The 47,768-nt window shown below is 66.3% G+C and carries 48 protein-coding genes and 2 pseudogenes; 31 read left to right on the forward strand and 19 right to left on the reverse strand.

Annotated elements, in window-relative coordinates:
• The 13 genes and pseudogenes from N7333_RS14060 to N7333_RS14120 form a co-directional block, all read left to right on the forward strand.
• Window positions 1-194 (forward strand): annotated as a pseudogene (locus N7333_RS14060) (flagellar M-ring protein FliF); the annotation flags it as partial.
• Window positions 169-1,233, forward strand: a complete 1,065-nt coding sequence (locus N7333_RS14065) for a FliG C-terminal domain-containing protein (RefSeq protein ID WP_012020169.1) — start codon at window positions 169-171, stop codon at window positions 1,231-1,233. The pseudogene N7333_RS14060 and the gene N7333_RS14065, both read left to right, overlap by 26 nt.
• Window position 1,234: 1 nt before the next feature.
• A complete protein-coding gene (fliH, locus tag N7333_RS14070; RefSeq protein WP_012020168.1) occupies window positions 1,235-1,927 on the forward strand; it encodes a flagellar assembly protein FliH in 693 nt (230 codons plus the stop codon).
• 6 nt (window positions 1,928-1,933) lie between these two features.
• Complete coding sequence (gene fliI, locus N7333_RS14075; RefSeq protein WP_012020167.1) at window positions 1,934-3,250, forward strand: flagellar protein export ATPase FliI; 1,317 nt, start codon at window positions 1,934-1,936, stop codon at window positions 3,248-3,250.
• A complete protein-coding gene (locus tag N7333_RS14080) occupies window positions 3,247-3,672 on the forward strand; it encodes a flagellar FliJ family protein (RefSeq protein WP_129483683.1) in 426 nt (141 codons plus the stop codon). The genes fliI and N7333_RS14080 overlap by 4 nt, the downstream gene beginning before the upstream one ends.
• Before the next feature lie 76 nt (window positions 3,673-3,748).
• On the forward strand, window positions 3,749-4,027 hold the full coding sequence (flgM, locus tag N7333_RS14085) for a flagellar biosynthesis anti-sigma factor FlgM (RefSeq protein WP_012020165.1): 279 nt from the start codon (window positions 3,749-3,751) through the stop codon (window positions 4,025-4,027).
• Window positions 4,024-4,470, forward strand: coding sequence for a flagellar export chaperone FlgN (flgN, locus tag N7333_RS14090; RefSeq protein ID WP_012020164.1), 447 nt, complete (start codon window positions 4,024-4,026; stop codon window positions 4,468-4,470). Before flgM ends, flgN begins: the two co-directional genes overlap by 4 nt.
• 84 nt (window positions 4,471-4,554) lie before the next feature.
• Entirely contained in the window at window positions 4,555-5,106 is a 552-nt protein-coding gene (locus tag N7333_RS14095) for a chorismate lyase (RefSeq protein WP_003242588.1), read from the forward strand.
• Between the two features lie 104 nt (window positions 5,107-5,210).
• Window positions 5,211-6,101 (forward strand): 4-hydroxybenzoate octaprenyltransferase, encoded by an 891-nt coding sequence (gene ubiA, locus N7333_RS14100; protein WP_129483682.1) that lies wholly within the window; start codon window positions 5,211-5,213, stop codon window positions 6,099-6,101.
• Between the two features lie 83 nt (window positions 6,102-6,184).
• On the forward strand, window positions 6,185-6,874 hold the full coding sequence (phoB, locus tag N7333_RS14105) for a phosphate regulon transcriptional regulator PhoB (RefSeq protein WP_003242584.1): 690 nt from the start codon (window positions 6,185-6,187) through the stop codon (window positions 6,872-6,874).
• Between the two features lie 164 nt (window positions 6,875-7,038).
• Entirely contained in the window at window positions 7,039-8,358 is a 1,320-nt protein-coding gene (gene phoR, locus N7333_RS14110; RefSeq protein ID WP_012020161.1) for a phosphate regulon sensor histidine kinase PhoR, read from the forward strand.
• Window positions 8,359-8,420: 62 nt separating this feature from the next.
• The gene (locus N7333_RS14115; RefSeq protein WP_012020160.1) at window positions 8,421-9,761 is read left to right on the forward strand and encodes a hemolysin family protein; all 1,341 of its coding nucleotides are present in this window, start codon (window positions 8,421-8,423) and stop codon (window positions 9,759-9,761) included.
• Window positions 9,762-9,972: 211 nt separating this feature from the next.
• Window positions 9,973-10,728 (forward strand): outer membrane beta-barrel protein, encoded by a 756-nt coding sequence (locus tag N7333_RS14120; protein WP_003242579.1) that lies wholly within the window; start codon window positions 9,973-9,975, stop codon window positions 10,726-10,728.
• A gap of 57 nt (window positions 10,729-10,785) precedes the next feature.
• On the opposite strand, the gene N7333_RS14125 is transcribed toward N7333_RS14120, so the two are convergent.
• Window positions 10,786-11,955, reverse strand: a complete 1,170-nt coding sequence (locus N7333_RS14125) for a BCCT family transporter (protein WP_012020159.1) — start codon at window positions 11,953-11,955, stop codon at window positions 10,786-10,788.
• Between the two features lie 225 nt (window positions 11,956-12,180).
• Between N7333_RS14125 and rd the strand changes: the two genes are divergently transcribed.
• From rd to N7333_RS14150, 5 genes are all read left to right on the forward strand, one after another.
• Window positions 12,181-12,348: a rubredoxin gene (rd, locus tag N7333_RS14130; RefSeq protein WP_012020158.1), complete on the forward strand. Its 168-nt coding sequence runs from the start codon at window positions 12,181-12,183 to the stop codon at window positions 12,346-12,348.
• Between the two features lie 71 nt (window positions 12,349-12,419).
• Window positions 12,420-13,568 carry an FAD-dependent oxidoreductase gene (locus N7333_RS14135; RefSeq protein WP_129483681.1) on the forward strand — a complete coding sequence of 383 codons (1,149 nt, stop codon included), beginning with the start codon at window positions 12,420-12,422 and terminating at the stop codon, window positions 13,566-13,568.
• Between the two features lie 187 nt (window positions 13,569-13,755).
• A complete protein-coding gene (locus N7333_RS14140) occupies window positions 13,756-14,028 on the forward strand; it encodes an HU family DNA-binding protein (RefSeq protein WP_003242571.1) in 273 nt (90 codons plus the stop codon).
• A gap of 173 nt (window positions 14,029-14,201) precedes the next feature.
• The gene (locus tag N7333_RS14145) at window positions 14,202-14,600 is read left to right on the forward strand and encodes a helicase (RefSeq protein ID WP_129483680.1); all 399 of its coding nucleotides are present in this window, start codon (window positions 14,202-14,204) and stop codon (window positions 14,598-14,600) included.
• An 82-nt stretch (window positions 14,601-14,682) separates the two neighbouring features.
• Window positions 14,683-15,414: a hypothetical protein gene (locus N7333_RS14150; RefSeq protein ID WP_177491269.1), complete on the forward strand. Its 732-nt coding sequence runs from the start codon at window positions 14,683-14,685 to the stop codon at window positions 15,412-15,414.
• A gap of 68 nt (window positions 15,415-15,482) precedes the next feature.
• On the opposite strand, the gene N7333_RS14155 is transcribed toward N7333_RS14150, so the two are convergent.
• The 3 genes from N7333_RS14155 to N7333_RS14165 all read right to left on the reverse strand — a co-directional run bounded on the left by N7333_RS14155 (window position 15,483) and on the right by N7333_RS14165 (window position 19,994).
• Complete coding sequence (locus tag N7333_RS14155; RefSeq protein ID WP_003242565.1) at window positions 15,483-16,889, reverse strand: aminoacyl-tRNA deacylase and HDOD domain-containing protein; 1,407 nt, start codon at window positions 16,887-16,889, stop codon at window positions 15,483-15,485.
• Window positions 16,890-16,980: 91 nt separating this feature from the next.
• Window positions 16,981-19,056, reverse strand: coding sequence for an ATP-dependent DNA helicase RecG (gene recG, locus N7333_RS14160; RefSeq protein ID WP_129483678.1), 2,076 nt, complete (start codon window positions 19,054-19,056; stop codon window positions 16,981-16,983).
• An 8-nt stretch (window positions 19,057-19,064) separates the two neighbouring features.
• On the reverse strand, window positions 19,065-19,994 hold the full coding sequence (locus tag N7333_RS14165; protein WP_003242562.1) for a hydrogen peroxide-inducible genes activator: 930 nt from the start codon (window positions 19,992-19,994) through the stop codon (window positions 19,065-19,067).
• A 191-nt stretch (window positions 19,995-20,185) separates the two neighbouring features.
• On the opposite strand from N7333_RS14165, the gene N7333_RS14170 reads away from it, so the two are divergent.
• From N7333_RS14170 to N7333_RS14180, 3 genes are all read left to right on the forward strand, one after another.
• On the forward strand, window positions 20,186-21,043 hold the full coding sequence (locus tag N7333_RS14170; RefSeq protein WP_012020152.1) for an NAD-dependent epimerase/dehydratase family protein: 858 nt from the start codon (window positions 20,186-20,188) through the stop codon (window positions 21,041-21,043).
• A gap of 1 nt (window position 21,044) precedes the next feature.
• Window positions 21,045-21,845, forward strand: a complete 801-nt coding sequence (locus N7333_RS14175) for an AraC family transcriptional regulator (protein WP_129483677.1) — start codon at window positions 21,045-21,047, stop codon at window positions 21,843-21,845.
• A gap of 147 nt (window positions 21,846-21,992) precedes the next feature.
• A complete protein-coding gene (locus tag N7333_RS14180; RefSeq protein WP_129483676.1) occupies window positions 21,993-22,610 on the forward strand; it encodes a LysE family translocator in 618 nt (205 codons plus the stop codon).
• Window positions 22,611-22,648: 38 nt separating this feature from the next.
• On the opposite strand, the gene N7333_RS14185 is transcribed toward N7333_RS14180, so the two are convergent.
• From N7333_RS14185 to N7333_RS14210, 6 genes are all read right to left on the reverse strand, one after another.
• On the reverse strand, window positions 22,649-23,374 hold the full coding sequence (locus N7333_RS14185) for a hypothetical protein (RefSeq protein WP_129483675.1): 726 nt from the start codon (window positions 23,372-23,374) through the stop codon (window positions 22,649-22,651).
• A 59-nt stretch (window positions 23,375-23,433) separates the two neighbouring features.
• Window positions 23,434-23,814 (reverse strand): RidA family protein, encoded by a 381-nt coding sequence (locus N7333_RS14190; RefSeq protein WP_003242553.1) that lies wholly within the window; start codon window positions 23,812-23,814, stop codon window positions 23,434-23,436.
• Between the two features lie 68 nt (window positions 23,815-23,882).
• Window positions 23,883-25,991, reverse strand: a complete 2,109-nt coding sequence (gene spoT / locus N7333_RS14195; protein ID WP_129483674.1) for a bifunctional GTP diphosphokinase/guanosine-3',5'-bis pyrophosphate 3'-pyrophosphohydrolase — start codon at window positions 25,989-25,991, stop codon at window positions 23,883-23,885.
• Between the two features lie 63 nt (window positions 25,992-26,054).
• On the reverse strand, window positions 26,055-26,318 hold the full coding sequence (rpoZ, locus tag N7333_RS14200; RefSeq protein ID WP_003242550.1) for a DNA-directed RNA polymerase subunit omega: 264 nt from the start codon (window positions 26,316-26,318) through the stop codon (window positions 26,055-26,057).
• A 94-nt stretch (window positions 26,319-26,412) separates the two neighbouring features.
• A complete protein-coding gene (gene gmk / locus N7333_RS14205; RefSeq protein ID WP_096825235.1) occupies window positions 26,413-27,030 on the reverse strand; it encodes a guanylate kinase in 618 nt (205 codons plus the stop codon).
• Between the two features lie 54 nt (window positions 27,031-27,084).
• Window positions 27,085-27,948: a YicC/YloC family endoribonuclease gene (locus N7333_RS14210; protein ID WP_129483673.1), complete on the reverse strand. Its 864-nt coding sequence runs from the start codon at window positions 27,946-27,948 to the stop codon at window positions 27,085-27,087.
• A 189-nt stretch (window positions 27,949-28,137) separates the two neighbouring features.
• On the opposite strand from N7333_RS14210, the gene rph reads away from it, so the two are divergent.
• Window positions 28,138-28,857, forward strand: a complete 720-nt coding sequence (gene rph, locus N7333_RS14215; protein ID WP_003242545.1) for a ribonuclease PH — start codon at window positions 28,138-28,140, stop codon at window positions 28,855-28,857.
• A 27-nt stretch (window positions 28,858-28,884) separates the two neighbouring features.
• Window positions 28,885-29,256 (forward strand): DUF4870 domain-containing protein, encoded by a 372-nt coding sequence (locus N7333_RS14220; RefSeq protein WP_003242544.1) that lies wholly within the window; start codon window positions 28,885-28,887, stop codon window positions 29,254-29,256.
• Between the two features lie 128 nt (window positions 29,257-29,384).
• Here N7333_RS14220 and N7333_RS14225 read toward each other — a convergent pair whose 3' ends face one another.
• Window positions 29,385-30,164 (reverse strand): exodeoxyribonuclease III, encoded by a 780-nt coding sequence (locus tag N7333_RS14225; RefSeq protein WP_096825238.1) that lies wholly within the window; start codon window positions 30,162-30,164, stop codon window positions 29,385-29,387.
• Between the two features lie 80 nt (window positions 30,165-30,244).
• Between N7333_RS14225 and pyrE the strand changes: the two genes are divergently transcribed.
• Complete coding sequence (gene pyrE, locus N7333_RS14230; protein WP_003242540.1) at window positions 30,245-30,886, forward strand: orotate phosphoribosyltransferase; 642 nt, start codon at window positions 30,245-30,247, stop codon at window positions 30,884-30,886.
• A gap of 15 nt (window positions 30,887-30,901) precedes the next feature.
• Window positions 30,902-31,504: a DUF4124 domain-containing protein gene (locus N7333_RS14235; protein ID WP_003242538.1), complete on the forward strand. Its 603-nt coding sequence runs from the start codon at window positions 30,902-30,904 to the stop codon at window positions 31,502-31,504.
• Window positions 31,505-31,516: 12 nt separating this feature from the next.
• Here N7333_RS14235 and N7333_RS14240 read toward each other — a convergent pair whose 3' ends face one another.
• From N7333_RS14240 to coaBC, 5 genes are all read right to left on the reverse strand, one after another.
• Window positions 31,517-31,963, reverse strand: a complete 447-nt coding sequence (locus N7333_RS14240; protein WP_129483672.1) for a thioesterase family protein — start codon at window positions 31,961-31,963, stop codon at window positions 31,517-31,519.
• Window positions 31,964-32,170: 207 nt separating this feature from the next.
• Window positions 32,171-33,076: an acetylglutamate kinase gene (gene argB, locus N7333_RS14245; protein ID WP_003242534.1), complete on the reverse strand. Its 906-nt coding sequence runs from the start codon at window positions 33,074-33,076 to the stop codon at window positions 32,171-32,173.
• A 24-nt stretch (window positions 33,077-33,100) separates the two neighbouring features.
• Window positions 33,101-34,495 (reverse strand): phosphomannomutase/phosphoglucomutase, encoded by a 1,395-nt coding sequence (algC, locus tag N7333_RS14250; protein ID WP_252576798.1) that lies wholly within the window; start codon window positions 34,493-34,495, stop codon window positions 33,101-33,103.
• 1,234 nt (window positions 34,496-35,729) lie between these two features.
• Window positions 35,730-36,185, reverse strand: coding sequence for a dUTP diphosphatase (dut, locus tag N7333_RS14255; RefSeq protein WP_012020141.1), 456 nt, complete (start codon window positions 36,183-36,185; stop codon window positions 35,730-35,732).
• A 2-nt stretch (window positions 36,186-36,187) separates the two neighbouring features.
• The gene (coaBC, locus tag N7333_RS14260) at window positions 36,188-37,396 is read right to left on the reverse strand and encodes a bifunctional phosphopantothenoylcysteine decarboxylase/phosphopantothenate--cysteine ligase CoaBC (RefSeq protein ID WP_129483670.1); all 1,209 of its coding nucleotides are present in this window, start codon (window positions 37,394-37,396) and stop codon (window positions 36,188-36,190) included.
• 140 nt (window positions 37,397-37,536) lie between these two features.
• Between coaBC and radC the strand changes: the two genes are divergently transcribed.
• Window positions 37,537-38,211: a DNA repair protein RadC gene (radC, locus tag N7333_RS14265; RefSeq protein ID WP_129483669.1), complete on the forward strand. Its 675-nt coding sequence runs from the start codon at window positions 37,537-37,539 to the stop codon at window positions 38,209-38,211.
• A 53-nt stretch (window positions 38,212-38,264) separates the two neighbouring features.
• On the opposite strand, the gene N7333_RS14270 is transcribed toward radC, so the two are convergent.
• Window positions 38,265-39,842 (reverse strand): ABC transporter substrate-binding protein, encoded by a 1,578-nt coding sequence (locus N7333_RS14270; RefSeq protein ID WP_129483668.1) that lies wholly within the window; start codon window positions 39,840-39,842, stop codon window positions 38,265-38,267.
• Window positions 39,843-40,186: 344 nt separating this feature from the next.
• Between N7333_RS14270 and rpmB the strand changes: the two genes are divergently transcribed.
• The 3 genes from rpmB (at window position 40,187) to N7333_RS14285 (ending at window position 42,082) form a co-directional block, all read left to right on the forward strand.
• Window positions 40,187-40,423, forward strand: a complete 237-nt coding sequence (rpmB, locus tag N7333_RS14275) for a 50S ribosomal protein L28 (protein ID WP_003242523.1) — start codon at window positions 40,187-40,189, stop codon at window positions 40,421-40,423.
• Between the two features lie 10 nt (window positions 40,424-40,433).
• Window positions 40,434-40,589 carry a 50S ribosomal protein L33 gene (gene rpmG, locus N7333_RS14280; protein WP_003242516.1) on the forward strand — a complete coding sequence of 52 codons (156 nt, stop codon included), beginning with the start codon at window positions 40,434-40,436 and terminating at the stop codon, window positions 40,587-40,589.
• Between the two features lie 278 nt (window positions 40,590-40,867).
• The gene (locus N7333_RS14285; RefSeq protein ID WP_129483667.1) at window positions 40,868-42,082 is read left to right on the forward strand and encodes an HDOD domain-containing protein; all 1,215 of its coding nucleotides are present in this window, start codon (window positions 40,868-40,870) and stop codon (window positions 42,080-42,082) included.
• Here N7333_RS14285 and N7333_RS14290 read toward each other — a convergent pair.
• Together N7333_RS14290 and N7333_RS14295 are read right to left on the reverse strand one after the other, a co-directional pair.
• On the reverse strand, window positions 42,067-44,949 hold the full coding sequence (locus N7333_RS14290) for an EAL domain-containing protein (RefSeq protein ID WP_129483666.1): 2,883 nt from the start codon (window positions 44,947-44,949) through the stop codon (window positions 42,067-42,069). The genes N7333_RS14285 and N7333_RS14290 overlap by 16 nt on opposite strands.
• A 183-nt stretch (window positions 44,950-45,132) precedes the next feature.
• Window positions 45,133-46,191, reverse strand: coding sequence for a fatty acid desaturase (locus tag N7333_RS14295; RefSeq protein WP_129483665.1), 1,059 nt, complete (start codon window positions 46,189-46,191; stop codon window positions 45,133-45,135).
• Between the two features lie 103 nt (window positions 46,192-46,294).
• Between N7333_RS14295 and N7333_RS14300 the strand changes: the two genes are divergently transcribed.
• Both N7333_RS14300 and N7333_RS14305 read left to right on the forward strand, forming a co-directional pair.
• Complete coding sequence (locus tag N7333_RS14300; RefSeq protein ID WP_129483664.1) at window positions 46,295-47,308, forward strand: AraC family transcriptional regulator; 1,014 nt, start codon at window positions 46,295-46,297, stop codon at window positions 47,306-47,308.
• Window positions 47,305-47,768 (forward strand): annotated as a pseudogene (locus N7333_RS14305) (pyridine nucleotide-disulfide oxidoreductase); the annotation flags it as partial. The gene N7333_RS14300 and the pseudogene N7333_RS14305, both read left to right, overlap by 4 nt.

Raw genomic sequence — 47,768 nt, forward strand, 5'->3', positions numbered from 1 at the left:
GCGACGAACCTCCGGGCGCCACGGTGCTCGGCGAGCTCAGCCCGCTGTCGGAGATCCGCCTGCCGGCGCCCGGCTCGGGCCTGGAGCTACAGATCGAACACCTGCAGATGTTGGCCAAGAACGATCCCGAGCGCGTCTCGGAAGTCATCAAACAATGGATAGGACGCAATGAGCGAGACCTCAACCCAGCCTGACGGCCGCGGTGGTTCCACCGCCAAGGAAATGCGCATGCGCGTGCAGAATCGCTCGCTGAGTTCGTCCGAGCAGGCGGCCATCCTCATGCTGAGCATGGGCGACGAGATTTCCGCCGGCGTGCTCCGCCACTTCTCCCGCGAGGAAATCGTCGCCATCAGCCAGGCCATGGCGCGCCTGTCCAACGTCAAGCAGCCAATGGTCTCCGACGTGATCGGCCGCTTCTTCGAGGACTACAAGGAGCAGAGCAGCATCAAGGGCGCCTCGCGTGGCTACCTGGCCGGCATGCTCAGCAAGGCGCTGGGCAGCGAGATCACCCGTTCGCTGCTCGACAGCATCTACGGCGAGGAAATCCGCGCCAAGATGGCCAAGATGGAATGGCTCGACCCCAAGCAGTTCGCCGCGCTGATCGCCAAGGAGCACGCGCAGATGCAGGCGGTGTTTCTCGCCTTCCTGCCGCCGGGCATGGCCAGCGAGGTGCTCGAGTGCATGCCCAAGGAGCGCCAGGACGAGCTGCTGTACCGCATCGCCAACCTCAGCGAGGTCAACAGCGACGTGATCGCCGAGCTGGAGCAGCTGATCGAACGCAGCCTGGCGGTGCTTAGCACCCAGGGCTCGCAGGTGCGCGGTATCAAGCAGGCGGCGGACATCATGAACCGCTTCAAGGGCGACCGCGGGCAGATGTTCGAACTGCTGCGCGCCCACGACGACCAACTGGTGGAGCGCATCGAGGACGAGATGTACGACTTCTTCATCCTCTCGCGGCAGAACCAGGACGTGCTGCAGGCACTGCTCGAGGCGGTGCCGCTGGAGGAATGGGTGGTCGCCCTCAAGGGCGCCGAACCCGAGCTGGTGCGCGCCATCACTGGCGCCATGCCCAAGCGCCAGGCGCAGCAGATGGAATCGATCAACCGTCGTCAGGGTCCGGTGCCATTGAGCCGCGTCGAGCAGGTGCGCAAGGACATCATGGCCGTGGTGCGGGAAATGTCGGCCAGCGGCGAGCTGCAGGTGCAGCTGTTCCGCGAACAGACGGTGGAATGAGATGACGGTCAAGGTGATCAAGGGCGATACCCGCCAGTGGCGCGCCTACCGCTTTCCGCCACGCAGCAGCCAGCCGGCAGTGGACTGGAGCGGCGATGCCGCCGGCCTGCAGCGGGTCATGGCCGACGGCTTTCAGCAGGGCATCGAGAAGGGCTACCAGGACGGTCTGCAGCAGGGCGAGGAAGCCGGACGCCAGGCCGGCTTCGAGCAGGGTCGGGCCGAGGGCCTGCGCCTGGGCCGTGAGGACGGCCGCAATGAAGGACGGCGCGAATTCGAGCTGGCCGCGCAGCCACTGGAGCGGATCAGCCAAACGCTCGAGCAGTACCTTGGCGAGCTGGAGCACAAGCGTCGTCAGGAGCTGCTGGAACTGGTGAAGAAGGTGTCGCAGCAGGTCATCCGCTGCGAACTCACGCTGCATCCGACCCAGTTGCTGGCACTGGTGGAGGAAGCCCTGAGCAGCATGCCGGGCGAGCCCGAAGACGTGCAGGTGCTGCTCAGCCCCGAGGAATACGCGCGGATCAAGGCGCTGGCGCCGGAGCGCGCGGCCGGCTGGAAGCTGGTGGCCGACGAGCGCCTGGCCTTGGGCGAGTGCCGCGTGATCACGCCGCAGGCCGAGGCCGACGTGGGCTGCCAGCAGCGCCTGGATGCCTGCATCGACACCCTGGCCGAACACCTGCATCTGACCGAGGCCTGATCGCGCATGCTGGATTACAAGCTCGACGAAGCGCTGCGCTCGCTCGACGGCGTGCAACTGGCCAAGGTGGCCGGGCGCCTGGTGCGGGTCTCCGGCATGCTGCTGGAGAGCCTCGGCTGCCAGCGCAGCACCGGCCAGCGCTGCCGCGTCGAGCAGGCCGACGGCAGCCTGCTGGATGCCCAGGTGGTCGGTTTCAACCGCGATATCACCTACCTGATGCCGTTCAAGAAGCCGGTCGGCCTGGCTGCCGGCTCGCGGGTGTTCCCGGCCAAGGACGAGGCGCTGCTGCAGATCGACGAGTCCTGGCTCGGCCGGGTGGTCAACGGCCTCGGCGAGCCGCTGGACGAGCGCGGCAAGCTCTCCGGGCGCGACCCGCTGCCGGTCGAGCTGCCCACGGTCAACCCGCTCAAGCGCCGTCCGGTGGAAGCTGCGCTGGATGTCGGCGTACGCGCCATCAACGCCCTGCTGACCCTGGGCAAGGGCCAGCGCGTCGGCCTGTTCGCCGGCTCCGGCGTGGGCAAGAGCGTGCTGCTGGGGATGATCACCCGGCAGACCAAGGCCGACGTGGTGGTGGTCGGGCTGATCGGCGAGCGCGGCCGCGAGGTGCAGGAATTTCTCCTGCATTCCCTCGGCGAGGAGGGGCTGCGCAAGGCCGTGGTGGTGGTGGCGCCGGCCAACGAGTCGCCACTGATGCGCCTGAAGGCCACCGAGCTGTGCCACAGCATCGCCGCCTATTTTCGCGATCAGGGCCAGGACGTGCTGCTGCTGGTCGACTCGCTGACCCGCTACGCCATGGCCCAGCGCGAGATCGCCCTGGCCCTCGGCGAGCCGCCGGCGACCAAGGGCTATCCGCCTTCGGTGTTCGGCATGCTGCCGGAGCTGGTGGAGAGCGCCGGCAACGGCGAGAGCGGCAGTGGCAGCCTCAGCGCCATCTACACCGTGCTGGCCGAGGGCGATGACCACCAGGACCCGATCGTCGACTGCGCACGCGCCATCCTCGATGGTCATATCGTGCTCTCAAGGCGCCTGGCCGATGTCGGCCACTACCCGGCCATCGACATTTCCGCCTCGGTCAGCCGCTGCATGAGCCAGGTCGGCGAGCCCGCGCACCTGGGCGCAGCGCGCCAGTTCAAGGAGTTCTACAGCACCTATGAAAAGATCAAGGAGCTGATCCCCCTGGGCGGCTACACCCCGGGCATGGACGCCAAGACCGACCGCGCCGTGCAGCTGGCGCCCAGCCTCGAACGCTTCCTGCGCCAGGAGGTCGGCAGCGGCGCCGAGCTCGGCGCCAGCATCGCCACCTTGCAGGGCATCATCAAATGAAACAGCAGATCGAAGTGCTCGGACGCCTGGCCAGCCTGCGCGGCAGCAGGGTGCAGCAGATGCTCGGCCGGGTCAGCTACCAGCAGAACCTGTGCCAGCGCTACCGCAACAACATCACCGGACTCAGCCGTCTGTGCGGCTTCAGCGTGCCGATGACCACGCCGCTGCAACGCGACAACCAGCAGCGCTACAAGGCGACGCTGTACAAGATGGTCGAACTGCAGCGGCGCGAGCTGGCGCTGGCCGAGGAGAATCTGGCACGCATCCAGGGCGAGCTGCTGGCGGCGATGCGCAGCGAGAAGGTCATCGCCCAGTTTCTCGAAGGCAAGATCAACGAATGGCAGGAGCTGCTTGCCCGCCAGGAGCAGAAGATTCAGGATGGCCTGGCCGCCCAGGCCTGGTGGCGGGCGCAGGTGAGTTAATTTTTCTTCGACGCGTTTAAGTCCTTGCCGCGTCTGGTCGCTCTTAGGCCATAACACCACGAGTTGGATTCGAATCATGGAAATCAGCAGGCACCTCAAGCCCAGCCTCAACCTGCCCAGCGACGCCCCGGCGCAGGTGCAGAGCGCGCGCGCGCAGAGCAGTACCGCCTCGCGTGCGGCGGCCAGCGCCGAGCCGCGTCTGGAGCAACTGCAGCAAGCCCTGCGCAGCCTGCCCGAGGTCGATCTGGACAAGGTCGCCCAGCTCAAGGCCGCTCTGGCTCGCGGCGAGCTGAGCAGCGATCCGGCCGCGCTGGCCGGCAGCATGCTCACCTATCACAGCGGTAGCGATGCGTGACCCTCAGTCGTGAGCAACAGCTGCTTCTGGTCGTCGAGCAGGACCTGCAACAGGACTGCGCCGACTACCTGGCCCTGCGCGGCCTGATGCAGGAGCTGTATCAGCAGTTGCTCAAGCGCGACAGCCGGCAGATCGACCTGCTCAACGAGCAGATCCTGCCGCTGGTGGACCAGGCCAAGGCCCGCGCCGAACGGCGCAGCAAGGTGCTCGCCGCCTTTCAGCTGGGCAGCGGCAATAGTGCGATGCAGAAGCTGCTGGCGCGTTATCCACAGGCCCAGCGCAAGCACCTCGAACATACCTGGGAGCAGCTCGGCCAGTTGGCTGGCCAGTGCAAGCGCCTCAACGAGCGCAACGGCAAGCTGCTGGCCATGCATCACGAGATTCTCGAACAGCTGCTCGGCGAGCCGGGCTCGGCGCAGCTGTACACACCGCAACCTTACTGAGTGGGCTAAAGCCCTCCCTACCGGTCTCAAGCGCCCGGCGCAGCGTGCTAGACTCGCGCGCTTCCGATTCGTGGTGATTCTGCCGTGCCTCACGCCGCCCTTGCCCATCCGCCGCGCTGGCTGACCAATGCCCAGCTGCATCCGCAGCCGCCTGCCGGTGTGCGCGACTGGCTGTTCAACGAGGATTCGCTGACCCGCCGCCTGACCGCGCTGTCCAACGACGGTTTCTCGGTAACGCCGCTGCAGGAGGGCTGGCAGCGTCTGCGCAATGACGAGTGCGCCGCCCTCGGCGTGGCCGATGGCAGCCAGGGCTGGGTGCGCGAGGTGTACCTGCGTGGTCACGGTCAGCCCTGGGTATTCGCCCGCAGCGTCGCCGCGCGTAGCGTGCTGGAAGGCTCTGGACTGAACCTGGCCGAGCTGGGCAGCCGCTCGCTGGGTGAGCTGCTGTTCAGCGATCGTGCCTTCGACCGCGGCGAGTTGCAGGCCTGTCGTTATCCGGCGGCCTGGCTGCCGGATGAGGTGCGAGAGGAGCGTCTGTGGGCGCGACGTTCGTGCTTCAGCCGCGGTGCACTCGGCGTGCTGGTGGCCGAAGTCTTTCTGCCGGCCTTCTGGCAGGCGGCCGCGATCGACGCGTAACCGCTCTGCTGCCGCTGGTAGACGGTGGGAGGAGGGCGACCCGAGCGCCTCGGCCGAAACGCTTTTCCCCTTATAATCCGCGCAACCTGCACGGAGACGCTTCGATGTACACCCGCCTGCTGCAATCGACCACCCGCCTGCACCCGCGCGCCTGGGACTTCATTCAGCTGATGCGCCTGGACAAACCCATCGGCATCTACCTGCTGCTGTGGCCGACCCTGTGGGCGCTGTGGGTGGCCGCCGAAGGCGTGCCGAGTGCGAAGAATCTGTTCATTTTCGTGTTCGGCGTGATCCTGATGCGCGCCGCCGGTTGCGTGATCAACGACTATGCCGACCGCAATTTCGACGGTCACGTCAGCCGCACCCGGGCGCGACCGCTGGCCAGCGGCAAGATCCAGCCGCGCGAAGCACTGCTGCTGTTCGCCGTGCTGGTGACCCTGAGCTTCGTGCTGGTGCTGTTCACCAACGCCACCACCATCTGGCTGTCGTTCGGCGGCCTGGCCCTGGCCGCCTGCTACCCCTTCATGAAGCGCTACACCTTTTACCCGCAGGTGGTGCTCGGCGCGGCCTTCTCCTGGGGCATGCCGATGGCCTTTACCGCCGAGACCGGCAGCCTGCCGCCGGAAGCCTGGCTGCTGTACATCGCCAACCTGCTGTGGACCGTGGCCTACGACACCTACTACGCCATGGCCGACCGCGAGGACGACCTGAAGATCGGGGTTAAATCCACCGCCATCCTGTTCGGCGACGCCGACCGCCTGATCATCGCCAGCCTGCAGGGCCTGGCGCTGCTCTGCCTGCTGCTGGCCGGCGCGCGCTTCGAGCTGGGCGTCTGGTTCCACGCCGGCCTGCTGGTGGCCGCCGCCTGCTTCGTCTGGGAATACCACAAGACCCGCAACCGCAAGCCGATGGCCTGCTTCAACGCCTTCCTGCACAACCACTGGGCGGGGCTGGCGATCTTCGTCGGCATCGTGCTGGACTACGCATTGCGCTAAGGCTTGCCGCCTACCTGTCATATCGCTGCAATAATTCCGTTATCTAATGCGGCGCAGACAGTTGAACGAACCGAGGCAGGACCATGGTTGGCAAGAACATCCTGATCGTCGATGACGAAGCACCGATCCGCGAGATGATCGCGGTGGCCCTGGAGATGGCCGGTTACGAGTGCCTGGAGGCGGAGAACACCCAGCAGGCACACGCCGTGATCGTCGACCGCAAACCCGATCTGATCCTGCTCGACTGGATGCTGCCCGGCACCAGCGGCATCGAACTGGCCCGGCGCCTCAAGCGCGACGAGCTGACCAGCGATATCCCGATCATCATGCTCACCGCCAAGGGCGAAGAGGACAACAAGATCCAGGGCCTGGAGGTCGGCGCCGACGACTACATCACCAAGCCGTTCTCGCCGCGCGAGCTGGTGGCCCGCCTCAAGGCCGTGCTGCGCCGTGCCGGGCCAAGCGACAGCGAGGCGCCGATCGAGGTCGGCGGCCTGCTGCTCGACCCCATCAGCCACCGCGTCACCATCGACGGCAAACCGGCCGAGATGGGGCCGACCGAATACCGTCTGCTGCAGTTCTTCATGACCCATCAGGAACGTGCCTACACCCGCGGCCAGCTGCTTGACCAGGTCTGGGGCGGCAACGTCTACGTCGAGGAGCGCACCGTCGACGTGCATATCCGCCGCCTGCGCAAGGCCCTCGGCGATGCCTACGAAAACCTGGTACAAACCGTGCGCGGGACTGGGTATCGTTTCTCCACCAAAGGCTGAGAAGCTGTTTACGATCTGCTGCGCGTCGGCCCTGCTGCGTTGAAAACAGGTTCGGAATGCTCATGTACAAAAGTACACTCCGCTTCCTCACCTGCTTTCGCCTTGCATGGCTCTAGCTCGCGAGATCGTAAATCAGCTTCTGCGGGTTCGCTCTTCTCACAAGGATGCGCTCCATCGTGAATCAAGACTGGCGTGGCGCCGTGGTGCGCCGCCTGTTGCTGCTGGTTGGCGCCTGCCTGCTGCTCGGCTTCATCACCGGCGAATACGCCTGGGCGCTGGCCGTGGGCCTGGCGATTCATCTGGGCTGGACCCTCAGCCAGCTGCTGCGCCTGCACAAGTGGCTGCGCGAGCACAAACCCGACGAGCCGCCGCCGGACGGTTACGGCCTGTGGGGCGAGGTGTTCGACAGCATCTACCATCTGCAGCGCCGCAATCAGAAGGCGCGCGGCCGCCTGCAGGCGGTGATTGATCGCGTGCAGGAGTCCACCGCGGCGCTCAAGGATGCGGTGGTGATGCTCGACAGCCAGGGCAATCTGGAGTGGTGGAACCGCGCGGCCGAGACCCTGCTGGGGTTGAAGACCCCGCAGGACAGCGGTCAGCCCATGGCCAACCTGGTGCGTGATCCGCGTTTCAAGGAGTACTTCGAGCGCGGCAACTACGCCGATGCGCTGGAGATTCCCTCGCCGATCAACGACCGCCGCCGCCTGCAGTTCCATATCACCCGCTACGGCAACCGCGAGCACCTGCTGCTGGTGCGCGACGTCACCCGCCTGTATCAGCTCGAGCAGATGCGCAAGGACTTCGTCGCCAACGTGTCCCATGAGCTGCGCACGCCGCTGACGGTGATCGCCGGCTACCTGGAGACCCTGCTGGACAACGTCGAGGCGGTCAATCCGCGCTGGCTGCGCGCGCTGCAGCAGATGCAGCAGCAGGGCGCGCGCATGCAGACCCTGCTCAACGATCTGCTGCTGCTGGCCAAGCTGGAGGCCACCGACTACCCCTCGGACAACCAGCCGGTGGCGGTCGACCTGATGCTGCTGTCGATCAAGAACGACGCCCAGGCGCTGTCCGGCGAACAGAACCACCGCATCAGCCTGGAGGCCGATCCGCACCTCAAGCTCAAGGGCAGCGAGACCGAGTTGCGCAGCGCCTTCTCCAACCTGGTGTTCAACGCGGTGAAGTACACCCCGGCCGGCGGCGAGATTCGCATTCGCTGGTTCGGTGACGAGCAGGGCGCGCACCTGGCGGTCAGCGACACCGGCATGGGCATCGAAGCCAAGCACCTGCCGCGCCTGACCGAGCGCTTCTACCGGGTTGACTCCAGCCGCGCCAGCAACACCGGCGGCACCGGCCTGGGCCTGGCCATCGTCAAGCATGTGCTGCTGCGCCACCGCGGCAATCTGGAGATCAGCAGCGTGCCGGGCAAGGGCAGCACCTTCACCTGCCATTTCGTACCTGCGCAGGTCGTCCAGCGCGGGCGCTGAGGGCTTGCATTCGTTGTCGCGAGCCCCCACCCTCTAGCGGTCATTGGCCAATTCGAACCTTCATGGACCCCTCCACGAGTCTTCCCGCTTCCGTCTACTTCGCCGACTTCGGTCTCGTTCTGTTCGCCCTGTTCCTGGTCCTGCTCAACGGCTTCTTCGTCGCCGCCGAGTTCGCCATCGTGCGCCTGCGCGCCACCAAGGTCGACGCCCTGGCCGAGGCGCACGGCTGGCGCGGGCACATCCTGCGCACCGTGCACAACCAGATGGACGCCTACCTGTCGGCCTGCCAGCTGGGCATCACCCTGGCCTCGCTGGGCCTGGGCTGGGTCGGCGAGCCGGCCTTCGCCGAACTGCTCACCCCGCTGCTGGCGGCCATCGGCATCGAGTCGCCGAGGCTGATTCACGGCATCGCCTTTTTCACCGCGTTCTCGATCATTTCCTACCTGCATATCGTCGTCGGCGAGCTGGCGCCCAAGTCCTGGGCGATCCGCAAGCCCGAGCTGCTCTCGCTGTGGACGGCTGCGCCGCTGTACGCCTTCTACTGGCTGATGTACCCGGCGATCTTCCTGCTCAACGCCAGCGCCAACGCCATCCTGCGCATCGCCGGGCAGGGCGAGCCGGGCCCGCATCACGAGCACCACTACAGTCGCGAGGAGCTCAAGCTGATCCTGCATTCCAGCCGCGCCGGCGCGCCCACCGACCAGGACCTGCGCGTGCTGGCCTCGGCGGTGGAGCTGGGCGAGCTGGAGGTGGTGGACTGGGCCAACTCGCGCGAAGACCTGGTCTTCCTGGAGCTCAACGCCAGCCTCGATCAGGTGTTCGCCACCTTCCGCCGGCACAAGTACAGCCGCTACCCGATCTTCGACGAGAGCAAGGGCGAGTTCGTCGGCGTGCTGCATATCAAGGACCTGCTGCTGCAGCTGTCGCTGCTGGAGATGCTGCCGTCCGCGCTCAACCTGGCGGATCTGATGCACCCGCTGGAGCGGGTCAACCGGCACATGCCGCTGTCGCAGCTGCTCGAGCAGTTCCGTCAGGGCGGCGCGCATTTCGCCCTGGTCGAGGAGGCCGATGGCAAGGTGATCGGCTACCTGACCATGGAGGACGTGCTCGAAGCGCTGGTCGGCGATATTCAGGACGAGCACCGCAAGGCCGAGCGTGGCATCCTCGCCTACCAGCCGGGCAAGCTGCTGGTGCGCGGCGACACGCCGCTGGCCAAGGTCGAGCGCCTGCTTGGCGTCGACCTCGACCATATCGAGGCCGAGACCCTCGCCGGGCTGATCTACGAGACGCTCAAGCGCATGCCCGAGGAGGAAGAGGTGCTGGAAACCGAGGGCCTGCGCATCATCGTCAAGAAGATGAAGGGGCCCAAGGTGGTGCTGGCCAAGGTGCTCAAGATCGCCTGAGGCAGCCCGTCACCGGCCAGGCTCGCAACGAGCCGGCCGGGTGACCATTCGGTCAACATTTTCTCCTCTGGCGCAGTCTCATTCAGGCTTCGTTCAGTTTCGCAACCACTCATCGGGTTTACCGAATCGCCGTGGTCAGGGGCAGTCTAGGAACTTACGTCCCACCTTTTGTGGTGAGCGGCGTTATCCACTCATTGCCAAGGACATAGTCATGCAGCTGACCAGCATAACCCCCAAAGCTACTCTCGCCCTGTGCCTGGCGGGCGCCTCGCAGGCCTATGCAGACTCGGTCACCGATCCGATTTCCACCCTCGGTGTGATCGCTTCGCACAACCAGTACAAGCTGACCGTGGACGACGAAAGCGACAAGGAACGCCTCAACCAGGGCGGTCTGTTCTTCCACTTCGGCAACAAGCTGACGGGGCAGGAAGGTTTCATCTACCAGGCCGGCATCGAAGGCCAGTACCGTGACAAGGACGATGTGGAATACAAGTCCTCGCGTGCCGACCTCGACCTCGGCCTGCGTGCCGCGCTGAGCCCCAACAACTACGTCGACGTGATCGTCGGTGGCGGTTACGACTGGGGTCGTATCGAGCAGGACGACGTCGGCCCGCTCGACAGCAACGTCAAGCTCACCAGCAAGTCGCCATTCGCCAAGGCCGGGCTGGGTTACAACTACCTGACCCCGGACTACACCCTGCGTCTGGAAGTCGGCGCGCGTTACTCCATCGACCCGGAGGCACGCCTGAAGGTCGACGGCGACAGCGACTCGGTGGACCTGAAGAACAAGGTCAACCCCTACGGCGAGCTGACCATGCTGTGGAACAAGGGCATCAACAACCTGCCGATCAGCACCAGCCTGTACTACACCCAGACCCGCTACGAGCTCGACAGCAACAGCGAACTCGCCGAGCGCAGCAAGCTCAAGCAGGAGCAGGTCGGCCTGCGCGTCGGTCTGGCGTTCTAGGCGCCCGCGGCCCCGATGCCCTCGCGGCATCGGGCCGTTGCCAGGTGTGCGCCGGCCTCAGGCGGAGGAGGACTTCGTGTGGCCGGCGCGCGCCATATCGATGCCGCGTAATGCCGGTCGGCAGCGGCGCAGCAGCAGACCCAGGGTCACGGCGTACAGGCCGATGACCGCCAGCCCCACCCACTGGATCTCGAACGGGGTGAACTTGAACGCCAGCACCAGCGCGCCGAGCAGGGCGAAGTGGCAGGCGATGAAGCGCCCGCGCCCCAGCCGCTGCACGCTCAGCCCCAGGTTGTCGCTGTACAGGCGCACCAGCGAGTCCACCGAGTTGATGACGAAGATCACCCCGACAGCCAGCATGGCCAGCTTCCACTGAGGCGCGACGGCGATGTCCGCGGCGAAATAGTGGTGCAGCACGGCGAACCAGATCGCCAGCGGAATCGACGGGATGATCAGCAGCGCCAAGAGCAGTTGGTAGGTTCGCAGGCCGCCGACGAAGCGCGAGACGAACTGGCCGATCATGATGCTCCAGGCGAACCACCAGAACAGGTAGAAGGCGTGGTAGTCGCTCAGCGGCAGGATGAACCGTGGCAGCTCGGCGAAGTAGCCGCTGCCGATGTCCGCCGCGGCCCTGGCGAGGTGAGCGGGGGTGAACGCGCCGACCAGCGCCATGCCCAGGATCAGCGCGAAGAACAGCCAGGTGGAGGCGACGCTGAGAATCTTCAGGTAACGAATGTCGGTGCTCGAATAGATCGCCGCGAGGAGGATCGCCACCACCGTGAGGTAGTGCCAGGTCTCGCTGACCTCCGGGGCGTACCAGGCGATGTTGACCAGGAACAGGTAGGCGGTGAAGGCACAGGTGGAGACGATCACCAGGTTGTTCACCAGCTTCACCGGGCGCAGCTCGAACAACTTCACCTTGGGCTCGATCACGCAGAAGTAGAAGGTGGTGATGAAGTAGAACGCCCAGATCAGGAAACCCCAGAAGCCGAAGGCCACCGCCAGCGGGTTGGAGAACTGGTAGGGCTCCTCGCTGGCGTAGGTGGGGAATTCGGTGAGCGGGAAGATGATCAGGCCCATGTCCAGGCCGGAAGTGAAGAGAATGGCGAGGAAGGTGAACAGCCCCACCGGCTCGCTGCCGGTGCAGCGCAGCCTGCCCCAGCGCAGCAGTACCCAGAGGGTCAGACCGAGCAGGGCGAGAATCGCAGCGGAGAGGATCAAGGACATCGATGCGTGGCCTCGTGGGTTCTTATAGGTCTTGCCCGGTTTTGCTCCGGGGGGCTCTGGATACTGCGGCAAGCCCGGCGGCTGCACATGTCCGAGGACGTCACCTGGTGCTCCGATTACGGCCTGACCGCCCCCCATCCTCCGGCTGGAGGCGCAGTCGCGCTCTTGGCTGGCGAGGCCTATCTGGAGTAGGGTCGGCTTGGGCAACTGTCGTAGGAGAGAGCGATGCGCAAATGGCAATGCGTGGTCTGCGGCTTCATCTATGACGAAGCCGAGGGGTTGCCCGAGGAGGGCATCGCGCCCGGTACGGCCTGGGAGGACCTCCCTGCCGACTGGGTATGCCCCGACTGCGGCGTCGGCAAGGCGGATTTCGAAATGATCGAAATCGCCTGACCCGCCCGCAACGCCAACCACTGGTGACGGCCGCGCGGGCCGTCGCGTCGTTTTCGCAGAGGAATCACAGCATGAGTGCACCTGTCGTCATCGTCGGTACCGGCCTGGCCGGCTACAACCTGGCCAAGGAGTGGCGCAAGCTCGACGCGCAGACGCCGCTGCTGCTGATCACCGCCGACGACGGACGTTCCTATTCCAAGCCGATGCTGTCCACCGGCTTCGGCAAGAACAAGGACGCCGACGGCCTGGCGATGGCCGAGGCGGGCGCCATGGCCGAACAGCTCAACGCGGAAATTCGCACCCATACCCGCATCACCGGCATCGACCCCGGGCACAAGCGTCTGTGGATCGGCGAAGAGGCCGTGCCTTACCGTGATCTGGTGCTGGCCTGGGGCGCCGAGCCGATCCGCGTGCCGGTGGAGGGCGATGCCCAGGACGCCATCTACCCCATCAATGACCTGGAGGATTACGCACGTTTTCGCAGCGCCGTGGCCGGCAAGCGCCGCGTGCTGATTCTCGGCGCCGGCCTGATCGGCTGCGAGTTTGCCAACGACCTCAGCGCCGGCGGCTATCAGATCGAAGTGCTGGCGCCCTGCGAGCAGGTGATGCCCGGGCTGCTGCACCCGGCCGCCGCTGCTGCCGTGCAGGCTGGCCTGGAGGGACTGGGCGTGGGCTTTCACCTCGGGCCGGTGCTGGCCAGTCTCGATCGTCAGGGCGATGCGCTGCAGGCCACGCTGTCCGATGGCAGCCTGATCGCGTGCGACGCGGTGGTCTCTGCCGTCGGCCTGCGCCCGCGCACCGCCCTGGCCGCAGCGGCCGGCCTCGACATCAATCGCGGGGTGATGGTGGACCGCCAGTTGCGTACCTCCCACGCCAACATCTACGCCCTGGGCGACTGCGCCGAGGTCGATGGCCTCAATCTGCTCTACGTGATGCCGCTGATGGCCTGCGCCCGCGCCCTCGCCAAGACCCTGGCCGGCGAGCCGACAGCTGTCGGCTACGGGCCCATGCCGGTCACGGTGAAGACCCCGGTATGCCCGCTGGTGGTGTCGCCACCGCCGCGTGGCAGCCACGGCGAATGGACCGTGGAAGGCAGCGGTGGCGACATCAAGGCCCTGTGCCGCGATGCTGCGGGCAGCCTGCTGGGCTATGCCCTGACCGGCGCCGCGGTGCAGGAGAAGCTGGCGCTGAACAAGGAATTGCCGCCGCTGCTGGCGTGATCGCCTGGCGTTCTGTCGGATACGCCACGAAATTGCCCGGCTAAAGTGTCGGACAACACTGGCGCAGCGCGATGCGGCATGCCATTCTCCAAGGGTCTGCCGCAGCGCAGAGCTGTTGCGGCGCCTTAGGCGCTGTTCTGGAAGAACAGCACGGACACAACAACAAAAAACCGTCAAAGAGGCATCTATGCGTAAACCGGAACTCGCCGCCGCCATCGCCGAAAAGGCTGATCTGACCAAGGATCAGGCCAATCGTGTACTCAACGCCGTACTGGAAGAAATCACCGGTGCACTGAACCGCAAGGACAGTGTGACCCTGGTGGGCTTCGGTACCTTCGTCCAGCGCCACCGTGGCGCCCGTACTGGCAAGAACCCGCAAACCGGTCAACCGGTGAAGATCAAGGCCAGCAATACCGTCGCCTTCAAACCGGGCAAGTCCCTGAAGGACGCGGTCAACTGAGCCCGCTGCCCGGAGCCGCTCGGCTCCGGGCTTCTCCCGCTTCTCATCAAGCTCCTTCTGCCCAAGGCGCGCCCTGCGTCTCTGACGCTGTAGCCGTGCTTTTGGCAGGCTGTAGTCCTGCAAGAAAACCACTACAATGCGCGGCCATCCTCTTCGATCACTAGGGCCCGTGCATGAAATTCCGTTTTCTTCTGTGGATGCTTGGCCGTCTGATGGCCAAGGCCAGCCGTGACAATCCAGACTTCCGCCAGCAGCTCGAAGGCCGCGACATGGTCTTTCAGCTGCACACCCTCGACGGCAAGGTGGCGCGCCACTTCATCGTTGCCGGCCAGCGTGTGACCAGCAAGCGCGGCGCGGCCAAGGAGCCTGCCTTCGCCATCGGCTTCAGGGATGCCGCCTACGGCTTCGAGACCATGACCGCGAAGAACAAGCAGCTGGCCTTCATGCAGGGTATCCAGAACAAGGACATCCAGATTCAGGGCAACCCGGCGCTGGTCATGTGGTTCCAGGGTCTGACCAAGTACCTGATGCCGAAGAAGAAGAAGGGTGACGCGCCGAAGAAGGCCGCCTGATAGTCATTCCTGCGCGCCGTCGCTGGTCGGCGCGCTGCGCTTTGGTTAGGCTGCCTGGCGAGTCCTAGTGGAAAGCCTGGTCATGCGTTTCTTCCTGTTGCCCTTGCTGTTGCTGGCCGCGCTCTCGGCGCGCGCCGAGCCCGCCGCGTCCCGCGCACTGCTGCCGCTGTTTGAACTGGCCGGTATTCACCTGCTGTGCGAACAGAGTGCGCCCTTGCTGCAGCGCGGTCAGGGTGAAGCCGAGCAGAAGCGCCTCGCTCAGCTGTTTGCGGGCGAGGCCTTCTGTCTGGAGCTGGCCACGCGCGTCGCGGCCCGTTTCGATGCGGTGCAGCAGGCCCGGGAGCGCCTCGATAGCCCGCTGGCGCGGCGTTTCACCGCCCTCGAGCGAGCGGTTGGTGAGCAGCCCGAGGGCCTGGCCGAATATCGCCAGCGTCTGCTTGAGCAACCGCCGCGGGGTGCGCGTCTGGAGTTGGTCAAGCGGCTCGATGCGGCGGCGCGCACCACCGAACTGGCTAGCCTGCTGCGTTACGAGGTGGGCAAGACCCAGGCGCTGCTGGCGCTCAGGGCGCGCGGCGAGAACCTCGACGAGGCCGAGCTGCAGGCGCAGACCCAGAAGCAGGCCGAGGCCATTCGCCAATCCAGCGCGCAAGCGGTGGAGTCCTTCATGCTCTATGCCTACCGGCAGATGCCCAGCGACCAGCTGGCCGAGTACGCCGCGCTCTACGAAGATGCCAGCGTCAGCCGCCTGCTCGCCATCAGTCTGGAAGTGGTGCCGCAATTGTTCGCCGAACGCCGCGAGCAGTTGCGCCGGTAGACCGGCGCCCGCTGTCGCGAGCGCAGGTCAGGCGCGAATTCACCGGCGCGACTGGGCAGGTCGCGACCTCAGTGCGGGTGCTGGAACTGCGCCGCCAGCTCACGCAGCGCTACTTCGGCGCTGAGCACCTTGCTCACGGCGTCTTCGGCCTTTTCCCGGCTCAGGCCCAGGGCCTCGAACAGTTCCTCGGGAATCTCCCCCTGCGGCCCGGCGCCGATACCGCGATTGCGCAGCAGGCTCACGGCCAGGCACACCAGATTGGGGAAGGCGGCGTTGTCGCCGGCGTAGCTCGGGTCGTGCTGGAAGCGCAGGCCGGTGGCCAGTTCCTCCGGCATGTCCCAGTGGCGCATCAGCCAGGCGCCGATCTGTTCGCGGGTGATGCCGAGCAGGTGCTGCTCGATATGGCTGGCAGGCAGGTGCGGGTTGACCTCCAGGTGGCGGCAGATCAGCGAGAAGTGCGGCGGGAACACGTGCGCCAGCACCAGATAGCCGAAGTTGTGCAGCAGACCGGCGAGGTAGGTCAGGCCGGCTTCCGGGCGCTGGGCGCGGGGCATGGCGCGGGTCAGGCCTTCGATCACCGCGGCGGTGTAGATCGCCTGTTGCCAGTAGGGCGTGGCGTGCTGCGGCTGGTCCTTGGGCAGGCTGAGGGTCTTGCCCAACGCCAGGCCAAGGGCCAGGTTGATCACCAGGTCGAAGCCCAGCACGCGGACGATGGCATCTTCCACCGAGCGGATCTTGCCGGGCGCGGCGTAATAGGGCGATGCCGCCCAGCTGATCACCTGAGCCGCCAGCGCCGGGTCGGTTTCCACCACGCCGGTGATGTCGTCGACCGTGGCGTTGGGGTCGACCCGCAGCTTGATGATCTTCTGCGCGGTTTCCGGCAGCGGTGGAATCTCGATGGTTTCTTCCAGTCGCTGCTGGATGCGCCGTGCGGTGAAGGCCTGGACCGCCTGGGTGATCTCGGCGCGGTCGTCATCGGGGCGGTCGAGGTTCGGCCGGATCGCCAGCACCGGCTCGCCGAAGCGCGCCGCGCTGGCCTTGCTCAGCAGGCTCTTGTAGGCCTCGGTGGGAATCTCCAGCAGCACGCCGGGCTGACCGGACTCGATCAGCAGGCTGGGCACCTGCAGCAGGCGCTCCTCGTACAGGCAGGGTGAACTGGTCAGCGGCGGCAGGCCAGGCAGCGCGGTCAGGTTGTGCTTGCCGAGCATGCGCTCCAGGCGCTCCGGTTTGACCGCGGTGAGCTGGCGCCCGGTCAGTTCGGCCAGGCGCGCCAGGTCGAGCAACTGGCTGCGCGGATAGAGCACCAGCAGTGCGCCGACCGCGTCATCCACCAGCACGGCCTGCACCCGAGCCGCCGCCGGCAGGCCGGGCACCTCGGTGCGCGCCTGGAAGGGGACGGCGAGTTTTTCCAGCAGCTGCGCGATCACGGCAGGCGGTTGCGCAGAGGCGTTGGGGGCGAGGGCGGCTTCAGTCATATCGGTATCCGGCGTTGGCACATCTGCCCCGGAGTATAACCAGCGGGCATTTGTGCAAAGGTTCGTGGCGACGGTTGTCCTGTGAACAGGTTCACACTTGACCGTATTGCTGGCCGTGACGCAACCAGCGCTCCAGCAATGGAGCCACATGTTGTGGCCAATGTTCCAATAGTGCCTGCGCGGCATCGCGCACGGCGGGCAGCAGGTCGGCGTCGCGCATCAGGTCGGCGACCTTGAATTGCAGCAGACCGGTCTGCCGGGTACCGAGCATTTCCCCGGGACCGCGCAGCTCCAGATCCTTCTCGGCGATGACGAAGCCATCGGTGGTCTCGCGCATGATCGCCAGGCGTTCGCGGCCCAGTTGCGACAATGGCGCGTGATAGAGCAGCACGCAATGACTGGCGGCGCTGCCGCGACCGACCCGGCCGCGCAGCTGGTGCAGCTGGGCCAGGCCCAGGCGCTCGGGGTTCTCGATGATCATCAGGCTGGCGTTGGGCACGTCGACGCCCACCTCGATCACCGTGGTGGCCACCAGCAGCTGCAGGTGGCCCTGCTTGAACTCGTCCATCACCGCGGCCTTCTCGGCCGGTTTCATGCGCCCGTGGATAAGCCCGACGCGCAGCTCGCCGAGCGCGGCGGAGAGCTCCTCGAAGCTGGTTTCCGCGGCCTGGCAGGTGAGCTCCTCGGATTCCTCGATCAGGGTGCACACCCAGTAGGCCTGGCGCCCCTGCTGGCAGGCATTGCGCACCCGCTCGACCACCTCATCGCGGCGGCTGTCGGCGATCACCAGGGTGTTGACCGGCGTGCGCCCTGGCGGCAGTTCATCGAGGATCGAGGTGTCCAGGTCGGCGTAGGCACTCATCGCCAGGGTGCGCGGGATGGGCGTGGCGGTCATGATCAACTGGTGCGGACAGAGGCGGCCGTCGATGCCCTTCTGGCGCAGGGCCAGGCGCTGCTGTACGCCGAAGCGGTGCTGTTCGTCGATGATCACCAGGGCCAGGCGCTTGAACTTCACTTCGTCCTGGAACAGGGCGTGGGTGCCGACCACCATCGGGCAGCCGCCGGCGATCTGTTCCAGGGCTGCTGCGCGGGCCTTGCCCTTGAGCTTGCCGGCCAGCCAGGCGACGTCCAGGCCCAGCGGTGCCAGCCATTTGCTGAAGTTGAGAAAGTGCTGCTCGGCGAGGATCTCGGTGGGCGCCATCAGTGCCACCTGATAGCCTGCTTCCAGCGCCTGCAGGGCGGCCAGCGCGGCGACCACGGTCTTGCCGGCGCCGACATCACCCTGCACCAGGCGCAGCATGGGCTCGCTCTGCGCCAGGTCATAGGCGATCTCGGCGCCTACGCGCTGCTGCGCGCCGGTGGGGGCAAAGCCGAGATTGGCCAGGTACTGTTGCGGCAGCTTCTGCGCTGGCGGCAGGGCTGGCGCCTGCTGCGCACGCACCTGTTCGCGCAGGCGCTGCAGCGATAGCTGATGGGTCAGCAGTTCCTCGAAGGCCAGGCGATGCTGCGCCCAGTGGCGGCCCTCGGCGAGCTCTTCGAGATCGGCGTCCGGCGGCGGCCGGTGCAGGTAGCGAATGGCCTCATCCAGCGGCGCCAGACGATAGTCACGGGCCAGCTCATCGGGCAGCCAGTCCGGCAGGCTGCGTGGGCCGAGACGCGCCAGTGCCTGCTGGCTGAGCTGACGCAGGCGCTGCTGGGTCAGGCCTTCGGTGGTCGGGTAGATGGGCGTCAGGCTCTGCTCCACCGGAGCCGGCTCGTCGCCGCTCTGCGCGCGGTATTCCGGGTGGTAGATCTCCAGGCCGGTGGCGCCGGGGCGGACTTCACCGTAACAGCGCAGAGCGGTGCCGCGTTTGAGCCCTTCCTTCTGCGCCTGGCTGAAGTGGAAGAAGCGCAGGCTCAGCGTGCCGCTGCCATCCTGCAGGCGCACCAGCAGGCTGCGCCGCCGGCCCATGACCACGTCGGCACCGGCGACGATGCCCTCGACCACCGCATCCTGCCCCGGGCGCAGCGCGCCAATGGGGGTGATGCGGGTGCGATCCTGGTAGCGCAGCGGCAGGTGGAACAGCACGTCCTGCAGGTTTTCCAGGCCGACCTTGGCCAGTTTCTCGGCCAGGGCGGCGCCTACGCCTTTGAGCGCAGTGACGGAAACCGCTGCCAGCTCGCTCACCTCTGGCCTCAGACTGCCTTGGTCTGCGGGCTGCGGGCGACCGAGCAGAGGCGGATCGAGTCGGCCAGCACTTCGATGGCGTTGGGCCGCGGGAAGCTGGCGCGCCAGGCAATGGCCACGGTACGGAACGGCACCGGTGCGCTGAGCGGACGTACTTCGATCACGCCCGGCGCATAGTGGTGGCTGTCCACCGCCGAGAACGGCAGGATCGACACGCCCAGGCCGGAGGCGACCATATGGCGGATGGTTTCCAGCGAGCTGGATTCCACCGTGGTGTGCTTGCCGTGATCGTCACCGCCCTTGCGCAGGGTCGGGCAGGCTTCCAGCACCTGATCGCGGAAGCAGTGGCCCTCGCCGAGCAGCAGCAGGCTCTTGTCGTTGAGCAGCTTGGTGTCGATGGTGTCCAGCGCTGCCCAGGGGTGGCCGGCCGGCAGCAGCGCGTAGAAGGGCTCGTCGTACAGCGGCTTGGTCAGCACATCGGCTTCCTGGAAGGGCAGGGCGATGATGATGGCGTCCAGCTCGCCGGTGCGCAGCTTGTCGCGCAGGATGTGGGTGAAGTTTTCCTCGATGTACAGCGGCATGTCCGGGGCGACCCGGTGCAGCTGCGGAATCAGGTGCGGGAACAGATAGGGGCCGACGGTGTAGATGGCGCCGATCTTCAGCGGGGCGGTCAGCTGGTTCTTGCCGGCCTGGGCCAGCTCGCGAATGCCCTGGGCCTGCTCCAGCACCTTCTGCGCCTGGGTGACGATGCCCTCACCGACCGGGGTCAGGCGCACGGCGCTCTTGCTGCGCTCGAAGATCAGTACGCCGAGCTCGTCCTCCAGCTTCTTCACGCCCACCGACAGGGTCGGCTGGCTGACGTGGCAGCGTTCCGCGGCGCGGCCGAAATGCTGTTCCTGGGCGAGGGTGACGATGTAGCGCAGTTCGGTGAGGGTCATAGTGTTTATCCATTAAGTTGCCGCCAAGCATAGCCTTTGCAAACAGATGAACCAACCGCGCTAACAGGCTGTTGCAAAACTATCTCGATTTAGGCTGATACGGCGCTCTCCGTCCTGTAATCGATGCCGCCGCTGACGGCCTCAAGCGGCCTGTTACACTGCGCCGTCGCATAACAGTCATGGAGAACGGCATGTCGGAATGCAACAGCCTGCTGATCGCCGGGTGTGGCGATGTCGGTACCCGTCTTGGCCTGCGCATGGCCGAGCAGGGCTGGCGCGTGCTGGGCCTGCGCCGCAATGTGGCCGCGCTGCCGGCCGCCATCGAGCCGCTGGCCGGCGATCTGCAGGCCGACGCCTGTCCCGCGGATTGGCCGCAGGGACAGCTGGACTATCTGGTGTACTGCGCCGCCGCCACCCAGCACGATGAAGCCGGCTACCGCGCGGCCTATGTCGACGGCCTGCGCCGCGTGCTGGGCTGGCTGGGGCAGCATGGTCAGCGACCGCGGCGCATCCTGTTCGCCTCCAGCAGCGGCGTTTACGGGCAGCAGGAGGGCGAGTGGATCGACGAGGACTCTGCCGCCGAAGCGCAAAGCTTTTCCGCCGTGATCATGCGCGAGGCCGAACGTGTGGCGTTCGCCAGCGGCCTGCCGGCCACCACGGTGCGCCTGACCGGGCTCTACGGACCGGGGCGCGAATGGCTGCTGAGCCAGGTGCGCGGTGGCTATCGGGTCAGCGAGACGCCACCGCTGTACGGCAACCGCATTCATGTCGATGACGCAGCGGGGCTGCTCGCCACGCTGTTGCAGGCGGACGCCGCCGGCGTGCCCCTGGCTGCTTGCTACCTTGGGGTGGACGACGAGCCGGCGCCGCTGCACGAGGTGGTGGCCTGGTTGCGCGAACGCCTGGGCGTCAGCCACTGGAGCGATGAGCAGCGCGTGCGCCGCGCCGGCAGCAAGCGTTGCAGCAATGCCCGCGCCCGCGCTTTGGGGTGGGCGCCGCAGTATCCCAGCTATCGCGAGGGTTATGCGGCGATCCTCGCCGGGGGCTGAGATGGATGCCAACCGCCTGCTGGCCAAACCCTGGCTGCCGGGAGTCGAGCTGTTCCATGCCGACTTCTCCGGGCAGGCGTTCGGCCGTCACAGTCACGATGCCTTTGCCATCGGCGGTATCGTGCAGGGTGTCGGCGGTTACCAGTGCCGTGGTCAGCGCTATGCGCTGCCTGCCGGAACCTTGTCGCTGATGAATCCCGAGGAGCCGCATACCGGGCATGCCGAGTCGCCGCGCGTGGTGTATCGCATGCTCTATGTCGAGGAGTCGCGGCTGCCGGCGCTGCTCGGGCGCAAGCGCCTGCCCAATGGCTTCAGCACGCTCAACCCGCATGACGACGGCCAGGTCTTGGCAGGCCTGGCGCGTCTGGCGGGCGAGTTCGAGCGGGGCGATGCGCTGGCGCTGGAGAGCGAACTGCTGGCCCTGTTGGAGCTGGTATTCGTCCGCCACGGCGGCTTGCGCGAGGCGCGCCCGGCATTTCGCGACAGCGGGGTGACGGCGTACCTGCGTGATTACCTGGAAGCGCATTACGCCGAGGCCGTCAGTCTGGAGCAGCTGGCCGCATTGGTGCAGCGTCATCCACGCCACCTGATCGACGCCTTCCGCCGTGCCTATGGCGTGCCGCCGCATACCTACCTGCTGCAGCGCCGGGTGCGTGAGGCCAAGCGCAGGTTGCTGCAGGGCCAGGCGCTGGCCGATGTCGCGCTGGACCTGGGGTTCTATGACCAGGCGCATTTCAACGGCGTGTTCCGCCGCTTCACCGGGGTCACTCCAGGCCGTTTTCGCGTGCTGGCGCAAGCCTGATGCGGCGTGGTTGCGGCATCGGTGTGCAGCTCCAGCGCCTCATGGTGCAGGGCTGAACAGCCTCGCTGCGACACTGGTGAGCCTGACTTTCTTCCAATACAGCACTGCCGGCAGTTGTCGACACTGCCTCCGCCAAACGGAGGTTTCATGTTCGCGCTGTTTCTGCTGGTTGCCGGTACTCATTTCGCGGCCTTGCTGTCGCCGGGTCCGGACTTCTTTCTGCTGATTCGCACCGCGCTGGCCAAAGGCCGGCGCCAGGCCGACGGTTGTGCCTGCGGCATCGCCCTGGCCAACCTGCTGATCATGCTGCTGGTGCTGCTCGTCATGGCGTTGTTACCCGCCGAGGGCAGTTGGCTGTGGCGCGGCCTGCAGGTCGTCGGCGGGCTGTACTTCGCCTGGATCGGTCTGCAGGCGCTGGCCTCGCGGCGGGATCTGGTCCTGCCGCAGGGCGAGCAGCTGCGGCTGGGCGGGGTGTGGAAGGGCATGCGCCAGGGCCTGCTGTCCTGCAGTCTCAATCCCAAGGTGCCGCTGTTCTATGCCGGGCTGTTCGGGGTGCTGCGCGAATCGGCGATGCCGGCCTGGGGGTTGGGCCTGGCAATGCTGTGGATGACCCTGGTGGTGCTGTTCTGGGATCTGGCGCTGGTGCGCCTGCTCGATCAGGCACGCTGGCGCGGCTGGTTGCAGCGTCGCGTGCGCTGGCTGGACCGTGGCTGCGGCGGCCTGTTGCTGGCGCTGGGCGGCTGGCTGTTGCTGGGGGCGCTGTAGCGCGGCGCCGCTCCGGCTGGAGGTCGGCGCCTGCCGAATCAGCGGCGCTTGAGCAGCCAGCGCTGCGGACCGGGCTGGTACTCGGGCATCTCGTCGAACTGGGCGCGGTTCTGCGCTTCGAAGATGCGCAGCTGATTGCCCTCATGCACGAACAGCCAGGGGCTGCCCTGGTCGCCGGCCTGCAGCCAGAGGCTGTCATGCTCGCCGCTCATGGCCGCGCAATCGCCAGCCAGGCACAGGGCGAAGCGTTCGGCGCCGGGCAAACCCTGCACCTGGCCGTCGCTGTTGAAACGCACCAGGCCGCCCTGGCCGAGCCCTTCGACGATCAGCCAGTCGCCGCCGAGATAGTCGCGATACAGCGCCTGTTCGAAGCTACTGCCCAGCGGTTTGGTTTCGTCGGGGGCGCGGGCAAAGTGCTGCTCGGGCCAGTAGCCGCTGGCGATCTGCACCAGCTCACCGTTCTGAATGGCGAGTTGCTCCTTGTAGTCGCCGTAGAAGGTCACCTGCCAGCGGCTTTCGCCGGCCGCTTGCAGGCGGCCCTCGGCCAGTTCGAAGCCGTTGCTGTAGCTGGCCTGCTGCCGCTCCGGGTGGATCTGCCATTCGAGGTTCGGGCCGTAGGCGAGCAGCGCTTCGCGCAGGCGACCACTCTCGCGCGCGGCATCGATGGCCGCCTGGTTGATCCAAGTACCGCTGGGGTCGTTGCTCGGTTTGCTGGCGCAACCGGCCAGGAGGGTGCTGCATAGCAGCAGGGCGATCAGGCGCATGGTCGTCTCCATGCCGGCAGGGAGGGGAAGAGGGCGGGGCGTTTGCCCCGCCGCAGGACTTATTCGAGTACCAGAATAGCGTCCATTTCCACCTGCGCGCCGCGCGGCAGCGCAGCGACGCCAATGGCGGCGCGGGCCGGGTAGGGCTGCTCGAAGTAGCGGCCCATGATCTCGTTGACCTTGGCGAAGTGCGACAGGTCGGTGAGGAAGATGTTCAGCTTGACGATGTCCTTGAACGAACCGCCGGCCGCTTCGGCCACGGCCTTGAGGTTCTCGAACACCTGTACGGTCTGCGCTTCGAAGCCTTCGACCAGCTCCATGCTCACCGGGTCCAGCGGGATCTGGCCGGACATGTAGACGGTATTGCCGGCCTTGATCGCCTGGGAGTAGGTGCCGATGGCGGCTGGGGCCTTGTCGCTGGTGATGACGGTCTTGCTCATGAATCGCTCCTTGTGAGAACTGGCTGGATCGAGCGCCCAGCCTACAGCATCGAAATAGGGGAATTGTGTCAGGCGCGTACTCGGGTGATACGCATCACGCCCTTGATCGCGCGCAGCCTCTTGATCACGCGAGCCAGGTGGACGCGGTCATGCACGCTGATCACCAGCTGTACCACGCTGATCCGGCCGTCGCGCTCGTCCATGCCGATCTTCTCGATGTTGCCATCGGCGGCGTTGACGCTGCTGGCCAGCAGGGCGATCAGGCCGCGCTGGTGCTCCAGCTCGACGCGCAGTTCGACATTGAATTCGCCGGCGACATCCTTGGCCCAGTTGAGCTGGATGCATTTCTCCGGGTTGTGGCGGATTTCGCTGATGTTGCGGCAGCTTTCCAGGTGCACCACCATGCCCTTGCCGGCCGACAGGTGGCCGACGATGGGGTCGCCCGGAATCGGCGTGCAGCACTTGGCGTAGCTCAGTACCAGGCCTTCGGTGCCGCGAATGGCCAGCGGGCCTTCGCTGCTCGGCAGGGCCTCGCCACTTTCGGCCAGCAGGCGACGGGCGACTACGTAGGCCATGCGGTTGCCCAGGCCGATATCCTCCAGCAGATCCTCGATCACTTCCTGGCGGTATTCGCCGAGCACAGCTTGTACGCGCTCGGGGGCAATCTTCTCCAGGTGCGTATCGAAGCTGGCCAGCACCTTGTTCAGCAGGCGTTCGCCGAGGCTGATGGATTCGGAACGGCGCTGCTGCTTGAGGGCATGGCGGATGTGCGTGCGCGCCTTGCCGGTGACCACAAAGTTGAGCCAGGCCGGATTCGGCCGGGCGCCCGGCGCGGTGACGATTTCCACCGTCGAGCCGCTTTCCAGCGCCTGTGACAGCGGTGCCAGGCGGCGGTTGATGCGGCAGGCGATGCAGGTATTGCCGACGTCGGTATGCACCGCGTAGGCGAAGTCGACCGCGGTGGAGCCTTTCGGCAGCTCCATGATGCGGCCCTTGGGCGTGAACACGTAGACCTCGTCCGGGAACAGGTCGATCTTCACGCTTTCGATGAATTCCAGCGAATTGCCGGCGCGCTGCTGCAGTTCCAGCACACCCTTGACCCACTGCCGTGCACGGGCATGGTTGCCCTTGGGCACTTCATCCTCGTTGGACTTGTACAGCCAGTGCGCGGCGATGCCGTTGTTGGCCATCTCTTCCATCTCGCGGGTGCGGATCTGGATCTCGATGGGCACGCCGTGCATGCCGAACAGCGTGGTGTGCAGCGACTGGTAGCCGTTGGCCTTGGGAATCGCGATGTAGTCCTTGAAGCGACCCGGCAGTGGTTTGTACAGGTTGTGCACGGCGCCGAGCACGCGGTAGCAGGTGTCGACCTTGTCGACGATGATGCGGAAGGCGTAGACGTCCATGATCTCGTTGAACGCCTTACGCTTGCCGCGCATCTTCTGGTAGATGCTGTACAGGTGCTTCTCGCGGCCGATCACTTCGCCTTCCATGCCCTCGCGCTGCAGGCACATCTGGATCGATTCCTCGATCTTGGCCACGATCTCCTTGCGGTTGCCCCGAGCGCGGCGCACGGCGGCGCGGATGCGCTCGGAGCGCATCGGGTGCATGGCCTTGAAGCCCAGGTCCTCGAATTCCACGCGCATGTTGTGCATGCCCAGGCGGTTGGCGATGGGCGCGTAGATTTCCAGGGTTTCCTTGGCGATGCGCCGGCTCTTCTCGTGCGGCATGGCATCGAGGGTGCGCATGTTGTGCAGGCGGTCGGCGAGCTTGACCAGGATCACGCGGATGTCGCGGGCCATGGCCATGGCCATCTTCTGGAAGTTCTCGGCCTGCGCCTCGGCCTTGGTCTCGAAGTTCATCTGGGTCAGCTTGCTGACCCCGTCGACCAGTTCGGCCACGGTTTCGCCGAACTGCGCGTTGAGCGCTTCCTTGGCGATGCCGGTGTCTTCGATGACGTCGTGCAACATGGCGGCCATCAGGCTCTGATGATCCATGTGCATGTCGGCGAGGATGCTGGCCACGGCCAGCGGATGGGTCACGTAGGCCTCGCCGCTGCGGCGGCGTTGGCCATCGTGCGCCTGTTCGGCGTAGAAGTAGGCGCGGCGGACCAGGTTGACCTGGTCATGGCCGAGGTAGGTCGAAAGCCGATCGGCGAGAGCATCTATGCCGGCCATGGGATGCTCCCTTGCTGACCGGTTTGGCTACGCCTCGAGCGACTTCGACCCGGCTTCATCGACTTACAGAGGCTCGTTGGCCTCTTCCTCGAAGGCGGCGAACAGCGGTTCTTCTTCGACGATGTCTTCCTGGGCGACCACTTCGTAGTCCACCAGGCCGGCAGCGATTTCGCGCAGGGCCACCACGGTGGGCTTGTCGTTTTCCCAGGCCACTTTCGGCTCTTTGCCGCCGGTGGCCAGCTGGCGCGAACGCTTGGTCGCGAGCATGACCAGTTCGAAGCGGTTATCAACGTTGTCCAGGCAATCTTCGACGGTAACGCGAGCCATGGTGTTCCTCGTAACTTGTGCGGATAAGCTTGGCCCGAGTGGGCGAGCGGACTGAATAGTCTAAAAAATCACCAGCGACAATGGAAGCGCTGTTTTACGCCAGCAGTTCGCTGAGCAGGCCGGCATGGCGCTGCTGTTGCTGCGTCTGCGACAACTGGTTGCTGCGAAAGATGGCTTTCAGGTCGCTCAGGGCGTGGTTGAAGTCGTCGTTGATCACCAGGTAGTCGTACTCGACGTAGTGGCTCATCTCGCTGACCGCCTCGCGCATGCGCCGCTCGATGATCTCGCCGCTGTCCTGGCCGCGGTGGGTCAGGCGATGGCGCAGGGCTTCCTGGGTCGGCGGCAGGATGAAGATGGACTTGGCCTGCGGCATCAGTTTGCGCACCTGCTGTGCGCCCTGCCAGTCGATCTCGAGGATCAGGTCGAAGCCCTCGGCCAGGGTCTGCTCGACCCACTTCTGCGAGGTGCCGTAGAAGTTGTCGAAGACCTGGGCATGCTCGAGGAACTCGCTGCGCTCGATCATGGCACTGAACTGCGCGTGGTCGACGAAGTGGTAGTTGACCCCGTCCACCTCGCCCGGGCGCATGGCGCGGGTGGTGTGCGAAACCGAGACGCGGATCTGCGGCTCGCTGTCGATCAGGGCCTTGACCAGGCTGGTCTTGCCGGCGCCGGAGGGTGCGGAAATGATGTAGAGGGTGCCGGTTGTGGCCATGAAAAGGATCCTGGGAAAAGCATTGAACGAAAGATAGCAGCCGTCTGGCTGGCGTTACTCGATATTCTGCACCTGCTCGCGCATCTGCTCGATCAGCACCTTGAGGTTGACCGCGGCCTGGGTGCTGCGCGGGTCGAACGCCTTGGAGCCGAGGGTATTGGCTTCGCGGTTGAGCTCCTGCATCAGGAAGTCCAGGCGCCGCCCGGCAGCGCCCCCGGCCTTGAGCACGCGACGCACCTCGCCGACGTGGGTGCTCAGGCGATCGAGCTCCTCGGCCACGTCGCTCTTCTGCGCCAGCAGCACCAGCTCCTGCTCCAGGCGCTGCGGGTCGAGTTCGGCCTGCATCTCGGCGAAGCGGGTTTCGATCTTCTGGCGTTGCCCGGCAAGCATCTGCGGCACCAGTTCGCGCAGGGCGGCGACTTCGTCGAGGATGGCGTCCAGGCGGTCGTTGAGCAGTTTGGCCAGCTCGGCACCTTCACGGGCACGACCGGCCTTGAGCTCGCCGAGGGCCTGGTCGAACAGCTTCAGCGCGGCGGCGTTGAGCGCCTGCGGGTCGGCCGAGTCGGCCACCAGCACGCCGGGCCAGGCCAGCACTTCCAGCGGGTTGAGCGGCGCCGGTTGCTGGATCAGCGCGGCGACCTGCTCGGCGGCGGCGATCAGTTGGCGGGCGCGCTCGCTGTCGACCTGCAGCGGCTTGCCGGCGGTTTCCTCGGCGAAGCGCAGGGTGCACTCCACCTTGCCGCGTGACAGCCCCTGACGCAGGGCTTCACGCACCGCGCCCTCGAGGTCACGGAAGGCTTCCGGCAGGCGCAGGTGCGGTTCCAGGTAACGATGGTTGACCGAGCGCAGCTCCCAGCTCAGGGTGCCGTGGGCGGTCGCCTGCTCGTTGCGGGCAAAGGCCGTCATGCTGTGAACCATCGGATACCTCAGGGGAAATCGGCTCGAAAGGTCGGCGATTGTAGCTCAGCGGGCCTGCCCTTTTCATTCGCCGGTGCTCGAGTGACTGGAACGGCTATTACGTCGGCCATGGCCAATTCGTCGTGTCGCCCCGCCCGGTGGCCCCCTATAATGCGGATTGTTTTCCTTAGACGAAGTAGGTATCGCTCGATGAAACGTCCCAGTGGCCGCGCCGCCGATCAGTTGCGCCCGATCCGCATCACTCGCAACTACACCAAGCACGCCGAGGGTTCGGTACTGGTCGAGTTCGGCGATACCAAGGTGATCTGCACCGTCAGCGTCGAGACCGGTGTGCCGCGCTTTCTCAAGGGCCAGGGTCAGGGCTGGCTGACCGCCGAGTACGGCATGCTGCCGCGCGCCACCGGCGAGCGTAACCAGCGCGAGGCCAGCCGTGGCAAGCAGGGCGGTCGTACCCTGGAGATCCAGCGTCTGATCGGCCGTTCGCTGCGCGCTGCGCTGGACATGACCAAGCTGGGTGAGAACACCCTGTACGTCGACTGCGACGTGATCCAGGCCGACGGCGGCACCCGTACCGCGTCCATCACCGGCGCCATGGTGGCGCTGATCGACGCGCTGAAGGTGCTGAAGAAGCGTGGCGCGCTCAAGGGCGAGCCGCTCAAGCAGATGATCGCCGCGGTATCGGTCGGCATCTATCAGGGCGAGCCGGTGCTGGATCTGGATTACCTGGAAGACTCCGCCGCCGAGACCGACCTCAACGTGGTCATGACCAACGCCGGCGGTTTCATCGAAGTGCAGGGCACCGCCGAAGGCGCGCCGTTCCAGCCCGACGAGTTCAACGCCATGCTGGCGTTGGCGCAGAAGGGCATGAACGAGATTTTCGAGCTGCAGCAGGCCGCTCTGGCCGACTGAACATTCCCCCGAGCAAGGAGCACCACCATGAGTGACGACGTGCAAAATCCGCTTCCAACGCCCAGTCCGGAAGCCCGGCAGTGGGCGATGTTCTGCCACTTCGCGGCGTTTCTCGGGCTGGTGTTCCCGTTCGGCAACCTGCTGGGGCCGCTGATCGTCTGGCAGATCAAGAAGGACCTCGACCCCTTCGTCGATGCCCAGGGCAAGGAGGCGCTGAACTTTCAGATCAGCGTGGCGCTGGCAGCGATCGTCTGCTTCATCCTGATGGTGGTGATCATCGGCTTCCCGCTGCTGGTGCTGCTGGGTATCGCCGCGCTGGTGCTGACCATCATCGCCGGGATCAAGGCCAACGAAGGCCAGGCTTATCGCTATCCCTTCGCCTGGCGTCTGGTGAAGTAGCCGGCGACAGGTACAAAAAAACGCCGGGAGCGTTTTTTGACGTCGCTTGCGACGGCCCGCAGGGTGGCCGCCAGGGATGGCAGGCCAGAAAAAAGCCGGCGCGATGCCGGCTTTTTTCTAGCGGTCGATCAGACGCTGAGAATCCAGTCGTAGTCGACGATCAGCGGCGCATGCTGGGAGAAGCGCGGCTGGCGCGGCAGGCGTGCGCTGCGCACGCTGCGGCGCATGCCGGGCGTGAGCAACTGGTAGTCGAAGCGATAGCCCAGGTTGAGCATCTCCGCCTGCTCGTTGTCCGGCCACCAGCTGAACTGGTCGCCTTCGCGGCTGACTTCGCGCAGGGCGTCGACATAGCCCATGTTGCCGACCACCTCGTCCATCCATGCGCGTTCGGGCGCGAGGAAGCCGGGTGATTGCTGGCAGTCGCGCCAGTTCTTCACGTCCAGTTTCTGATGCGCCACGTGCAGCGAGCCACAGTAGATGTACTCGCGGCGCTTGCGCCGTTGCTTGTCCAGATAATGGGTGAAGTCGTCCATGAACTTGAATTTCTGATTCAAGCTCTCGTCGCCGTCCCGCCCGCTCGGCAGGAGCAGGCTGGCGATACTTACCTTGTCGAAATCTGCCTGCAGGTAGCGCCCGTAGCGATCGGCCATCTCGAAGCCGAGGCCGCTGATCACCGCCTTGGGTTGCAAACGCGAATAGAGTGCCACGCCACCTTGGCTGGGCACTTCACCATCGCATGCATAGAGGAAATAACCATCCAGTTGGAAGGCTTGGTCGTCCATTTCAAAGGCGGAGGCACGGGTGTCTTGCAGGCAGATCACGTCGGCATTCTGGGCTTGCAGCCAGCTGAGCAATCCTCGCTCGGCCGCAGCCTGAATACCATTCACGTTCACACTGATGATCCGCATAAATGGCCCCCAAAAACACGTGCGTGTATGATACCCGAGCTCACCTCAATTAGCTAAATCCGTGCCGTCCGGGACTTTTCATGCAAGCGTATCAGCGCGATTTCATTCGCTTTGCCATCGAACGCGGTGTTCTGCGTTTTGGCCAGTTCACCCTCAAGTCCGGGCGCACCAGCCCCTATTTCTTCAATGCCGGCCTGTTCGACAGTGGCCTGGCGCTGGCCCAGCTGGGGCGTTTCTATGCGGCTGCCATCGTCGACAGCGGCATCGACTTCGATGTGCTGTTCGGCCCGGCCTACAAGGGCATTCCGCTGGCCGCGACCACTGCGGTGGCGCTGGCTGAGCACCACGGTCGCGATCTGCCCTGGTGCTTCAACCGCAAGGAAGCCAAGGACCACGGCGAGGGCGGCACCCTGGTCGGCGCTCCGCTCAAGGGCCGTGTGCTGATCGTCGATGACGTGATCACCGCCGGCACCGCCATTCGCGAAGTGATGCAGATCATCCAGGGCCAGGGCGCTCAGGCGGCCGGTACCCTGATCGCGCTGAACCGTCAGGAGCGCGGGCAGGGCGAGCTTTCCGCCATTCAGGAAGTCGAGCGCGACTTCGGCATGCCGGTAGTGAGCATCGTGTCACTGCAGCAGGTACTGGAATATCTGGCGGGGGATGCTGAACTGAAGCAATATCTCCCGGCTGTCGAAGCCTATCGCGCCGAGTACGGAATCTAGCCCAAGGTAGCCCCTATGCCTGCACCGCTCCTGACCCGTTGTACGCTGCTGCTTGGTCTGCTGCTGCCGTTGTCCGGGTCGGCTGCGGAGCTGTATCGCTACGTCGACGACAAGGGCGTGACGGTGCTCAGCCGCCAGGGTGTGCCGCCCGAGTTCATCGGCAAGGGTTATGAGGTGCTCAACGATCAGGGCCGTGTGCTGCGGGTCATCCCGCCGGCCCCGACGCCCGAAGAGTTCGCCCGCATGCAGGCGGACAAGGCGCGCGCCAGCAACGATGCGCAGCTGCTGCGTCTGTATACCAATCTCGACGATGTCGACCGTGCGCGCGAGCGCAAGCTGGCTGAGCTCGATGGCGTCACCAGCGTCGCCCGCGGCAACCTGCAGTCGGTGCGTACCCAGCAGGCCAACCTGCAGAGCCAGGCCGCCGAGCATGAGCGGGCCGGGCGCCAGGTGCCCGAACACCTGCTGGCGCAGATCAACAACCTCAAGGAAGAACAGCAGCGGCTGATGCGCGACATTGCCCGCTATCGCGAGGCCCGCACCCAGGCCGAGGCCGACTTCGCCGCCGACCGCGCACGTCTGGCCGAGCTGTTTGGCGAACCCCAGGCCAAGCCGTAACCCCCTGGCGCCTCAGCTCTGCGGCGCCACCCGCTCGAATCCCAGAATCTTCTCTCTCAGCCAGTTCGGCAGTGGCGCGCTGCTGCGCGTGGCGCCGTCGGCGTGCACGTAGACGATCTCGCCGCTGGTCAGCAACTCGCCGTCGCGCCAGATGCCGAGGGCGAAGGTCAGGCTGGAGCGGCCGAGCCGTGCACTGCGAATGCCGATCTGCAACTGCTCGTCGAAACGTGCCGGGGCCCGGTATTCCAGCAGGGTGCGGATGGCGAAGAAGTCGCCGCCATCCGTTGCCAGGTCGCCGGGATAGGCGACGCCGAGGGCGCGGAAATATTCGGTGATGGCGACGTCCGCGTAGGTCAGGTAATGGCCGTTGAAGACGATGCTTTGCGGGTCGACCTCGGCCCAGCGCACCCGCAGGGGGTGGAAGAAGCTGAACTGGCTGAGTTCGGGCAGGCTGCTCATGGGCGTTCCTTGATGAAGGTGGCCTGGCGAGCGTGCATCCTGAGGAGGATTGCGGCAAGCGCGAGTCGCCGTGCCGATGGGCTGCGATAAGCCCGCTCGATGGTCGGCGTCATCTCGTAGGTGCGCCGTGCGCACCGGTTTGCCGGTGCGCTTGCAATACCCTCTCCCGGGGGAGAGGGTCATCAGATGGCCGCGTAGCGGCCGCCGTTAATGGCGCTTGCGGTTGGTGATCAGGGTGCCGACGCCGCTGTCGGTGAAGATTTCCAGCAGCACCGCGTTGGGTACGCGACCGTCAACGATATGCGCGCTGTGCACGCCGCCCTGCACCGCTTCCAGGGCGCAGCGGATCTTCGGCAGCATGCCGCCGTAAATGGTGCCGTCGGCGATCAGGCCGTCGACCTGCTCGGTGGTCAGCCCGGTGAGCACTTCGCCCTGCTTGTCCAGCAGGCCGGCGATGTTGGTCAGCAGCATCAGCTTCTCGGCCTTCAGCGCTTCGGCCACCTTGCCGGCCACCAGGTCGGCGTTGATGTTGTACGACTCGCCGTCCGGGCCGACGCCGATGGGCGCGATGACCGGAATGAAATCGCCCTGCACCAGCATGTTGAGCAGCTCGGTGTTGACCCCGGTAACCTCGCCGACATGACCGATGTCGATGATTTCCGGCTGGGTCATTTCCGGCGTCTGACGGGTGACCTTGAGCTTCTTCGCGCGGATCAGGCCGGCGTCCTTGCCGGTCAGGCCGATGGCGCTGCCACCGTGCTGGTTGATCAGGTTGACGATGCTCTTGTTGACCTGGCCGCCGAGGACCATCTCCACCACGTCCATGGTGGCGGTGTCGGTGACGCGCATGCCGTCGATGAAATGGCTCTCGATGGACAGGCGCTTGAGCAGGTCGCCGATCTGCGGACCGCCGCCGTGTACCACCACCGGGTTGATGCCCACCGCCTTCATCAGCACGATGTCGCGGGCGAAGCCCTGCTTGAGTTCCTCGCTTTCCATGGCGTTGCCGCCGTACTTGATCACCAGGGTCTTGCCGACGAAGCGGCGAATGTAAGGCAGGGCTTCGGACAGTACCTTGGCAACCTGGGCGGCGGCGTCACGCTCGAGGGTCATGCGGGGGCTCCTGGAACAAATCGGTCAAAAGGGCAGTTGCAGATCGGGGGCGACCTTGAGCAGCTGGTTGCGGAACACGTCCTGGATACGCTCCAGTTCCTCCTGGGTGTCGGCCTCGAAGCGCAGCACCAGCACCGGCGTGGTGTTGGAGGCGCGGATCAGGCCCCAGCCCTTGGGATAGTCGACGCGCACGCCATCGATGCTGGTGAGGTTGGCTTCGCCCCACTGACCCTCGCGCTGCAGGCGCTCGATCAGCGGGAACTTGCTCTGCTCGGTCACCTGGATGTTGATTTCCGGGGTGGAGATGTCGCTGGGGAAGGCGCTGAACACCTGCTCGGCGTTGCGCTTGTCCAGGCTGAGAATTTCTAGCAGACGGGCGGCGCTGTAGATGCCGTCGTCGAAGCCGTACCAGCGCTCCTTGAAGAAGATGTGGCCGCTCATCTCGCCGGCCAGCAGCGCGCCGGTTTCCTTCATCTTCTTCTTGATCAGCGAATGGCCGGTCTTCCACATCACCGGGCGGCCGCCGTAGCCGCTGATCAGCGGAGTCAGGCGACGGGTGCATTTGACGTCGAAGATGATGTCGGCGCCCGGGTTGCGCGATACCACGTCCTTGGCGAACAGCATCAGCAGGCGATCGGGGTAGACGATGTTGCCGGTGTTGGTCACCACGCCGACGCGGTCGCCGTCGCCGTCGAAGGCCAGGCCGAGGTCGGCGTTCTCGGCTTTCACGCGGGCGATCAGATCGACCAGGTTCTCCGGCTTGCCCGGGTCCGGGTGGTGATTGGGGAAGGTGCCGTCCACTTCGCAGAACAGTGGGATGACGCTGCAGCCCAGCGCCTCGATCAGTTGCGGGGCGATCACGCCGGCCGCGCCATTGCCGCAATCGACCACCACCTTGAGCGGCTTGGCCAGGGCGATGTCGTCACGGATGGTCTTGAAGTAGCGCTGCAGCACGTCGACCTGCTGCACGTTGCCGACGCCCGTGGCCAGGTCGTTGTTGTCCAGGCGGGTCTTCAACGCCTGGATCTGCTCGTTGGCCAGGGTGTCGCCGGCGATGATGATCTTGAAGCCGTTGTAGTCCGGCGGGTTGTGGCTGCCGGTCAGCATCACGGCCGAACGGCCCTCCAGTACGTTGGCGGCGAAGTACGCCACGGGGGTCGGCACCATGCCGATGTCGGTGACCTCGCAGCCGCAGTCGAGCAGGCCCTGTACCAGTTGTTGCAGCAGTTCGGGGCCGGACAGACGACCGTCGCGGCCGACGATGACCTTGGGTTCGCCCTGAGCCAGGCTCTGCGAACCGATGGCGCGGCCGATCCAGTAGGCGTATTCGGCGGTCAGGGTATCGCCCACCACGCCACGGATGTCATAGGCGCGGAAAATGTCGGCGGGAAGTTTCGGGACGCTTTGGCTAGTAGTCATTGCGGGGCTCTGCTCCAGTCCCAGGAGATCCTGGTCTTCATCGAGAATGTCGATATCGAGGATATCGGTGTCCTGGAACAGCGGGTCTACCAGCTCGGCAGGCTTGGGGGCTGGCTGAGTGGTGGGGGCCGCGACTGTTCCTTTCGCGGGGGTACTGCTGGTGCCTTCTGCGCCGTTACGGCGTGGCAGGCGTGCCAGGCTCTGGGCCAGACCATTGAGGGCCGGGAGGCTCAGGCTGAAGGCTTTGACGTTTTTACCCGCAGAGAGTTCTTTGAGCATTTGCCCCAGTTGCTGCGCGTCACTGTTTACCCGCCGCTGCATCGCGCCTTGCACCAGCATCAGGGCGATCAGCGCACCGCCGAGGGCGAGCAGCGCGGCCAGGCCGAGCAGCAGTGGCGGTACACCGCCGCCGGTCAGGCCCGGGCCGGGGGTGAAACTGATGGTCCAGTACGGGCTGCCGGTGGGAAAGGTCTGCGCCGCGCCATCGCCCGCCTGGCCGCGTTGCAGCAGGACCTGCGCCGGGGTGTTGGCGAACTGCTGCACCAGCTGCACCTGGCCGAGCTCGGCCGGCAGCGGCGGCAGCGCGGCGAGCAGACGCTGCAGGTCGACGGCCAGCAGCAGAGTGCCCTGCGCCGGCTGGTTGTCGCCGAGGCGCAGCGCCACGGCGCTGTAGGCCAGCCAGCGTTGGCCGACGCGGTACGCCTCGACTGCCGGTTGTTGCCCGCTTTCGGCGCGGCGCAGCATGTCCAGGCCGGCGAAGTTCATCGGCGCGGGGCGGCTGGTGTTCTGCACCGCCTCGCCGCGGCGATTGAGGTGAGCATCGACCACGCCGTCCCAGTAGCCCAGGCGCCGCTCGGCATCGCCGATGCGCAGGCTGTCGGCGCTTTGCAGGGCTTGCAGCAGATCAGGGTTACGCGCGGCGGCGAGGCTGTCGGCCTGCAGCTGCTTCAGCGCCTGCTGCACGGCGGCGGCCTGGCTGCTGCCGATGGCCTGCGCCAGTTCGGCCTGGCGTGCCTGCTCGCTGTTGCTCTGGGCGAGCCAGAGCAGGGCGCCGCCGGCGGCCACGCCGATCAATGCGGCCAGCAGGCCGGGCAGCAGTGGGCCCAGCGAGGGCTTGGCCCGCTTGCTCTCGGGCAGGTCGGGAGCAAGGCTGGAAAGGGTGTCGGCTTCCTTGGCGGTACGCTTGAAGAGTTTCACGCAGGTGCTCCTCGGCGGGTCCTGTGGGGAATGGGGGTCAGTGGCTGCCGGAGTGGCCGAAACCGCCGGCGCCGCGTTGGGTCTCGTCGAACTGCTCGACCAGTTCGAAATGCGCCTGCACCACCGGCACCAGCACCAGCTGCGCGATGCGCTCGCCGATGGCGATGGTGAATGGCGTGTGGCCGCGGTTCCAGCACGACACCATCAGCTCGCCCTGGTAGTCCGAGTCGATCAGGCCGACCAGGTTGCCGAGCACGATGCCGTGTTTGTGGCCGAGGCCCGAGCGCGGCAGGATCATTGCCGCCAGGCCGGGGTCGCCGATGTAGATCGACAGGCCGGTGGGGATCAGCACGGTCTGGCCCGGCTCGAGGACGATGTCCTCCTTGAGCATGGCGCGCAGATCGAGGCCGGCCGAGCCCGGCGTGGCGTATTGCGGCAGCGGGAATTCCTGGCCGAGGCGAGGGTCGAGGATCTTGGCTTGCAGAGCGTGCATGGTCAGTTCTTGTTCAGTCGTTCGGCGATAAGGGTGACCAGCTGACGGGCGATCTTGCCCTTGCTGGTCTGGGCGAAGCTGGTTTGCTGCAGCTCGCGGTCGATCACGGTGATGGCGTTCTCTTCACTATTGAAGCCGATGCTGGGGTTGGCCACATCATTGGCAACGATCAGGTCGAGATTCTTGTCACGCAGCTTGCGCGAGGCGTACTCCAGCAGGTTCTCGGTTTCCGCGGCGAAGCCCACGCTGAAGGGGCGATCGTCACGGCCGGCGATGGTGGCGAGGATATCCGGGTTGCGCACCATTTGCAGGAGCATCCCTTCGCCGCTGCTGGGGTCTTTCTTCAATTTGTGCTGGGCGACCACTTCCGGGCGGTAGTCGGCCACCGCGGCGGCGGCGATCAGCACGTCGCAGGGCATGGCGGCCTCGCAGGCGGCGAGCATGTCGCGGGCGCTGACCACGTCGATGCGGCTGACCCGATCCGGCGTCGGCAGGTGTACCGGACCGCTGACCAGGGTGACCCGCGCGCCCGCCTCGGCGGCCGCTTCGGCCAGGGCGAAGCCCATCTTGCCGGAGCTGTGGTTGGTGATGTAGCGCACCGGGTCGATGTTTTCCTGGGTCGGGCCGGCTGTGATCAGGATATGCAGGCCATCGAGCGCCTGGCGCTGGAAGCAGTCGGCCGCCAGCTGGGCGAGATCGTTGGGCTCGAGCATGCGGCCGAGGCCGACATCGCCACAGGCCTGGCTGCCGGATGCCGGGCCGAACAGGCGCATGCCGCGGTCTTGCAGCAGTTCGAGGTTGGCCTGGGTGGCGGCGTCGCGCCACATGGCCTGGTTCATGGCCGGTGCCAGGGCGATGGGGGCATCGGTGGCCAGTACCAGCGTGGTCAGCAGGTCATTGGCCACACCCTGGGCCAGGCGTGCGATCAGGTCGGCAGTGGCCGGGGCGATGAGAATCAGATCGGCCCAGCGCGCCAGTTCGATATGGCCCATCGCGGCTTCGGCGGCGGGATCGAGCAGGTCGAGATGAACCGGGTGGCCGGAGAGCGCCTGCAGGGTCAGGGGAGTGATGAACTCGCGGCCGCCCTGGGTCATGACCACGCGGACTTCGGCGCCCTGATCCTTCAGCCGGCGAACCAGTTCGGCGCTCTTGTAGGCAGCAATACCGCCTCCCACGCCGACGATGATGCGTTTGCGATACAGCCGCTGCATAGGCCTGCCTTTTATATACCGGTGGATGTGCGCCACGTGACCAACGCCTCCCCAGGCCGGCCCCGTGTAAAAAGATGGGCTACGATAGCACAGCGCCCGCAGCGGAGCAGCGGGCGCTTGGCTCGACATGGAGGTGCCCGATGAGCATTCGTGACTGGCCCGCGGCGGAGCGTCCGCGGGAAAAACTCCTGGCGCAGGGCGCGGCCGCGCTGACCGACGCCGAACTGCTGGCGATCTTCCTGCGTACCGGTGTGTCCGGCTGCAGCGCGGTGGATCTGGCGCGCCGGCTGCTCGCCGAGTTCGGCAGCCTGCGTGCGCTGCTCGAGGCGGAGTTGCCCGACTTCAGCCAGCACTTGGGCCTGGGCCCGGCCAAGTACGCGCAGCTGCAGGCCGTGCTGGAGATGGCCAGACGGCACCTGGCTGAGCGGCTGCGTCGCGATTCGGCGCTGGAAAGCCCGCAGGCCGTGCGCGATTACCTCAAGGCGCAGCTGCGCCATGAGCCGCACGAGGTGTTCGGCTGTCTGTTTCTCGATGCCAAGCACCGCGTGCTGGCCTTCGAAGTCTTGTTTCGCGGCAGCATCGACAGCGCCAGCGTCTACCCGCGGCAGGTGGTCAAGCGAGCGCTGGCCAACAATGCCGCGGCCGTCATCCTCACCCACAATCACCCATCCGGCATCTGCGAACCCAGCCAGGCCGACCGCGTGCTGACCCAGCGGCTCAAGGATGCGCTGGCGCTGGTGGAAGTGCGCGTGCTCGATCACTTCATCGTCGGCGACGGCGAGCCGCTGTCGATGGCCGAGCAGGGCTGGATGTAGGGGCGGCGCTCCTGCGGTGCGTAGGGTGGGCTTTAGCCCACCATGATGATGGCTCAGGGAGCCATCTGCACCGAGGCAAAATTCTGCCGGCCAAAGGGACTGACCTTGTAGCCCTGCACCTTGTCGCTGAGCAGCGCGAAGGCGGTGGGATGGGCCAGCGGCAGCCACAGGGCCTGCTCCTGAATGAGCGTCTGCGCCTGCTGATACAGACGGCTGCGTTCGGCCTGGTCGCTGCTGGCCTTGCCATCGGCGATCAGCTTGTCCAGCGTCGCGTCGCAGTAGCGGGCGAAGTTCAGGCCGGATTCGACCGAGGCGCAGGCAAATTGCGGGGTGAGGAAGTTGTCCGGATCGCCGTTGTCGCCGGCCCAGCCCATGAACAGCAGATCATGCTCGCCAGCCTTGGCGCGGCGGATCAGCTCGCCCCACTCGATCACGCGGATTTCGGCGGCGATGCCCACCTTGGCCAGGTCGGCCTGCAGCAGCTGCGCGCCGAGGCTGGGGTTGGGGTTGAGCAGGCTGCCGCTGGGGCGTGTCCAGATGGTGGTCTTGAAGCCTTCGGCCAGACCGGCTTCGGCCAGCAGGGCGCGGGCCCTGGCCGGGTCATGGGCATAGCCGGGCAGCTCGCGGGCAAAGCTCCAGGTATTGGGCGGGTAGGGCCCGCTGGCCGGCTCGGCGCTGCCCTCGAACACCGCCTTGACGTAGCTGGCCTTGTCGAAGGCCAGGTTGATGGCCTGGCGTACCTGCGGCTTGTCTAGCGGCGCATGCTGGCTGTTGATGCCGACGAAGGCGGTCATGAAGGCCGCGGTCTGTGCGCTTTTCAGCCTGGCGTCGCCGGCGATGGCCTGCACGTCCTGCGGCTTGGGCGACAGGGTGATCTGGCATTCGCCGCGGCGCAGTTTCTGCAGGCGTACGGCGCTGTCCGGGGTGATGGCGAAGATCACCCGGTCCACGCCCGGCTTGCCGGCGAAGTAATCGGGATTGGCGCGGTAGCGCACCACGGCGTCCTTCTGGAAGCGCTCGAAGACGAACGGGCCGCTGCCTACCGGTGCGCTGTTGAGCTTCTGCGGTGTGCCGGCGGCCAGCAGCTGGTCGGCGTACTCGGCGGAGTAGATCGAGGCGAAGCCCATGCTCAGGGTGGCGAGGAAGGTGGCATCGCGGCGGGACAGGGTGATGCGCAGGCTGTGCGCATCCGGCGCTTCGAGCTTGGCGATCAGGCTCGGCCACTGCATCGACTGGGCGTGCGGGTAGCCGCTGGCGGCGACCTGGTGCCAGGGGTGCTTGGTGTCGAGCATGCGCTGGAAGCTGAACAGCACGTCGCGGGCGTCGAGTTTGCGGCTGGGCGTGAAGTCGGCGCTGTGATGAAATGGCACGTCGTCACGCAGCTTGAAGTCGTAGACCAGGCCATCGGCGGAGATCGACCAGCTGCGCGCCAGGCTCGGCAGCAGCTTGCCCTGCTCGGCGTCGAACTCCACCAGGCGGTTCATCAGCATGTCGGCCGAGGCGTTGGTGGTGGTCAGCGAGTTGTACTGCACCACGTCGAAACCCTCCGGGCTGGCTTCGGTGCAAACGCTGAGGGTGGCGGCCTGGGCCAGTATCGGGGTGCACAGCAAGGTGGCGAGCAGCAGGCGCATGGCGAACTCCTTGTTCCCGGTGGGACGCTAAGCTTGCAACCCTAGTCGATTTGCGCGGGCATGAATACCGAAACAAGGCGACGAGCGGTCGAGCGCGAGCGAAGGCCCATGGTCCCGGCCCCGGAGGGCGAGCGGCCTATGCCGATGCGTTTTCTCCCGCGTTTTCCCTTGTTGCTCCCAGGGCTTTCTGGTATAAAGCAGCGCTCTTTTCTAGGGGCCCGGTTCTTGCGCTGTCCAGTGCGCCCGGTAAGACCCTCGAGAAACGCGGCGCCGAGCGCCAATGACATTGAGTTTAAGCGGCCAACCCATGCCGGGTTGGGCATGTGGTTTTAGAGGGCTGAGGCATGTCGAGAGTCTGTCAAGTTACCGGTAAGGGTCCGGTAACCGGGAACAACATTTCCCACGCAAACAACAAAACCCGTCGTCGTTTCCTGCCGAACCTGCAGCACCATCGCTTCTGGGTCGAGTCCGAGAAGCGCTTCGTGCGTCTGCGCGTATCCGCCAAGGGCATGCGTGTGATCGACAAGCGTGGCATCGACGTAGTGCTGGCCGAGCTGCGCGCTCGCGGCGAAAAGGTTTAAGGAGAGAGTCATGCGTGAACTGATCCGTTTGGTGTCCAGCGCCGGTACCGGCCACTTCTACACCACCGACAAGAACAAGCGCACTACCCCTGACAAGATCGAAATCAAGAAATACGATCCGGTCGTACGCAAGCACGTGATGTACAAGGAAGCCAAGATCAAGTAATTGATCGGCTGCCTGTCGAAGAAGCCCGCCCCTACCGGCGGGCTTTTTTGTTGCGGTTGCCCGCGCTCATCGCGCTGCGCCTGAGTCATTGCCCCGGCGGACAAGGCCCGCGCTGCGCCATTTTTTGCGCAACTCGACCATCTGCGACTTACGCCCCGCAAAGCCGCGGTTTAGACTGCGCCGTTGCCATGGAACTGACTCATCCATCAGCTTTGCCGCGGATGTGGGCGCATGCGGGTTCGGGCACCCTCCTTTACGTCGTTCGCCCAGAGGCACGCATGACCGCTGCAGTTCATTCCGTGGAAGTTCTGATCGCCGAGGCCGATCCCTGGACCTCCAACCTGCTCCAGCAACTGGTGCTGGACGTGCGCGGCGACGCCCGCGTGCTGCAGGTCAGCGATGGGCAGGCGGCCCTGGCCCGTTGCAAGCGGCGGCTACCGGATCTGGTGATCGCCGACGGCGAGCTGCCCGGGCTCGATGGCGTGGAACTGCTGCGCCAACTGCGTCGCCATCCGCGTACCCCGGCGCTGCCCTTCGTGCTGATCAGTGGCCGCCTCGACGCGCAGAGTGTGCGCGCCGCGCGGCCGCTGGCGCCGAGCGCCTATCTGGCGAAGCCGTTCAACGCCGAAAGCCTGCGTCAGCGCCTGCATGCACTGCTGCCCGCTGCCAGCGGGACGGTCTCGCTGCGCCCGGCGCTGCTGGTCAGCGAGCTGCGCGAGTTCCTCGACACGGTGCGCGAGGAGGGGCAGGGCGCGCCTCTGCTCAGCGATGTGCGCAACGCCGTGAGCCAGGGGCTGCAGTCCGGCGAGCAGGACCTGGGCGAACTGGAGGCGGTGTTCGGTCGTGATCCGCAGATCACCGCACTGCTGATCGCGGCGGCCAGCACGGCGGCGCAGCACCAGGGCGTGCCCTGCCAGACCCTGGCGCAGGCCCTGCAGCGTCTGGGGGTGGCGCGTACGCTGAATCTGGTGCTGGGCCTGGCCCTGCAGCGCAATGCCCAGCTGCGCGATCCGCGTCTGGCCGAACTGGCGACGCGTGCCTGGCAGCAGGCGCGTCGCAGTGCCGAGCTGGCGCGCTGGCTGGCCGGGGAACTGAAGCTGGATGCCGAGCTGTGCTTCACCGCCGGCCTGTTGCACAACCTGGGCGAGTTGGCGTTGCTGCGCAGCCTGCAGGACTGGCTGGAGGCTGGCGGCGAGCTGAACGACGAGCAGATCGATGATGCCATGCGCCAGCGTGCGGCCAGTTTCGGTTCGGCCCTGCGCATCCGCTGGCGTCTGCCCTTCGGCCTGCGCGAGTTGATCGCGGCGTTCTACGGGCTGGGCAGCGGGGTATTTTCCCGCGAGGCGCTGGTGCTCAATCTCAGCGGCCTGCTGCTGGCGCTGCCGGCCAGCGAGCAGCCGACGAGCCTGGCCGAGGCGCGCTGCGTACGCATGTTGCGGCTCGACCTGGGCCTGCTCGAGCGCCTGCCGGCCGAGCTCTACCAGGCTTCCTGAGTGCCGCGGCTGCGGGCGTCGTCGGCCAGCTGGCGCAGCGGCTGCGGGCGGCCGACGAAGTAGCCCTGTGCGTAGTCGATGCCGAGCCGGCGCAGGCAGTCCAGGCTGGCCTGGGTCTCGACGAACTCGGCAACCGTGAGCAGGCCGAGCTGGCTGGCGATCTGGCGCATCGAGCCGACCATGGCCTGGTTGATCGGGTCGGACTCGATGCCACTGATAAAGCTGCCGTCGATCTTCAGGATATCCAGCGGCAGGTGACGCAGATAGGCGTAGGAGGCGAAGCCGCTGCCGAAGTCGTCCAGTGCCACCTTCAGGCCCTTGCTGCGCAGCTCGTCGATCCACTGGGCAGACACGCCCAGTTCGCCGAGGGCGACCATTTCCGTGACTTCGATGCACAGCTTGCCGGGCGGCAGCTGGTGCCGACTCAGCTCCTGTTCCAGCAGTTGGTGAAAGGCGCTGTCGAGCAGCGAGCTGGCGCTGAGGTTGACGTTGACCTGGGCCAGCTGCGCCAGATGACGCGGGTTGGCAGCCAGCCAGGCGCACAGGTGCTGGATCACCCAGCGGTCGATGGCGCCGAGAAAGTCGTAGCGCGCTGCCGCGTCGAGGAACTGCGCCGGGCTGACCCATTCGCCGCTCGCCGGGTCGCGGTAGCGCAGCAGCACCTCGTAGTGCAGGCCGCTGGCGGCGCTTTGCAGGGCCTGTACCGGCTGGAAGAACAGCTCGAAGTGACCGCGCTCGCAGGCTTCGCGCAGGCGGGTGATCCATTGCAGCTGGCGTTGATGCTCGAGCAGTGCGCCATCTTCCGGGTTGAACTGGCACACGCGGTTGCGGCCCTGGTGCTTGGCCAGCTGACTGGCGCTGCTGGCCCAGGTCAGCGCGGTTTCCCAATCGCGCACGCCGGAGCCGAGGGCAAGCAGGCCGATGCTGGTGTGCAGGCGGAAGGGCCGTCCCTGCCAGGTGAAGACGAACTGCTCGACCGCACGCCGCAGCGCCTCGGCCTGCTTGAGGGCCGCTTCGTCGTCGACCTCGCGCAGCAGCACGGCGAACTCGTCGCCGCCGACGCGGGCCAGCTCGGCATGGCGCGGCAGCTGGTGGCCGAGCTGGGTCGCCAGCTGGCGCAGCAGCTGGTCGCCGGCGGAGTGACCGCAGAGGTCGTTGACCTGCTTGAAGCGATCCAGGCTCAGGTGCAGCAGATGGCTGAAGCGGCGCTTGGCGGTGCCGCCCAGCGTCTCCGACAGCAGCCTCTCCAGTTCGCGGCGATTGAGCAGGCCGGTCAGCGCGTCATGTGCGGCCAGTTGCTGCAGGCGTTCTTCCAGCGCGCGGCGCTCGCTGAGATCGACCACTATGCCTTCGATGCAGTCTCGCTGAGGGCGCAGATGCAGCGACAGGTAGACCCACAGGGGGCGCTGGGCCAGGTCGTGCAGCTGGCATTCGCAGCTGACGGTACCGGCCTGGGTGTCGAGCTCCTGCAGCAGCTCGCGCCACTGCGCCTCGCCCAGCAGGCGCTGCAGCGGCAGGCCGACCAGCTGGGTGGCCGGCGTATCGCCGCCGAGCAGGCGTGCCAGGCTCGGGTTGGCTTCCAGCAGCCTGCCGTCGCGGTCGCAGCGGAAGATGCCCTCGCCGCTGTGGCGGAACAGCGCCTGGTACTGCTCCAGGTTGTCGATGGCCTGCGCCTGGCTGCTCAGCAACACCCGGCGTACACGCTCCAGCTGCTTGTCGAGCAGGGCGCCGAACAGCAGCATGCTCAGCGCCGGCAGGTAGGCATACAGCGCATAGAAGCCTGGCGGCAGCGGAATCAGGCCGACCCGGCTCAGCGGCACCAGCAGCATCAGCACCAGCGCCGCGCTCCAGCACAGCAGATAACCCGGCGCGTAGGGTCGGCGCTGGTAGACCCCGAGGCACATCACCAGCAACTGGTAGAGGCCGGTGCAGAGGATCAGCAGATTGAGGGTCTGGTAGGTATAGGCATGGCTGATAGCCAGGCCGCCCAGACACACCAGCAGCACCGCGGCGAACAGCGCGTCGCGCAGCCAGCGCAGGCGCCCCAGCTCCAGGCGCAGGGCGCTGGCGAGAAACAGCGAGCTGAAAATCAGCATGCCGGCGGTGGTCAGGTTGACCAGCCACTTGGGCAGCAGTGGCCACTGCGGCCAGAGCAGCCCGCTGAGGTTGTACAGGCTGACGTTGTACAGCGCCACGCACAGCGCCGTCAGGCTGAAGTAGGCCAGCTGCGGCTCGCGCAGGGTGCTGTACTTGAGCAGATAGAACAGCGCCAGGGCGAGCAGGGCGCCCACCAGCAGACCGCTCTGCAGCCAGCTGTGGGCGATCAGTTGCTGACCCTGCTGCGCGCCGACCAGCTGCAGCGGCAGGGTGATCGCCGAGTGGCTCTGCACGCGCAGCAGCAGGTTGTGCGGGCCTTCGCCCAGACGTGGCAGGCTGATGAGAAACTGTGGATAGGGTTCGCCGCGCTCGTTGAAGGGGCGCAGCGAGCCGCTGTACAGCGGGCCGAGCGGTTGCTGATCGGCGAACAGCCAGATTTCCAGATCGTCGAGGAAGGTCTGGCCGACGATTAGCTGCAGGCGTTCGGCCGGCGGCGCCTGCAACTGCACGGCCAGCCACCAGGCGCTGCGTGAGTAGCCGATGCGCGGTGTGCCCTGTACCGGCCGACCTTCGCGGCCGATGCGCTGCAACACCTCGCTGGCGGTGAGCTGCGCGCCGGGGTCCTCCAGCAGCAGGCTGTGCTCGATGCTCACCGGCGTGGTCAGCTGCTCGTTGCTCAGCTGCAGCAACGGCAGCGCGTCGTCGGCCCGGGCCGTGACGGCGCAGGTCAGCCAGAGCAGAACGAGCAGTGAGCGGAGCAGGTGAACCATCCAGGGCGCCTCAGAAGCCACTTCGAGGGCGCCTCAGTCCGGCGGACGCTGTTCAATCGAGGGAGCGGTCGGGCGCGCCTGAATTCTAGCCGACTGCTGGCGCTGTGATTGCGCGGCGGGTCTCATCCGCCGTGCCCGGCGACGAATGACGTGCGCATGAGACCCTGGCGCGACGCGCGATGCTCAGGCGGTGCTGGCGCGTTCCTGCTGCGTCCGGGCGCGACGGGTCCAGCGATTGGCGCGGGCGAAGGTGCCGAAGTCGTTGAAGCGCACGCCCATCTCGCGCATCACCCGGTGGGCGAAGGGCACGGTGAGCTGGCGGATGTAGAAGGGCTCCTTGACCACGAAATGATGGATCGCGTGGCTGCTGCCGAAGTTGAAGCAGAACGCCTGCAGCGGCCACAGCCACCAGGGGTTGAGCACCTGGGTCTGCTGGATCACGTTGCCCGGTTCGACATCGCCGTAGTAGTGCATGTTGGAGCTGACGAAGTGCAGGCAGAAGGTGCGCAGCACGTTGGGTCCGACCAGCACCACCACGGCGACGTTCACCACCTGCATCACGCTCAGCGTGGTGGCCGACCAGGCGATCGGGGCGCCGAGTGCGGCGGCGGTCCAGTCGAGCAGATGGAAGCCGAGGAACAGGTACCAGGTCGCCCAGTTGAGCAGCCCCAGCGGCGCGTAGACCTTCAGCGTGCGGGTGAGGATCAGCCGGCGGTGTTCGGGGTTCTTCGCCCGCAGCCAGCGGATGAAGGAGCTCATCATGTTGTCGCCCACCATCAGCAGGCGCGCGATGCCCCAGGGTTCGCCGTTGGTGATGGCGCGCTCTTCCATGTCGGCTTCGCTGCCGGAGACCTTGTGGTGGTTCAGGTGCAGGTGGCGGCGCACCCAGGGGTTGATGGTGCTCGGTCGCGCCAGCCAGACCAGCGCCAGCATCAGGTTGTGCGGCAGCGGCTGCTTGCGGAAATACATCGAGTGGATCAGGTCGTGCTCCAGCTCATGGGTCAGCGAGGCGAAGAAGGCGTTGAGCAGCAGGCAGGCCCACCAGGGCAGATGACCGCCGATGTACAGCGCGGCCGAGCCGATCATGCCGCACAGGGCGAAGGCCAGGATGCCGGCGCCGAACGCGTCCTGATGCTGGAGAATGGGATAGCGCTGGCGCAGGGCGTTGCCATGGGCCATCACCTGCTCGCGGATATGTGCGGCGCGTTGCTGGTCATTAAGGCTTGCGGGGGAGGGGGACATGCCGACATCCTCTTGTCATGGGGCCGTGACCTCACTGTGCCGCGACGACCGTCGGTGCGCCCGACCGAGCACGCCAACCTGCCTACCGGATACGCCAATCTGCATGACTGCCGAACCCACCACCCTGGCCAGCTGGACGCGCGCTTTGCGCAAGCAGCTCGACGCCCTCGGCCTGGACAGCGCCGCGCTGTGCCGCGCCGCCGGCCTCGACCCGGCGCTGCTCGACGATCCCAACGCGCGCTGCCCGCTATCGGTCACCACCCGCCTGTGGCAGCTGGCGGTGGCGGCCACGGGCGACCCGGCGCTGGGCCTGAAGACCTCGCAGTTCGTCAGCCCGACCACCTTTCACGCCCTGGGCTACGCGCTGATCGCCAGCAGCAGCCTGCGCGAGATGTTCGAGCGCATCGTGCGCTACCACCGGGTGGTCAGCGATGCGCTTGAGCTGGAGCTTTGCCGGGTGGGCGAGGTCTACGAATTCCGCTTTCGCGTGCCGCCGGGCAGCCCGCCGCCGGCTCCGGAGGCGCTGGATGCCTTCGCCGCGATCTACGTGCGCAGCTGCCGCAACCGCCTGAGTCGTGACTTTTCGCCGTTGCTGGTGCAGTTGCAGCGTCCTCGGCCTGCCGACCCGGCGCCCTGGCAGGCGGTGTTTCGCGCGCCGCTGCAGTTCGATGCCGCAGAAAGCCTGCTGCGCTTTCCTTGCGCCGCCTTCGAGCAGCGTCTGGATGACGGCAATCCCGAGCTGGCCGAGCACAACGAGGCGGTGCTCAAGCGCAGCCTCGAACAACTGCAGGTGGCCAGTTACAGCGAGCGGGTGCGCAGTTGTCTGGAGGCCCGCCTGCCGGATGGCGAACCGTCGGCCGAACGCATCGCCCAGGCCCTGCACCTGAGCCTGCGCAGCCTGCAGCGCCATCTGGCCGAGGAAGGCACCAACTACGAGGCGCTGCTCGGCGACACCCGCCACGCCCTGGCCCTGCGCCATATGCGCGATCCGCGCTGCTCCATCAGCGAGATCGCCTACCTGCTGGGGTTCAGCGACAGCAGCAGTTTCGGTCGTGCCTTCAAGCGCTGGACCGGGCAGACGCCGAGCCAGTACCGCGACGGATCGAGAAAGCCATGAGTCGCTACGACCTGCTGCTGGCTGGAGCCGGCCACGCCCACCTGGGTGTGCTGCGCCGCTGGGCGCTGGTGGAGCGGCCGCCGGGACGCATCGGTGTGCTCGCGCTCGGCCCCGACGCCTGGTACGCCGGCATGCTGCCGGGGCTGATCAGCGGCCGCTTCAGCGAGGCGGACTGCCGCGTGGAACTGCAGCCGCTGTGCCGCGCGGCCAAGGTGGAGCTGATCGAGGGCGAGATCGCCGCGCTGGATGCCGATGCCCGCGTGCTGCACCTGGTAGATGGGCGCAGCCTTGCGGCCGAGTGGTTGTCGCTCAATGTCGGTGCCGGCATGGCCATACCGCCGCAGCAGGGCGATGCCATGCAGGTGCTGGCGGCCAGGCCCATCGGTGCGCTGCTCGAGGGCTGGCGGCAATGGCAGGCCGAGCCACGGCGCATGGCCATCCTCGGCGGCGGCGCGGGAGG

The sequence above is a fragment of the Pseudomonas sp. GD04158 genome (assembly GCF_029834875.1).
In the GTDB taxonomy this organism is placed as follows: domain Bacteria; phylum Pseudomonadota; class Gammaproteobacteria; order Pseudomonadales; family Pseudomonadaceae; genus Aquipseudomonas; species Aquipseudomonas hydrolytica.

Bases quoted from the DNA above. Each gene is read 5' to 3' on its own strand.
- rpmB (WP_003242523.1), top strand. From the start codon at position 40,187: ATGTCGAGAGTCTGTCAAGTTACCGGTAAGGGTCCGGTAACCGGGAAC.
- N7333_RS14180 (WP_129483676.1), top strand. From the start codon at position 21,993: ATGTTCGCGCTGTTTCTGCTGGTTGCCGGTACTCATTTCGCGGCCTTG.
- gmk (WP_096825235.1), bottom strand. From the start codon at position 27,030: ATGGCCACAACCGGCACCCTCTACATCATTTCCGCACCCTCCGGCGCC.
- N7333_RS14115 (WP_012020160.1), top strand. From the start codon at position 8,421: ATGGACCCCTCCACGAGTCTTCCCGCTTCCGTCTACTTCGCCGACTTC.
- fliI (WP_012020167.1), top strand. From the start codon at position 1,934: ATGCTGGATTACAAGCTCGACGAAGCGCTGCGCTCGCTCGACGGCGTG.
- phoR (WP_012020161.1), top strand. From the start codon at position 7,039: ATGCGCTCCATCGTGAATCAAGACTGGCGTGGCGCCGTGGTGCGCCGC.
- argB (WP_003242534.1), bottom strand. From the start codon at position 33,076: ATGACCCTCGAGCGTGACGCCGCCGCCCAGGTTGCCAAGGTACTGTCC.
- N7333_RS14155 (WP_003242565.1), bottom strand. From the start codon at position 16,889: ATGACTGAAGCCGCCCTCGCCCCCAACGCCTCTGCGCAACCGCCTGCC.
- N7333_RS14270 (WP_129483668.1), bottom strand. From the start codon at position 39,842: ATGCGCCTGCTGCTCGCCACCTTGCTGTGCACCCCGATACTGGCCCAG.
- N7333_RS14185 (WP_129483675.1), bottom strand. From the start codon at position 23,374: ATGCGCCTGATCGCCCTGCTGCTATGCAGCACCCTCCTGGCCGGTTGC.
- rph (WP_003242545.1), top strand. From the start codon at position 28,138: ATGAAACGTCCCAGTGGCCGCGCCGCCGATCAGTTGCGCCCGATCCGC.
- N7333_RS14175 (WP_129483677.1), top strand. From the start codon at position 21,045: ATGGATGCCAACCGCCTGCTGGCCAAACCCTGGCTGCCGGGAGTCGAG.
- N7333_RS14170 (WP_012020152.1), top strand. From the start codon at position 20,186: ATGTCGGAATGCAACAGCCTGCTGATCGCCGGGTGTGGCGATGTCGGT.
- N7333_RS14080 (WP_129483683.1), top strand. From the start codon at position 3,247: ATGAAACAGCAGATCGAAGTGCTCGGACGCCTGGCCAGCCTGCGCGGC.
- flgM (WP_012020165.1), top strand. From the start codon at position 3,749: ATGGAAATCAGCAGGCACCTCAAGCCCAGCCTCAACCTGCCCAGCGAC.
- N7333_RS14220 (WP_003242544.1), top strand. From the start codon at position 28,885: ATGAGTGACGACGTGCAAAATCCGCTTCCAACGCCCAGTCCGGAAGCC.
- N7333_RS14065 (WP_012020169.1), top strand. From the start codon at position 169: ATGAGCGAGACCTCAACCCAGCCTGACGGCCGCGGTGGTTCCACCGCC.
- rpmG (WP_003242516.1), top strand. From the start codon at position 40,434: ATGCGTGAACTGATCCGTTTGGTGTCCAGCGCCGGTACCGGCCACTTC.
- N7333_RS14140 (WP_003242571.1), top strand. From the start codon at position 13,756: ATGCGTAAACCGGAACTCGCCGCCGCCATCGCCGAAAAGGCTGATCTG.
- coaBC (WP_129483670.1), bottom strand. From the start codon at position 37,396: ATGCAGCGGCTGTATCGCAAACGCATCATCGTCGGCGTGGGAGGCGGT.
- N7333_RS14190 (WP_003242553.1), bottom strand. From the start codon at position 23,814: ATGAGCAAGACCGTCATCACCAGCGACAAGGCCCCAGCCGCCATCGGC.
- N7333_RS14165 (WP_003242562.1), bottom strand. From the start codon at position 19,994: ATGACCCTCACCGAACTGCGCTACATCGTCACCCTCGCCCAGGAACAG.
- rpoZ (WP_003242550.1), bottom strand. From the start codon at position 26,318: ATGGCTCGCGTTACCGTCGAAGATTGCCTGGACAACGTTGATAACCGC.
- N7333_RS14120 (WP_003242579.1), top strand. From the start codon at position 9,973: ATGCAGCTGACCAGCATAACCCCCAAAGCTACTCTCGCCCTGTGCCTG.
- ubiA (WP_129483682.1), top strand. From the start codon at position 5,211: ATGTACACCCGCCTGCTGCAATCGACCACCCGCCTGCACCCGCGCGCC.
- N7333_RS14135 (WP_129483681.1), top strand. From the start codon at position 12,420: ATGAGTGCACCTGTCGTCATCGTCGGTACCGGCCTGGCCGGCTACAAC.
- N7333_RS14125 (WP_012020159.1), bottom strand. From the start codon at position 11,955: ATGTCCTTGATCCTCTCCGCTGCGATTCTCGCCCTGCTCGGTCTGACC.
- N7333_RS14145 (WP_129483680.1), top strand. From the start codon at position 14,202: ATGAAATTCCGTTTTCTTCTGTGGATGCTTGGCCGTCTGATGGCCAAG.
- dut (WP_012020141.1), bottom strand. From the start codon at position 36,185: ATGCACGCTCTGCAAGCCAAGATCCTCGACCCTCGCCTCGGCCAGGAA.
- fliH (WP_012020168.1), top strand. From the start codon at position 1,235: ATGACGGTCAAGGTGATCAAGGGCGATACCCGCCAGTGGCGCGCCTAC.
- N7333_RS14285 (WP_129483667.1), top strand. From the start codon at position 40,868: ATGACCGCTGCAGTTCATTCCGTGGAAGTTCTGATCGCCGAGGCCGAT.
- phoB (WP_003242584.1), top strand. From the start codon at position 6,185: ATGGTTGGCAAGAACATCCTGATCGTCGATGACGAAGCACCGATCCGC.
- rd (WP_012020158.1), top strand. From the start codon at position 12,181: ATGCGCAAATGGCAATGCGTGGTCTGCGGCTTCATCTATGACGAAGCC.
- N7333_RS14240 (WP_129483672.1), bottom strand. From the start codon at position 31,963: ATGAGCAGCCTGCCCGAACTCAGCCAGTTCAGCTTCTTCCACCCCCTG.
- N7333_RS14295 (WP_129483665.1), bottom strand. From the start codon at position 46,191: ATGTCCCCCTCCCCCGCAAGCCTTAATGACCAGCAACGCGCCGCACAT.
- radC (WP_129483669.1), top strand. From the start codon at position 37,537: ATGAGCATTCGTGACTGGCCCGCGGCGGAGCGTCCGCGGGAAAAACTC.
- N7333_RS14225 (WP_096825238.1), bottom strand. From the start codon at position 30,164: ATGCGGATCATCAGTGTGAACGTGAATGGTATTCAGGCTGCGGCCGAG.
- N7333_RS14210 (WP_129483673.1), bottom strand. From the start codon at position 27,948: ATGGTTCACAGCATGACGGCCTTTGCCCGCAACGAGCAGGCGACCGCC.
- algC (WP_252576798.1), bottom strand. From the start codon at position 34,495: ATGACTACTAGCCAAAGCGTCCCGAAACTTCCCGCCGACATTTTCCGC.
- spoT (WP_129483674.1), bottom strand. From the start codon at position 25,991: ATGGCCGGCATAGATGCTCTCGCCGATCGGCTTTCGACCTACCTCGGC.
- N7333_RS14290 (WP_129483666.1), bottom strand. From the start codon at position 44,949: ATGGTTCACCTGCTCCGCTCACTGCTCGTTCTGCTCTGGCTGACCTGC.
- pyrE (WP_003242540.1), top strand. From the start codon at position 30,245: ATGCAAGCGTATCAGCGCGATTTCATTCGCTTTGCCATCGAACGCGGT.
- N7333_RS14300 (WP_129483664.1), top strand. From the start codon at position 46,295: ATGACTGCCGAACCCACCACCCTGGCCAGCTGGACGCGCGCTTTGCGC.
- N7333_RS14150 (WP_177491269.1), top strand. From the start codon at position 14,683: ATGCGTTTCTTCCTGTTGCCCTTGCTGTTGCTGGCCGCGCTCTCGGCG.
- N7333_RS14235 (WP_003242538.1), top strand. From the start codon at position 30,902: ATGCCTGCACCGCTCCTGACCCGTTGTACGCTGCTGCTTGGTCTGCTG.